Below are 57,671 nucleotides of genomic sequence, written 5' to 3'. Positions count from 1 at the left end.
GTCTTCAACAGAGCGTTTGCCCCACTCTTCTGTAAAGTAAGCAACAAATTCCTTCGATTCTTCTTTTACATCCGAATTCTCGGCTACGAATAGTCCTACACCAGGTCCACCAACCCAGCCGTTGATATCTCCTTCGCCACCCTCAACCTCAGGGAACTTGAAGAAATCAATGCTATCGCGGAACTCTTGTGGTACTTCTTCGTTTGTTGTGTAGTTAGGAAGGTCCCAAGATCCGATCAAGTACATAGCAGCATTACCGTTCATAAATTCTGCTTTCGCTTCTTGATCTGATAGACCGTTAAAACCTGGGATAAATGCATCGTGCTCAACCATTTCTTGAATGCCTTCAGCAGCAGCGATTAGGCGCTCGTCGTTAAAGGAGCCACTGCGATCAATAGCAGAGTTAAGTGCATCTGCGCCACCAATACGATCAGCTAAATACATGTACCAAAGGGATCCCGTCCAGCGGTCGCGGTTACCAAGTGCAATTGGTGTCACGCCTGCTTCGACAAGCGTATCAATTGTATTTAAGAAATCATCATACGTCTCAGGAACACTCACGCCATGCTCTTCAAAGATTGCTGTGTTATAAAAAACAGGAGCGATGTTAAGCTCAAGTGGGAGTGCATACGTTTGGTCGTTGATTGAATACGCTTCCAAAGTACCGGCAACAAAATCATCGCGGAAGCCATCTTCTAACACGTCATCAAGTGGAGCAAACAGTTCGCCATTTACATATGGCTCTAAGAATCCTGCTGCCCATGTCATCCCAACGTCAGGTAACTGGTTAGAGGAAGAAACAACTTGAAGCTTGTTTTTGTACTGCTCGTTCTCAAGTACTTCTAATTCAACCGTGACGTGAGGGTGCATTTCTTCAAATTCTGAAATAATATCCGTTACAATTCGGTGATGGTCAGGTGAGCTTCCAGCTGGCCATAAGTGCATGAAATCAATCGTGACATCCTCTTGAGCTGGCTCATTCGCACTTGCTGCTGCATCATCCGCAGGTGCCTCATTATTGCCACCGCCTCCACAGGCAGCTAACAGTGTTACAGCAGAAAGAGTAAGTGCAGGAATCAACGCTTTCTTTTTCATTTCATTTCCCCCTAGCAATTTAGTGTAACGTCAGTATAGCAAGGATGAAAGCGCTTTATAAGGTAACGATGATTAGTCAAAGTACCACTTTGATTTGGTGAATAAACAAAGATTTTAACCATCCTCACGGCTCAGTTTTCGATACTTACTAGGAGTCGTTTTTTCATACTCTTTAAAGAGTTGAATGAAGTATTTAGCTGTCTGATAGCCGACGCGTTCAGCGATTTCTCCAATAGGCAAATCGGATGTTAAGAGTAAGGTTTTTGCTTTTTGCAGTCTTTTTTTAGTTAAATATTCGCTGAATGTCATCCCAACATGATCTTTAAACAAAACACTAAAATAGCTTGGGTTTAAATGAACCTCCTGTGCGACATCCTTTAAGCTACATTTCTCGTGAAGGCGTGTGTGAATGACTTCTACAGCAGTTGCGATGGATGGGGGGAGCTCCTGATTTGTCATCTCTTCTTCCGCCATCACTTTCTCTACCTGTCCAACTCGTTGAAGCTGCGCTTTCGCCGCAAGTGCTTGCTTAACCGCATCTAAGAACTCGTCTTTTTTAACAGGCTTAAGTAAATAATCATGGACGCCCATTGTCAATGCTTTATGGGCGTAATCGAACTCCGAATAAGCAGAAATTACAATATATGTCGGAGCTCGTCCCAACGCTTTCACTGCTTCGATTAATTCGAGACCAGTCATCTCAGGCATGCGAATATCTGTGATTAATAAATCAACGTCATGATCATTTATAAAGTTGAGCGCTTCCTGCGCATTTTCGGCAGTAGTAACGTGAAGGAGGTAATCTTCCCAGGCATCTAATCGTCGTTTTAGGCCGTCGCGTGATTTTGGCTCATCATCCACGATCAGTACGGTTGGTGTTTTCATGCTGCTTCTCCTCCTTTGGTAATATGAATAAGACGCGAGTCCCTTCTCCAAGTACACTTTCGATAATTAAATCCTTATGTGCAGAATCTGGATAGGAAAGGATTAATCGCTGATAGAGATTCCGCATAGCAAGTCCAGTTCCCTTGGAATACGGGGTGGATGTACTTGTATGCAAGGATTGCTGTAGTTCTAATAGTTCGTCCTGAGACATGCCACGACCGTTATCTATGACTTCAATTTCCATATACGTAGGTTGTTCTGCCTGTCTAATAATGACGCGTACGTCGCCACCTTTATCCGTTGATTCAATGCCATGTAAGAGTGCATTCTCAATAACGGGTTGAACAAGTAATTTCGGAATTAAGTAGGAGTAAAATTCTTCTGGAAGCTCGATAGTCCAAGACAGCTTATCGTCAAACCGAAGCTTCATAATTTGCATATATCGCTCTGTATGCTGTAGCTCTTCTTTAAGAGTTACAGTCTCCTCACCGTCCTTAGAGGCAATCGTATAGCGGAAGAGGTCGGATAGCGAAATAATCATATCTGCCATTTCTTCATCGCGTTCCTCAAGCGTCCAATGAATCGCTCCAAGTGTATTGTACAAAAAGTGCGGATTGATCTGTGCCTGAAGTGCTTTAAGCTCCGCCTTCGTACTAAGGAGTTCTTTCTCGTACACCGTTTTGATTAAGTGATTCGTTGTTTCAACCATTTTATTATACGTTTCGTTCAGCTCGGCCACCTCTTTCGTGGAGGAGAATCGCTGACTTTTCTTCAATGCTCCAAGTGTCCCAAAGCGCATGGCGTGAGTTAAGTGCTTCAAGGGCTTCGCGATATGGTTAGAAACAATGATAGAGGCTACCATAAAAATAAATAGCCCAATGATACCAGCAACTAAAATGGCTGTACCAATACCTGCAATGCCTTGTAGTAGGCTCGAGGTAGGGGTGAAGATGACAAGGGACCAGCCAGTTTGATCTGACTGAGCAGTTGCACGAACGAACTCCTCGCCATCAATTATCGTGACCTCTTGATCATCAAAAAGAATATCCTCTGAAAGAGAGGAAGGGAGGTTACTTACCACTGGCTCATTATATTGGTCTAATACAACGGCAAACTCATTTTGATTATCTAGTGCTTCTGCTGCACCAGAAGGATTAAAGTACGTATTATTCACTTTTGTTAGCAAATATCCTCCTGATCGAAAGTCTTGATCAAATAATGTAATTTGTTTAATGGTTAGAAAAGATTGATCATCTAAAGGGTCTTCACCAGCCCAAATCAGACGACCTCTTGCATCTTGAGCCTCTAAAACAAACTCGTCATCCAACCTCGACGAAAGAGGAAGCTCATTTAATGGGAACAGTCGTCTATCATCGCTAAAATAAAGCTCAAAAGAAGTAAGTCCTGTTACAAATGCCTGATAGCTATTGATAATTTCATTCATAGACTGGCGTTGATTAAATGTTGATTCAATGCCATCTTGTTCATTATTTAACAGTTGTTGAACAGCGGGATCAGTCGATATTTGGCTCGTAATCATTTCTATAGTCTCGAATTGAGAGTCGATTCGTCCTAGTGCTTGAGCAGCTGTTTGTTCAATTTGACCTCGTGCATTATCCTTAATGATCTCTGACACTAAACTATATGTGAGAGCTCCTACACTAATTAGTACAATCAGCATCACAAAAGCAAAGATAAACAAAATTTGATTTCGTAGCGTATTCTTTGGTCGCTTCACGCTGTGACCTCCTTCTAGGAGACTTATGTGCTTCTTATTGTACGTTACGTGAAGGAGAGACTCACGTTTTTTTTAAGAAAGGTTGTCAGAAGCGATCGGTAAGAGTCGATCGTCTAAGCCGATATATGTGCTCGTTTCATCGTGTACCTCAGATAGTGTGAGGAAGGTGATTTCGTTTGGTAAAAGCTCTAATGCTATCGACAAAGTACCATCAGTTGTGGAAATAGTTGTCGTTTCAACCGAAGGCATATCATGTCGTTTTAGGATTTCGACCTGTTGTTTCGTTGGAAATCGAGGGCGACCGAGCTGTCTCCATACACGGAAAGGATTACCGGCGTACTCATTTACGCGCTCCTTTTCTAAGAAATAAGACTGTCCTCTTACCTCTAATTCATATGCTAGTTTACGAACATCCTTCTTTTGGCCAGTTGGGTTCCAGGCTAATATAGTAATATCTCCGTTTGATTTGTTAGTGACAATCATATAATCGTCTTGATAAAGAATGTCCGATCCAAGATTTCGAACGAAGCGAAATAAGTGGTAGGTAGGTTTTTTAATGCTGTGCAAGGCAACAAGACCAAAGCCTCCGTGAAAAACCGATCGTGGCACATCGTATTCTTCAAATACATCACTGAATGTCCAATACGAAAAAGAATCTGCGACTTTGTGTAAATTCGTTAAGACAGGCGCTAAATAGGCTGCGTTATATGGCAAATCGTGAATTTGGCAAATAGGGCTGTAAGACGTATTATATTCCGTAATATGAAAGGGACGATCAGCGTAACCAGCCTTATTTATTTGTTCTCTCACAGGTTGTAACTGATCAAAAAAGTCTGATGGTGGCGCAAGTTCTTGATAATAGTAGTCTGGCGTTTTTTTATTAGGTGGCTTAGATGTATAGGCATGTCTAGAGACGAAGTCCACTCGTACCTGATTTTTTGTACAGAAAGCTAAGAAGTCATCGATCCACTCATCGGATCCACCACAAATAGCAGGCCCTCCTACCAACAGCTGTTCATCTGCCTGATGGATAGCCTTTACTGTATGTTTATATAGCTTTAAATAAGCCTCTTTATCGGCATTTTCCCAAAAGTTAATAAGGTTTGGTTCGTTCCAGATTTCAAACGGCCATGTGCGAACTTCGTCATGTCCATATCGTTTAAGTAAGTGCATAACGGTTTCATAAACGAGATCTTCCCATTTATTATAGTCGGCAGGAGGAGTCACATTGCCCTTCCAATAAAAGATTGTTTGTTCTCCAGAAGCAATCGCCTTAGGCATGAATCCAATCTCAATAAATGGCTTTAATCCAACTTCCAAAAATAAATCAAAGACGCGATCTAAATAGGTGAAATTATAAAATGAACTTACACCATCCTCTGTTTCTATCTCTCTATAAATTGCAAGGTCTTCGTGAAAGAGACCATGCCCTCTAATATACGAAAACCCTATATCCTGTTGGACAAGTCTTAAATGTTTTGCATATTCTTCTTGTAACGCTAAACCAAGTCTTCCAGTACCAATACAATGTCTAAATTGAGCAGGGAGTTCTTCGACTTTAGAATGTGGGATTCTGATCGTAGTCATGCAATTTCCTCCTTAAGAATGCCTGCATTTTTTTTAGTAGTATCACTTCTTGATATCGCATCACTTGCTATTTTCGAGGAGATAAAGATAAATAGTCCGATGGGCAGAATAGGTAACAAACCGGGAATTAGCATGATTAACTGATAGATTGTGTAAGCAACAAGTACCATAGCAAATGTATGGATAGGGCGATGAAAACTTAACAACAATGCGGTCTTATAATAATTTTTGAGTGGTAATTCTTTTAACACATAGAGTGGTAGCGCATACAAAATGGTTAAGATTAAAAGAGCTAATGCAACGGTAGAAGCAACGATTATGCCATAAAATAACAAGCCGTCTATTTGCATGGCATATCGAAAGTTTATATATAACACATTACTGATCGCAAGAAGAGGTAGAAAAAGAATATTTGAACGAATAAAGTTATTTTTATACTGAGAGAAGAACGTTTTTAAAATAGAAAGATCACCTTTACCAGTTGCCCAGTTAGCGGCAACTTTGTATGCAGCAACTGTTGCTGGTGCAATTCCAAATAACAGAAGTCCAGGTATTAAGGAAATTATCCAGAGAAACTGAACATATACAACCCTTGTTATAAACTCCATTACCTCATACGACCACTTCATAATTCCACGGAGCTCCATTCTATCTCCTCCAAATATAGTTAGTTTATTGATTAGTTTAATACAGCATACTACAATTCGGTCATTTTTGAAAAGTTTCACTTTTTCTTCTAATTAGATTGTTTTACGAATAAACTTAGTGTATGATAACTGACATACTAGTTCGGTCACTTTTTTTATTTCTTGCTTGCCGGACGTAGATATTTTTTTGACTTTCTCAAAAAAGTAAGAGAGGGGGCTCGGTTGACCGCAATAATGTAAGCGTTTTAATAAAAGGTTTTTAATTTATTATTCTGAGGAGGATACAAGTAATGAAGGGAAACAAGCTTGTTTTATCTGCTATCAGTATGTCAGCTCTAGTAATGCTCGCCGCTTGTGGAAATGATGAATCAGAAGCACAAGAGGATGGAGTAGTGACAATGACTACAGCCAGAACGCTTGGAGACGATACCGTTTTTAGATCAGGTGAGGATGTAAATAATAACCCTGTGGTTAATTGGGCTCGAGATGACCTTGGCTTAAACATAGATACAATATGGACCGTTCCGAACGATGAGCAATACAATACAAGACTTCGTCTTTCCATGTCGTCGGGAGAATCACTGCCAGATGTGTTTTTAGTATCTGACGGTCAACTTAAAGCGGATTTAATTGAATCAGGAATGGTGCAGCCAATTGAAGATGCGATTGAAGAGCATGCATCGGATCGATTAAAAGAAATTTTTGATCAATTCCCTGAGGCATTCTATCCATCTACTAACGAGGATGGCGTACGTTACGGTATACCGCGACTGTCTGGTGGCAATGGATCAGATCCATTACTATGGGTAAGGCAAGATTGGTTAGATAATTTAGGACTTGAAATTCCAGAAACGCTAGAAGAGATGGAAGAGGTTATGGATGCTTTTGTTAATCAGGATCCTAATAATTCAGGTGCTGACGACACAATTGGAGTTTCACTCGCAACAATGAACGGAATGGCGACATGGCTTGCTGATAGTAGTTGGATTTTTGGAGCTTACGGTGACTTTTTACCTGGACATTGGTCTCCGGATGCGAGCGGAGAACTTGTTTATGGGACGGTTCAACCGTCTATTAAGGATGGACTAGAGACACTTAACGATTGGTTTGAAAGCGGTTACTTAGATCCGGAGGTCGGAATTTTAGATGAAGAGAATGCTATTGAGCAGTTTGTAGCAGGTAATGCTGGATTTTTATCAGCTCCTCCATGGGGAGACGGTTGGCCGATCGGGGATGTGGTTGAAAATGATCCGGATGCTGTTGTAGTTCCGATGGCATTGCCGTCTGGAGAAGGTGGGCAGACTGGTCGACGCGGTGAAGGCCTTATTACAGGATCCTTTTTATTTAATTCTGAGTTTGAGCACATTGACCGTTATTTTGAGTACTTAGATGAGATTTATGGGTTTACGCTCGGTGAGTCCGACTATTTTGCAGATGGTATGTTCGAAGGCTATGACTTTATCTATGACGAAAACGGCGAAGTAGTCTATGACTATGATGCTATTGAAGCAGAAGCTGGTGAGCAACGCGTCGATCCGGGTCGCTACATGATTACTCGGAACGTTCCAACGATTCCATTTATGCTTTACGATTTAGCATCTGAGTTTCATGAGACAGATCGTGAGCCAGAAAATGCTTACGAATATGGTATCGCATCAAATAATGCATCCTATTTAGAAGCGGCTCACATTGTGAAGGAGCAGGATGAGCATCGCATCGAGAATATGTTCACTGGGGCACCTACAGCAACGATGTCCGATCGCTCCGAGCACCTCGATCGCTTAGAGCAGGAAATGATTGTAGACATCATCTATGGAAACCGTCCGTTAGATTACTTTGACGAATTTGTTGAGCAGTGGAGATCTTCTGGCGGTGATCAAATTACAGAAGAAGTCAATGCGTGGTATGACGAAGTAACGTCAGGTAATTAAAGAAAGAAGGGCTGTTCTTCCTCCATTAAGACAGCCCTTTTTATAAAGGTTGTGTAGGAAAGGAAAGTCATGCTTTATACATAAGAGGGAGGTTAGAAGATGGCAAAACCAAAGAGTAAACCCTCATCGCCACAACGATGGGACTTTAAACAAACGTGGCCTCTGCACGTTTTAGTGTGGCCCGCTGTTATCGTCGCTCTTGTATTTCAATATGGACCTATGTTTGGGATTGTGATGGCCTTTCAAGATTATCGACCTTGGTTAGGGTTTTTAGGCTCCGAGTGGGTAGGCTTCAAGCACTTCATTACAATGTTTGAGTACGATTACGCAAGGCAAGTTATTTGGAATACGTTAGTCATTTCTGTATTAAAGCTCGTTTTTGGTCTGATCGTTCCTTTAGCTTTCGCCCTTCTATTAAACGAAGTGTATCATATGAAATTTAAACGAACGGTTCAGACCATTGTTTACTTACCATACTTCTTATCGTGGGTTATTTTAGGAGGCATGCTCATTGATATCTTGTCCCCAACTGGAGGGATTATCAATCAGTTTTTAGGTATTTTTGGAATTGATCCGATCTTTTTCTTAGGAAGTAATGATTGGTTTAGAACAACGGTTGTAATCAGTGACCTTTGGAAGGAAACAGGCTTTAATACGATTGTCTTTTTAGCGGCGATCACGGTCGTAAACCCAAACTTGTATGAAGCGGCTGTTGTCGATGGCGCTAATCGTTGGAAGCAAACATGGCATATTACGCTACCATCGATGAGACCGATTATTATTGTAGTGGCAACACTGTCATTAGGTAATATTTTGAATGCTGGTTTTGACCAGATCTTTAACTTATATAATCCGCTCGTTTATCAAACTGGGGACATTATTGATACTTACGTATACAGGGTTGGACTAGTTAGCGGAGACTTTAGCTATGGTACCGCTGTAGGGTTATTTAAATCCTTTATTGGATTGATTCTTATCGTATTGGGTTACCATTTAGCCTATCGCTATGCGAACTGGAGAATATTTTAAGGGGGGATTACCGTGCATCATAAGACCAAGGGCTACAAGATATTTACCATATTCAACTATGCATTTATGATCATTGTTTCATTTTTGTGCTTGTTTCCACTCATACACATTTTAGCGGTATCTCTCAGCGGATCGGCTCCAGCTACTGCAAACATCGTAGGGCTATGGCCAGTCGATTTTACGATCGATGCGTATGAGAGAACACTTGCAAACGAGAACTTTTTACGTGCTCTCTGGGTATCTGTGAATCGGGTAGTGTTAGGGACAATTGTGTCGATGGGATTACTGTTATGTGCAGCCTATGCATTATCTAAAAGTGATCGTGACTTTAAAGGTAGAAAAATTTACATGTGGTTTTTTGTATTTACGATGCTCTTTAATGGAGGGCTTGTACCAACGTATATTGTTGTCACACGACTTGGATTAGGAGACTCCATTTGGGCATTAGTTCTACCGCCTGCCATTAACGCGTTCAATATGATTTTACTACTTAATTTTTTCCGAACGTCTGTACCTAAGTCTTTAGAGGAATCAGCGTTTATTGATGGGGCGGGTCATTTTAAAATCTTCCTCAAAATCTATTTACCTATCTCTGTCCCGGCCATTGCAACTATCTCCCTATTTACGATGGTGTTCCACTGGAACTCATGGTTTGACGGGCTTATCTATAATACAAATGCAGCCAATTACCCTCTGCAAACCTTTTTACAAACAATCGTTGTTCAGCAAGATTTTTCAAACGTAGATGTCGATGCCGAAATGATGCGAAATCTCTCCCAGCGAACCGTTCAAGCGGCTCAAATTTTTATTTCCGCCTTACCGATGCTAATTGTGTACCCATTCTTACAGAGATTCTTTGTGAAAGGAATTGTACTTGGAGCAGATAAAGAATAGGAGGAGTAACGATGACAGTATCTTTTTATCCAGACATTAAAACGGTATCAGGTGTGAATAATAGCCATGCAACAAGCTATAGGGCGTGGCTACAATACACATTTATTACATCAACGACATACAGAGAGCAAGTGATGAGTCTTCTTAAAGAAATGGAGTGTCTAAATGGAAGTGACATAAGTGAATCCATTGAACAGGAGTGGACGTTCGCAATTCGTAAGATGATAGGCTTTCAGCCAGCGGTTGTCCCTGAAGTAAAAGGGAATGGACTTCGAATCGTCTATGTGGATAGCATGGAGAAGGAAGCTTTTCATATAAAAAATGAGGATGGGATTCAAATACTTGCTGGTGGTGAAGCGGGAGCACTTTACGCCGTGTTTACGTTACTTAGGCATATTCAACGTCAAGGGGATTTACACTCTTTAAATATGAAGGAGAAGCCAGCGAATCCACTTCGTATTATTAATCATTGGGACAACATGGACGGATCTGTTGAGAGAGGCTATGCTGGAGAATCTATGTTTTACCGAGATGATTCTTTTAGAGAAAATATTGTAAGGTGGAAGGATTATGCACGTCTACTCGCTTCAGTAGGAATAAACGCTGTTTCAATTAACAATGTTAATGTCCATAAAGTAGAGTCTTATTTAATCACCGAGCGTTATTTAAAAGATGTTGCACGAGTTGCTGATATCTTTCGCGCTTACGGAATTAGATTACTGCTTAGCATAAACTACGCTTCGCCAATGGAAGTTGGAGGATTAACACATGCAGACCCTCTTGAAGAGGATGTAGCGGCTTTTTGGAAGCAAGCATTTGATGATGTTTATCAAGCTATTCCTGATTTTTTGGGAGTTGTTGTAAAGGCAGACTCTGAAAATCGACCGGGACCGTTTACGTATGGACGTACTCACGCAGAAGGGGCAAATATGCTTGCTGATGCGATTGCCCCGCATAACGGGATTGTTATTTGGCGGTGTTTTGTTTACGACTGTCATCAGGACTGGAGAGATAGAACAACAGATAGAGCGCGTGCGGCCTATGATCACTTCATGCCCCTAGATGGTGCATTTAAAGACAACGTGATTTTACAAATCAAAAATGGACCAATGGATTTTCAAGTAAGGGAGCCTGTTTCGCCTCTTATTGGCGCTCTTAAGCAAACAAATGTAATTGTTGAATTTCAGCTTGCTCAAGAGTATTTAGGACAGCAACGTCATGCAGTCTATCTATTGCCACAGTGGAAGGAGATATTAAATTTTGATACTGGCCATGAAGGAGAAGGAACATTCGTAAAGGATATTGCAAGTGGGAAAACGTATAACCCAACACATAGTGGTATAGCAGCTGTTGGTAACTTAGGCGACGATTATAATTGGACAGGGCACACATTAGCCCAGGTCAACCTTTATGGATATGGCCGCTTAACATGGGACCCTACTTTAAATGAGGATGATATTTTATCGGAGTGGTCTGATCTCACTTTTGGTCAAGAAGAGCACATACAACAATTACTTGAAGCGATTCTTTTACCGTCATGGCTAACCTACGAACGTTATACATCTCCGTTAGGTATAGGCTGGATGATTAATCCGGGCCATCATTATGGACCAAATATTGATGGGTATGAATATGATGCTTGGGGGACCTATCACTTTGCTGATCGTAATGGACTTGGTGTGGATCGCACAGTGGAGACTGGGACAGGGTATACCTCTCAGTATGCAGAGCAGAATGCTAAGATTTATAATGATCCAAACACATGTCCAGAGGAACTACTATTATTTTTCCACCATATGCCTTATAACTATGAGTTAACAAGCGGAAAGACGATCATTCAGCATATTTATGACACTCATTTTGAGGGTGTAAAAGGTGTAGAAAGCATGGTCGCAAATTGGGAGGCTCTAGAAGGGAAAATAGATGATAAACGCTTTAGCGATGTATTAGAGAGACTTAAGCACCAGCTATCTCATGCGATAGAATGGAGAGATATCATAAACACCTACTTCTATAGGAAGTCAGGAATAAAGGACATCCATCAAAGAAAAATCTACGAATAAGGAGGCAGCCTATGCAACCTAGCTACGGAAAGCCTAAGCAATCTATTAGAGAGTCTATTTATAAAATGATGAGAGATAAGATTCTCACCATGGAGCTTGAACCAGGCCGGAAGCTATCCGAAAAAGAATGGTCACAAAAGCTTGAAGTTAGCCGCACCCCTGTACGCGAGGCTTTTTTGAAGCTCTCAGAAGAGGGGCTTTTAGATATTGTTCCTCAGAGTGGCAGTGTCGTTGCCAGGATTGATCTCGCAATTGTAGAGGAGGGCAGGTTTGTACGTGAGCAGTTAGAAACGGCAATTGTCCGCGAAGCTTGTCACTCTTTACCTCCCGAATTTGCACGTAAAATCGAGGAGAACTTACTATTACAGGACTTTAATCATGTAGAGGATCCAAGAACAATGTTTACTCTGGATGAGGCGTTTCACCAACTACTATTTTTAGCGAGTAAGAAAGGGCGTTCTTGGGAGATGTCTAAACAAATGAATACGCAGTTTGAGCGAATACGAATGCTTAGACTTCGATCAGAGTCATTAGACTGGGGTAATTTAGTTGAGGATCATAAAGAAATATTCCGACTTATTTTAGAGAAGGATGAGATTGCTGCAGCGGAGCGGATGAAACAACATTTACGCCTAGTGGATTTTGAGAAAGGGGCAATCATGTCTGAGTATCCTAATTACTTTATCACTCATATAGAAGGGGCTGAGGGCAAAAGTGAATATGACTCTAAGGTGGTTTGGCCATCTTGACGATAGTGTAACACTAAAGCAAATCAAGCAAATACCTAAAGTAGGTGGAATCGTCGGCACGTTAAACGACCTTAAAGCTGGGGAAGCTTGGCCGTTATCACGTATTAGAGCACTTCATCGGGAGGTCACTTTAGAAGGATTCTCACTTGAGGTAATCGAGAGTGTCAATATACATGAAGACATTAAACTAGGATTACCGTCACGGGACAAATATATCGAAGCGTATATTGAGACTATTCGTCGTTTAGCATCTGTTGGTGTAAAAGTGATTTGTTATAATTTTATGCCAGTGTTTGATTGGACTAGGTCCGACTTAGCCAAGGTGTTACCTGATAAATCGACAGTTCTTGCTTATGAACGCGCAAAGGTAGAAGCGATCGATCCAAATAGTTTATTAAGTCATCTAACAGGGGGGGCTGGTGGCTTCTCTTTACCAGGATGGGAGCCTGAACGTTTGCAAGAAATTGTCCCCCTCTTAGAGGCATATCAACACATCACCGAGGAGCAGCTCTTTTTAAACCTTACCTATTTTTTAGAAAAGACGGTGCCAGTCGCAGCAGAATGTGGAGTGAAACTTGCCATCCATCCAGATGATCCACCTTGGCCAGTATTTGGATTACCTCGTATTGTCAAAAATAAGAGCGACCTTATACGAATTATTGAAGCTGTTGATCATCCCTCGAACAGTTTGACGTTATGCAGTGGTTCATTGGGAGCAAGCTTAACCAATGATTTATCAGATATTTTTCAAACATTTTTAGAGCGAGACAGAGTAGCCTTTGTCCACCTTCGTAATATTCGTCATGAGCCTAATGGAGATTTTTATGAAACGGCTCACTGCGATGAGGCAGGATCGGTACCAATGACACATTTAATCAAGCTTTTATCAACGTACAACTATCAAGGCTTCATTCGCCCGGACCATGGACGTATGATTTGGGGAGAGAAAGCACGACCTGGCTATGGCCTTTATGATCGTGCGTTAGGTGCTATGTATATTCAAGGGCAATGGGATTCTTTTGCAAACCAAAGAGAGGGGCGTAGCGAATATGAGACGTCACGAAACGCTTAAAGGAAAGGTAGCCGTCGTCACAGGAGGTGGTGGAGTTCTCTGTGGCTCTATGGCTAAACTTCTTGCTCAAAATGGAATGAAGGTAGCTGTACTTAATCGAACGCAAGAAAAAGCAGAGGCTGTCGTAGATGCTATTACTTCAGCTGGTGGAGAAGCCCTTGCTGTAGCTTGTGATGTAACCGACGAAGAGAGCGTAAAAGCGGCTTGTGAACAAGTAGTTGCAACGTATAATAGGGTAGACGTACTTATTAATGGAGCTGGTGGCAATCATCCAGATGGTTCTACAACTAATGAGACTTTCCAGACAAACGATCTAGAAGATGCATCCCTAAAAACATTCTTTGATCTAAAGGTGGAGGGGTTTAGACATGTCTTTGATGTGAATTTTATCGGCTCTTTTCTACCAACTCAGGCGTTTGCTAAGCATATGATTGAAGGTGGAGGGTCCATCATTAACATCTCCTCAATGAGCGCGCCATCTCCTATGACAAAAGTGCCCGCATACAGTGGAGCTAAGGCAGCTATTGATAACTTTACACAGTGGTTAGCTGTACATTTTGCAAATCAACACATTCGCGTAAATGCCATTGCACCTGGATTTTTTCTCACCGATCAAAACAGGCGTGCTTTAACAAACGAAGATGGTAGTCCTACAGAACGATCGGAAAAGATTTTGGCGCACACACCGATGAAACGATTAGGGGAAGCATCTGACTTACATGGAGCACTATTGTTTCTTGTGGACGATACATACAGTGGGTTTGTCACGGGGATTACGATGCCTGTTGATGGTGGATTTATGGCGTATTCTGGTGTGTAGAGAATTCTTTTATGAACGCAAAACAGGCGAATCATGTGCGCATGATTCGCCTGTTTTGTTATGACTAGAAAAACGTAACTATTTAAATTGTTTTAGCCGTAGCACTACCTTCAAACTGCTTCGTCAAAAAATGTTCAATCGTAAATGCAGTTAGTCCAAGCGCAGTTGCATACTGATAGTTATCACTGAATAAAATCTCTGTATCCGTGCGCAGCTCAGGAAGGGTTTGCTCCTCAATGACCTTCATGAGATGTGGCAGTAAGTAAGCTTTGGCCTTTGCAAGACGATTACCAATAATAATTCGCTCAGGGTTAAAGGTATGAATGATATTCGTTAGTCCAACTCCTAAGTAATGACCGATTGTTTCGAATGCTTCTCTTGTACCTTGATCTGTCTCGGCTTTAACAAGTAATTTCTCCAAATCAGGTACATCATCTTGGAACGTATTTAATAACGACATTTCGGATGCGTACATTTCAAAGCAGCCACGATTGCCGCAGCGGCACTTGTCTCCACCTTCCACGATAGTGGTGTGTCCGATCTCGCCTAAAAAGCCGTTAGCACCTCTAACTAATGAACCGTCTAAAACGACACCAACACCTATTCCAATGCCTGCGCTCACATAGATGAAATGTTCATTTAACTTTGCTGCTCCAAACGTTTTTTCCCCATACGCACCGGCATTTGCCTCGTTCTCAATAATAACTGGCACGTTGTACTGATCCTCAAAAATCTCTTTAATATTTGACTGAACCCAGTCCAAATTAGGGGTGCTTAATATAGCGCCGTCTTTATTTACAAGTCCAGGAATACCAAACCCAATTCCGATGAGATCAAATGGAGACTCATTCATGTTAGACATGCACGTGTCGATCATGGACTTAATCTCCATCACTGTCCGAGTGAAGTCGTTCGTGTTAAATGGTTTATGGATGTGGTGAATAATGGTCCCGTGTAGATCAGTGAGGACCGTCAGGATGTAATTGACCCCAATGTCGCAGCTGATCGTGTAGCCAGCCTTCTCATTAAATTGGAGCATTAGCGGACGTCTACCTCCGCTTGATTTACCTAGACCTGTCTGATAGATGTACTCCTCTGCGATCAATTCTTCGACTAGGGACGAAACGGTAGCCTTTGTTAATCCAAGCGTTTGTGCGAGCTCTGCTCTTGAAATAGGCTCTAATTGACGGATAGATGTTAAAACGATCGATTTATTGGTAAGCTTTACAGCCTGCTGATAGTTAGCCATGTCATCTTCTCCTTACATTGTTTAGTCATTGCATAGTTTTGGTTATCTATTTTTGTTCTATACCTTGATAGATTGTTAAGAAGGTCTATCTGCCTAACGGATATGAAAAGAATAATACTCCTATCATACGCTATTTTCTGTACTTTTACCTAGTGAAAGAAAGCGGTTAAATTAATTTTGATTTACTTAGTTAATTCAATGGACAAACTAAGTATACCCTGCTACACTAATCGTATCAAGACGAATTTAACTTACTTATTCGGAGGGATCTACAATGACGAAAACAACAACTACTTATTTTAAGGACGTACCTACGATTCAATACGAGGGAGCAGCGTCTACAAACCCATACGCATTTAAATATTACAATCCAGACGAAGTAGTCGGTGGCAAAACGATGGCAGAACAGCTACGTTTTTCTGTTGCATACTGGCATACATTAACACAAGATGGTGCTGACCCATTTGGAGCAGGTACAGCAAAGCGTCCATGGGATCATCTATCTGGTATGGATCAGGCAAAAGCGCGTGTAGAAGCGGCATTTGAATTTATTGATAAAGTGCAGGCGCCATTCTTCTGTTTCCACGATATCGATATTGCACCAGAAGGATCAACTCTTGCTGAAACAAATAAAAACTTAGACGTCATTGTTGCGATGATCAAGGACTACATGCAAACATCAAACGTGAAGCTACTTTGGAACACGGCGAACATGTTTACGCACCCACGTTTTGTGTCAGGTGCAGGGACTTCTTCAAATGCAAATGTATACGCTTACGCTGCGGCGAAGGTGAAAAAGGGACTTGAGGTAGGAAAAGAGTTAGGTGCCGAAAACTATGTTTTCTGGGGCGGAAGAGAAGGGTATGAATCCTTGCTTAACACAGATTTAAAGCTAGAGCTTGATAACCTGGCTCGCTTCTATCATATGGCAATCGCATACTCAAAGGAAATTAATTTTAACCCACAATTCCTTATCGAGCCGAAGCCAAAAGAGCCTTCTACGCATCAATATGACTTTGATGTAGCGACTGCTACAGCGTTCCTTCACCAGTACGACCTGCAGGACCACTTTAAGTTTAATATTGAGGCTAACCACGCGACGCTTGCTGGTCATACGTTCGAGCATGAGCTACGCACAGCTCGTATTCAAGGAATGCTCGGATCTGTGGATGCAAACCAAGGTGACCCACTATTAGGATGGGACACAGATGAATTCCCAACAGACCTTTATTCTGCAACACTTGCTATGTACGAGATCTTAAAGAACGGTGGTTTAGGCAAAGGTGGTCTAAACTTTGATGCAAAAGTACGTCGTGGCTCCTTTGATCCAGAGGATCTCTTCCACTCCCATATTGCAGGAATGGACAGCTTCGCAATTGGTCTTAAAGTAGCGAACAAAATGATTGAGGATAACTTCTTTGAATCAATCGTTGGAAAGCGTTATGAAACCTTCCAAGAGGGTATTGGTAAGAAAATTGTAGAAGGTAAAACAGATTTCCATGAGCTAGAGAAACACGCACTAGGTCTTGGTGAGATTGATCATGCGTCTGGTCAGGTCGAAAAAATTAAAGCGCAACTCAACAATTATTTACTACGAGTAAATCAACTATAAGAACCAACTTGAGGAGCTGCTCTGACTTTGTGTGGAGTAGCTCCTTTACCTACGAGGGAGGAAGCGAACATGGAATATGTCATTGGAGTCGATCTTGGGACAAGTGCTGTAAAAGTATTAGTTGTAGCTAAAGGCGGAACTGTCGTTTCGTCCGTGAGCAAAAGCTATCCGCTCTATCACGATAAGCCGGGCTATAGCGAACAGGATCCAGATGATTGGGTCAGAGCGACAGTCGAGGCATTAGAGGAAGTATCAGCAAATGTAAATCCAAATGAAATTAAAGGAATTAGCTTCTCGGGTCAAATGCATGGATTGGTGCTACTAGATGATGCGCATAAGCCTTTGCGCCGCGCGATTTTATGGAATGATACGCGGACAACGGAGCAATGCCGATTTATTGAGGATGTGGCTTCAGATATCATTCGTACATCGATTAAAAACCCTGTTCTAGAGGGATTTACGTTACCAAAATTGCTTTGGGTGAAGGAGCATGAACCGGAGATATTTGAGCAAGCGGCAACCTTCGTTTTACCAAAAGATTACGTACGCCTTGCTTTAACTGGCGAGCTTCACATGGAATTTTCTGACGCGGCTGGGACATTGCTTTTAGACGTCGAGAAAAGGGAGTGGAGTCACGCAGTAGCAAATGCCGTTGGCCTTCCTCTATCGCTTTGCCCTCCGCTCATTGATTCACACGAAGTAGTGGGGAGTTTGAAGGCCGATCTTGTTGCAAAAACAGGAATGGCTAGCGCAAAGGTTGTGGCAGGTGGCGCAGATAATGCATGTGGTGCAATCGGAACAGGAATCTTAAAGGAAGGTACGCTCCTAAGTAGCATCGGAACGTCCGGAGTAGTTTTAGCGTTTGAGCAGTCAGCAACAAAGTCATTTAGCGGGACGGTTCACTATTTTGCGCACGCCGCACCTGATGCTCACTACACGATGGGAGTTACTCTTGCAGCCGGACATAGCTTAACATGGCTAAAAGAAACAGCTGCGAAAGAAACGTCATTCGACAACTTAGTGTCATTGGCAGAACAGTCTCCAATTGGTGCAAAAGGGCTTTTATTTACCCCTTACTTATCTGGCGAACGTTCTCCTCACGCGGATTCAGCCATTAGAGGGAGCTTTATAGGCTTACATGCCTCTCACGAAATCGGTGATTTAACTCGCGCAGTCATGGAAGGCATTACGTTTTCTTTAAACGAGTCTGTTGTTGCTTTCCGAGAAGAAGGCATTCAAATCGATCGTGTTATTGCAACGGGCGGTGGTGCTAAAAGTGATGCGTGGATGCAAATGCAGGCTGATATTTATCAAGCAGAGGTCGTTCAGCTCACAAATGAGCAAGGGCCAGGCATTGGTGCCGCTATGCTCGCAGCCTATGGAGTAGGTCTCTATAATTCGTTAGAAAAAATTGCAGACACGTGGACAGAAGTGAAGCGCGTCTATAAGCCAATCCCATCTCAAGTAGAAGCATATGCAGATTTATTTAAGCTTTACCAACGCGTGTACGAAACAACGAAGCAACTAAGCTACGACTTAGAACCCTTCCGTCACGCAGGAGTAATTGCCGAAGATAAGGTAAGCGTCGATTAAATAAGTGTGGTAAAGCCCTTTTCGAGCGAGGAGTTTGCTCGAAAAGGGCTTTTTTAATGAAGCTTGGTATTATGCGGTCAATAAGAACCACTAACAAGCCATTTTCCTCCTTCATACATGAAAGACTATCAACAAGCTTCATCTTTTATTAACACGAATCTGTTAGTATCCTCCTTCAGCTATCAATAAATAGAACTTATCCACATGTGAATAACTCCATCTGCTAGCTCTAAAAGGCAATACTTTCGTATTTTCCTTCTTGAGAATTGGTCTCATATCCCAAGTAAATGTTTCACATGAAACAAATCGACGTATGAATCGGATGATTCAATTAATACAAGAGAGGGAATCGTTCTAAAGTGAATAATTTGCCTAAATTAACAATGAAGGAGTCGATCTACATGGATACATTGCTTTTTATTAATGGCGAGTGGACGGGAAAGGATTTAGAAAAAATAGAGGTGCACAACCCTGCAAACGGCGAGCTAGTTGGCACGGTTCCTAAAGGTGGAGCGAAGGAAGCGGAGGCAGCAATTGAGGCTGCGCACAACGCGCAGGCTGATTGGGCAGCACTCCCGGCAGCAGAGAGAGCTACATATTTGATGAAATGGCACGACCTTATTTTAGAGCAAACAGACGAAATTGCAGATATGTTAACTCGCGAAATGGGGAAGCCGCTTAAAGAAGCGAGCGGTGAAGTTGCCTATTCGGCATCGTTTATCAAATGGTTCAGTGAAGAGGCGCGTCGCTCTTATGGCCGCATCATTCCGACGCCGAATGCAGATAAGCGCCTTCATGTTATTAAGCAACCGGTCGGTGTCGTTGCCTCCATTACCCCTTGGAACTTCCCAGCCGCTATGATTGCAAGAAAAATGGCACCAGCTCTTGCAGCTGGATGTACATTTGTAGGGAAGCCAGCAGAGTTAACGCCGCTAACCGCATTTAAATTAGCGGAGCTTAGTGTAGAGGCTGGGATTCCAAAGGGAGTCATTAACCTTGTCACAGGTGATCCTAAAGAAATCGGCGAGACGTTTACTAATAGTGAAAAGGTAAGAAAGCTTACTTTTACTGGATCTACGCAAGTAGGAAAAACGCTTATGAAGCAAAGTGCAGAGAAGATGCACACACTTTCCTTAGAACTTGGAGGGCACGCACCAATGATCGTGTGTGAAGATGCAGACTTAGATAAAGCAGTAAAAGGTGTTATCGGTTCTAAATTCCGTAATGCAGGTCAAACATGCGTATGTGGAAATCGTATTTATGTACACGCATCTGTTCTCGATTCGTTTCTTGATAAATTCACAGCCGAAGTCAACAAGCTAAAGGTAGGAAATGGATTAGAGGAAGGCGTAGAAATTGGCCCACTAATTAACGAAGGTGCGTATGAAAAAGTGGACCGTCACGTACAGGACGCTATTAAAAAAGGCGCTAACGTGTTAACTGGAGGCGAAGGTTACACGGATCAAGGTGGTCATTACTACAAACCCACGGTGTTATCAAACATTACGGACGATATGATTATTATGCAAGAGGAAACGTTTGGTCCAGTCGCACCTGTCCAAGTGATTGAATCCGATGAGGACGCCATTCGCAAAGCAAACAACACGCGATTTGGACTCGCGGCCTACTTCTTTACAGAAAATCTCACACGAGGCACTCGAATGGCAGAAGCGCTCGAGTATGGCATCGTTGGCTGGAACGACGGAGGTCCATCAGCAGCTGAAGCACCGTTCGGCGGTATGAAGGAAAGTGGACTCGGTCGAGAAGGTGGCGTCGAAGGCTTAGAGGCCTTTTTAGAAACAAAGTATATCTCTCAGTTGCTTTAAGAATATTAGCACTTAGTTAAATAGAGGGTAGTAAAGAGGAGCAGGATCTGGCGATTTATAAGCTGGTTTCTGCTTTTTTTGTGGTTGTGTGTTAGATTGATACGTTTCCTGCATGCCTCTTCGTAGCTAATATTTGCTGCCAGATTGTCATTCGATTTTAGCAGAATGAGACTTCATTAACTTGCTCAAGACTGTTTGGCTCTTTTACATCTAGATTTGAGACTAGGTTGTTGAGCAATCAAGGTGAAAAATGGACTTGATGCAAATCCCCCCCTCGACACCTCAACCTGCACGTAATTCCTTCCCACTCTGGTAACACTATGTTCACAATCCCGAAAATCACCTCGCAAACTACCAAATACTACTAAAATTAACGCTAAATAAACCCATCTAGTATTAGTTATTTTCTAATAACTTACATTTCATTTCGAATTTAGAAGGAATATCTCCTCTTCTTCCCGAAATATACAGACGTTTGTGTTATACCTTGGACCCTATTTTCTGTCCAATAAAGGATAGGGGGGTCTGATCATTCGATGAAAAGGGAGAGGGTAGTGTGAAGAGGCAATTTACTGTTTGGTTTGTTGTGATGCTAGTGTTGTCGATGCTTGTGCAGCCGGTTGGATTAGCTGGAGGCTTTAAGTCGCCGGGGAATGATTTGGAGCCAGGGGCGATTAGTATTGGGGCGACTCCGGCGGTAGTTGATCCGAATAAGCCAGTCATTGTATTTGTTCAAGGGCTGACAAACGACTCTACCGTTTGGTATCAAAATAACAATATGTATAATCTCGCCGTGCAGGCGGGCTATCAGACTGCATTTGTGGAATTATTTGATTCAGGCGGAACACCGCAAAGCTATTGGGATAATGGTGCGTTACTGGCCGACCAGCTACAGCAAATCTCCAATTACTTTGGTGGGAAAAAACTCACGGTCGTAGCCTACAGTAAAGGTGGAGTCGACACACAGGTTGCGCTCATCCACGAAGGGAAATATCCGTTAGTCTCCAATGTAATTACACTAGGATCCCCTCACTATGGAAGTGAGCTTGCGGACTTAGCAAATAGCTCAGGCCTTGGCTGGCTTGCGGATTTAATTGGTCAAAACAGCCCAGGTACACAAAGCTTACAAACAGCAACGATGAACTATTTCCGCTCTATTACCGACAACCGATTTGAGCGTTCGCAAAATAATTACTACACCATTGCGGGTAACCGCACAGGTCCGGCTTTTAGTAGCTACTGGTTTGGTAGCGGATTTATTAGCGGACCGAGCGATGGCGTTGTATCCGTTGCAAGTGCGACTCTTCCGTATGCACCAATGCTTGCCGTTGGGAATTGGAATCACGGAGAGGTCAACATTGGATCGAATGTCTTCTCTATTTTCCGTCCTCAGCTCACGATCGGAAGCTTTAGAGTAGCGCAGATGGAGGAAGCGGCGAGAGAGCAGGCTAAGGTAGCAGAAGAAGAGCTACAGGTGCTCGTACGCGGAGGTGAGCAGTTTGGTGAGGCATCAGAGACTTTTTATGTCGAGGAGGAAGCAACAGGAATCGTCATTAACTGGCTCAGTGCAACAGAGCACGATACCCTAGACCTTCTTGCTCCAGGCGAAACAACAGTAGAGACGTTCCACGTGGAATCAGTCGCGGATGAGACAATGTTTTTTGAGGGGGCGTATCACCACACAGTTGAACTGGACGATCCGTTAGCGGGTGAGTGGACGGTTTCAACTGCAACGGAGGAGGCGTCGGCCTATGCGATGCTTGTCACCTTTGATTCACTTCTAAACGAGCAGTTACACGTTACGCAATCAGGGGATTTAAAAGAAATTACGGTAGAGCAGGATGCACCTGATAGAGCACAAGCACGAGGTGTAAGTCGCGACGTCATGCTTGACTACGACATCACGTTTACGCCTGAAGAAGAGGCAGAGACAAATCTGTTTGGACAACGTCAAACAGCGATTAATGAACAAAGTAACCAGGTGAAGGTTCCGGAGCTTGGTGAAGGGCTGTACACGGTTACTGCTGATGTCGAAGGAGAGTCAGCATCAGGCACACGCTTTGAGCGAACGCTTATTACATCTATTTATATCGACGAAGAAGGAAATACGTATTAGCGGAGTGTGAGTAAGTTCAAATGCGGTCATCTTCCGGTGCCCCTATGCGGAGTTTGCAACTACCGGTGGCTTACTCAACTATTTTGTCCGGCCAAACCAATGGGCGGACAAAAGGATTTTCGCTTCGCGTAAGGGCTACCACTGGTAGTACGCAAACACCGCTACGTGGCACCTGCGGTTACGGTAAATTAATTGATGCTCGCCTTCAGGAGGGCGAGTATTTGTTTTGGTAGAATGGATGTTAAACGTAAAATGGGTGAAGAAAAGCAAATTTTAGTATAAGTAGAACGCAGCGTGAGAGAAGTACGTTAGAAAAGAAGTAGTTCGCAAACTATGAGAAGTAAGAAGGCAATTACTAAAAGTAGTACAGAACGATCAGGAAACAGCACGGAAATTGGTTCAAATGTGTCGCAAACAAGAAGTAGAATGAAATTCGAAGAAATGAAACGCAAGGTGGAAGAAGTAGAACAAAACATAGATAGAAGTAATACGGACTAAGGAAGTATGCCACAATTCGATTTATTACCAAATACATACCCCTCTACAAGAGAAAAGCTGGGCAACGAATTGTCGCCCAGTAATCTCCATAAAAAGGAAGGGTATAGTTATCAATCGAACCGTTACGTAGGGGACCGAAGGTCCCGCACTTGATCTTGAACTTAGTAACTTGATCTTGAACTAAATAACCTACCGACCTGCCGCAAGTCCCGCCTTATTCAAGAAGTTCCACGGCTGGTTAAAGTGTGGCTGGAAGAAGAAGTCTACATAGCCTAGTTCATCGATTGTCATACCAGTTTGAATACATACACTTAGCGTATTAATAGACTGCGTAACATCTGCTTTAGAGATGACCTGTGCACCTAAAATCTTATGAGTGGCAGGATCGTAGCTGACCTTAAGCTGTACGTTCTCGGATGTTGGCATGAATTCAGGACGGTGTTTTTCATTGATTGTGATACTTTTCACATTAATGCCCAGCGCTTCTGCCGACGTTTCAGTAAGACCAGTAGACGCCATGTTTAAGTCATAAATGTGTAAGCCGGATGTACCCTGTGTACCGACATTTTTAACAGTTGGTTGCATAATGTTCTTTGCAACAAGTGTACCCATTCGAACGGCATTTGTCGCAAGTGGAATATACGTGTGAGAGCCTGTTGGGTTATATTTAACGGCCGCGCAGTCTCCAGCTGCTAAAATATCCGGGTTACTCGTGCGCATATATTCATCAACCTTGATTGCGCCGTTTGCTAGCATATCAACCTTACCTTTTAATAGATCTGTGTTTGGTCTGAAGCCAACGCACATAATAACAAGGTCTGTTTCAATACGTCCTTTGTCGGTTACGACAGCTTCTACATGCTCGGTGCCTTCGATTCGAGCAACTGTTTCACCAAGTCGTAGTTCAATGCCACGCTCTTTAAATTCAGATTCAACAGTGTCTGTGAACTCTTTATCTAAATACTTATTTAAAATACGGTCGACACCATCAATTAACGTTACTTTTTTCCCTGCAAGCTCAAATGCTTCTACTAGCTCTACGCCGATATAGCCTGCGCCAACTACGGTTACGTGATCAGCATCTTTAGAACGCTCAATAATCGTATTAGCCTGGTTGTAGTTCTTTGCTAATAAGACGTTTTCTAATTTCATTCCCTCAATTGGAGGGAGAATGGGCCATGAGCCAGTAGACATAACAAGCTTATCAAAGTGGTCTATTACCTCTTCACCTGTAACAAGGTTTATGGCTTCGATTGTTTTATTTTCAGTATCAATATTCTTCACGTCGTGCTGCATTTTAACGTTTATACCAAGTGATTGGAGCTTATCCGGTGAGGAGTAGAATAAACCTTGCGGGTCATCGACCACTCCGCCGACATATAGCGCTAAACCACATGACAGGAAGGATACATTGTCGTTACGCTCATAAACCGTTATATCTGCCTCAGGATAAAGCTGAGCCATATTCGTGACTGCCGCCGTGCCTGCGTGTGTGCTTCCGATAACTGCAATTTTCATCGATACATTCCTCCTAAAAGTATAAAAAAGTTGAATGATCCTTGTTTGTGAAAACAATCACAATATCAACTTAACCTTAGTATAGTATATGTCATTTTCACTTGCAACACTTTTGCTCAACATTTCACAAATAAATATTTGTCACATCTTTTATACAGTTTATTGGGAGCGTTGCAAAAAAACTTTCTGTATTGCAAATTTTGTCGTTCGTTTGTTCGATTTATTGTTACAATAGATAATATTTAGATAAACTAAGATCTTTTTCGCACGTCTACTTAACATCTTTAGGGGAGGGACAGCAGGATATGGAGATATACGATATGAAGGCAGATCCTCACTACTTATTTCATTTCTTCTCAAAGCTCTATAACATGGTCTTTCTTATGAAGGTAACGGATCGAGGAGTTGTGTATGAGGCGGCAAGTGAGGAAGCAGTATTACTAGCAACGCTTCCCGAGGGTTTTAAAGGAAAAACTATTGCGGAGGTTTACGCACCAGACGTTGCGAAAAATTTAATCTATCAATATAACCTGGCCTGCAACGAACAAGAGCCGGTTTTTTACTCAGATAAAATGAATAAAAAAACAAACGTAGCGACATACGCATCCTCCATACTTTTGCCAATCCATGATACAGCCGGCAAGGTGCGCTATGTGCTTGGCATCACAAGTGATCTGGCGGATCGTGCGATGCTCCAGCTTTTAGCCTCCATTGAGGACATTGATTATTTAACAAAGCTCCCGACAATCGTGAAGGTGAAAGCGGAAGTCAATATATTGTTACAGTCTCAAGAGCATGTATCCGTTCATGTCTTATATATCAATATTGATCGTTTTAAATTGGCTAATGAATTTTTAGGCGTTGAAAAAGCGAATGTATTACTTCAGCAAATTGCAAATTCTCTATCGCGAGTCTCACCTAAAGGATCCATCATAGGAAGGGTAGAGGCTGACGAGTTTATTGTCGCCCTGACAAATGTCTCATTAAGTGATGCGAAAGAAGTCGCTAAACAAATCATTAAAAGCATCAAACAGATCACATATGACGTGAATAACATGCAAATTCCTCTGTCGTGTTGTGTCGGTATTTGTACAAATTACAAAAGTGCCAATACTCTAATTACTAATGCGCAACATGCAATGCTAGAAGCAAAACACACTGGTAATGGTTCTATAAACGTGTATGATCAAACTGTTAAGCAGCAAAAGTATTTAGATGATTTAACTCTTGAAATAGAACTTATGAAAGCTATTCAATCAGAGGAATTGACCGTTTATTACCAGCCTAAAATCCACTCTCAAACAGGACATGTTAACGTTGAAGCGTTAGTGAGGTGGTTTTCTCAATCGTTAGGCACAATTCCACCGTCAGTATTTATACCAATTGCGGAAAAGTCTCCGCTTATAGAAAAAGTGACTGAAAGGGTTGTTACAAAAGTTTGTGAAGACATCACTCGCTTTCCAGATATTTTTGAGAAGACAATCACATCAATTAATCTTTCTTCTACCATGTTTGATGAAAAAATTGTGCAAAATAGCATTGTATCTATTATTAAAAAGTATGGACTCACTCCAGATCGCTTTGAACTTGAAATCACCGAATATACGCTTATGAAGGATGTAGAACGTGGGAAGGAAACGATAGATTTTTTAAGAGGATTAGGTTTTCGTGTTGTAATAGATGATTTTGGAGTAAGTTATTCTTCATTAAATTATTTAAAGCTATTTTCATTAGATGGTATAAAAATTGATCAATCTTTTGTTCAGCAAATTGATAATGAGGAAGAGTCAAAGGAAATTGAGATTGTTACATTTATTTTAATGCTAGCTCAAAAGTTAGGGCTTCATGTAACAGCAGAAGGAGTAGAAACAGAATCACAGCTGACAATACTAACAGACTTAGGTTGTGATGAATTACAGGGCTACTATCTGAGTAAGCCGATGGCAATAGACGCACTCTATCATGCTTCGGAACAAGCTAGTGATTTAATTGTTGGTCAAAGACGTACACTTTACTTAGACATTCTGCATAAAAAAAGACAGAAGAAGGTGGAGGCAGAGCGTCTACTTGCATTGGAATCACTAAAAATTTTAGGAACCCATTTTGAGGAAGCGTATGATCGCATTACGAGAGTAGTCAGTCAAAGCTTTCAAGTACCACTCTGTTTAATTACATATTTAACAGATGATACGCAGTGGATCAAGTCCGCATCAAGCTATAGAGACATGATTAGGAATAATCGTAGCGTTCCAAGAGACCAATCGTTTTGTACGAAGGTGATAGATGAAAAGGACTATTTTATAGTAGAAGATACGTATAAGCATGAAGAACTAAAGAGTAATAAGTATGTAAAAAACTTTGGGATACGATTTTATGCGGGAGTACCGCTATTTACTTCCGAAGGGTATGCAATTGGTACGTTGTGTATATTAGATGTAGAACCTCGAGTTCTATCATCTGATGATATTACGAAATTAACTGAATATAGTCATTGGGTCATGGCAGAAATGCAAATAAGAGTCAAATAACCTAGGAAAAACGCTGGATCAGTAGATTTAGCGTTTTTTGTATGTTGCTATTCCATGTTATTGTGTATACTATAAAGGTTATACTAAGGTTGTTTATTGACTATACACCATCAAGAGTACACTCGAAGGAGTGAGATACGTGCAAAACTTTGAAGCTACGCACCCAATGACACTTGAACTTGCCAAACAAAAAATCGAAACTGCTTTTCCTGCTTTAAAGCCAGTTGATATTAAGTTAATTGGTACGGGCTTTGACCATACTGTCTATGAAGTAAATAATAGATGGGTATTTCGTTTCCCGAGACGTGAGATGGGATACGATGCCATGAGGATTGAATATAGTGTCCTAAAGGAGCTTGAGCGAGCATCCTTTGATTCCGCTTATAATATTCCAAGAGTTCGCTATTATGCGATTGCGGACGGTGATAATTTCCCTTTTATAGGACTCACAAATATTAAAGGGAATTCGCTGATGGAAGAAAGCGATGACAGTATTCTTGAGAATGAATTGGCAAATCTAGGCACATTCTTACGTGAGCTCCATGATTTACCGTTACATTACTTTACACAAGGTAGAGATGAGTTAAATAGACTTTCAACAGAAGCTAGACAAGAAAGTTTAGTACAGCGCTTAGAAGATATTAGAGGTATGATTGATCATGAACTTTTTGATATAACGCACGCTTACCTTAAAGAAATCCCATTAATGCCTAATCCACAAGGTACCTCTCTTGTACACGGGGACATGCATCCGAACAACATTATTATGTTAGACGGAGCTGTACACGGTGTCATTGATTGGGGGGATGCTCATATTGGTCATCCAGCAATTGATTTATCTATTTTGTACCAACTAGTATCACCAGATAAACACGATCCATTTTATAAAACCTACGGGGAAGTGGACGAAGAAACAAAGCAGCTTGCTATATTTAAAGCTGTATCTGTATCAATCATACTTCTGCATCACACAACAGTGGAGCCAAATGATAACGTGATGCGGTGGGGAAAAATCATGCTGAAGAATGCTCTTTTAGCTTGGCAGCCTGCGCCTATGGAGCTTGAGGGAGATTTACTTGCAGATTGATCTTAAAGAGAGAGTTGTACAATAAAAAAGAGCCAGTCGCACAATTGTCTGCGACTGGCTCTTTTTAATCTATTTTTTGAAGTAATCCTTCGTTTTTGTTTCTATAGTTGGATCAGGGAGAAGTGGTGGCGCATGGTGCGGCTTAATCCGAGCATCAATGATGAGAGAATCACATCCCCAATGTTTATGTGTCATAGTACTATTGATCCCGTACATATCGTGAGACGGGTTGCTTCGAGTAAATGTGACCCATAAGAAGTTTGCTACAGATTCAGCTAAAAACTCACTGTCATCCGTCATGACGAGAAGTGGTGCTGTTGGAAGACTCTTTAGCTTGCTTGTCAAAAGCTCCAGCTCTTTACTAGCTGTGTCATGGGTCGTAAATGTCTCGCCTTCAATGGCAATAACACCAGGCATCACAAGCTTTGCGGATGGCACGACGTCGAGTACTTCTTGTGGAACGGACGTACAGAGATCACGGCGCTTGTCACTATAAGCGGCCAGAATAACCTTACTACCCGTATTAAGGCCCGTACCGGAGTAATCAAGCGTATCAATCGTCGTATTTGTTTGGAAATGTAGATCACGTTGAAAATCAATACGCTCTAAAATATATTGAATAAACGCAGCTTCATCGTGAGTTGTAAGTGGTTCGCCATCTTCTGCTGTAATGAATAAATACTTAGCAAGACTCAGCTGACCTGTGCCTAAAATTCGGTTTGCAATCGTTAAGAGCTCCTGTGGCTGCTTCACCTTTTGATAAGGTGTATAGCGCTCGCTTCCGATAGCGAATAAAAGTGGATGAACACCAGCAGCATCAACAGCATGAACCTCCTGGACTCCTGGGATCTCCTGCTTAATGGCACCGCCTGTTAGTTCGTGGATGAGGGCACCGAAGGACGTATCTTCTTGAGGGGGACGTCCAACAACGGTAAATGGCCACACCGCATTATCTCGTGCGTACACTTTATGCACACGCATTAATGGGAAGTCATGCGTCAAACTATAGTAACCAAGGTGATCACCAAACGGTCCCTCTGGCTTTGTTTCATTCGGGTAAATATCACCTGTTATCACAAAGTCGGCGTCTAAGCTTACGCAATATCCATCGACATACGCATAGCGGAAACGACGACCTGCAAGCATGCCGGCGAATGTCATTTCACTTAACCCTTCAGGCAGGGGCATGACAGCAGAAAGCGTGTGAGACGGTGGTCCGCCGATAAAAATAGATACTTTTAGTGGCTCGCCTTTTTTCGTCGCTTTTGCCTGATGGACACCGATACCGCGGTGGATCTGATAGTGCATGCCAATCTCTTTATTTAGCTCGTACTCGTTACCGTTGAGCTGTACGCGATACATACCTAAATTGGCGTTCATGATGCCAGGCTTGTCCGGATCCTCGGAGTAAACTTGTGGAAGTGTCACAAACGCACCTCCATCGTCTGGCCAATTTTTAATGAGTGGCAGGTCGCTGATCGAAATTTCTTTCATATCAGAAGGGAGGCCTTTCTTCTTCATTGGGAGAGCTTTTGAAGCGGCTAGGCCAGCTGCAGTATTTTTAAAAGGATGCTTTAATGCCTGCATCGGATCATTGCGCAGATTAATCACATTTTGTGTTTGATTCCATGTTTTGCGGAACATAAATTTACTTCTTTCCAATGTGCCGAACAGATTGGACACAGCTGGGTATTTTGACCCCTTTACATTTTCAAACAAAATCGCCTTTTCACCGGCTTCGTAAGCCTTCAAATGAATTGATGCCATTTCTAAATCAGGGTCCACTTCCTCCTTAATGCGTAAGAGGTGTCCGTGTTCCTCTAAGTCTTTTAAACATTCTTGAAGAGTCTGATACATGGAGTCACGTCCTTATCTTTGAAGTCCCTTTTATTATACTCATTTTGACGCATATTGTCTGTTTTGCGTTTCGGTTCTTTCGAAATCGGAAATATGTAGATAAATTGACGAAGGGAGTTTTTGTACATGGCACATCGCATTGAAGTAGAAGAGAACGTATCACTACACGTGGAGGACGAAGGAGAAGGGCAAGCAATCATTTTCATCCACGGCTGGCCTTTAAGCTCGGATATGTTCCGCGATCAAAAGGCAGAACTACCTAAGCACGGCTACCGATTTATTGGTATTGACCTAAGAGGATACGGGCAGTCTGACAAACCGGACTCTCCTTACACATATGATGTATTCGCAAAGGATATCCAAAAGGTTATTGATGAGTTAAATGTAGATTCTTATTATTTAGCAGGCTTCTCTATGGGTGGTCCGATATCTATCCGATTTGCAACAAAACATGCTGATAACAGGTTAAAGCGTCTGATCCTACTTGGAGCTGCAGCGCCATCGTTCACAAAACGCCAAGGATTCGATCATGGTATGGAAAAAGACGGGGTAACGGATCTAATGAACGCGATTAAAGAAGACCGCGAAGCGGCGTTAAAAGACTTCGGCAGTGGCTTCTTTGGTACCGACGTCCCTGCGGAAGTAGATGAGTGGTTATTAGGTATGGGTCTTCAGGCTTCTGAGCAGGCAACACTAGATAGTGCAGCTGCTCTACGAGATGAGGATCTTCGCGATGAGATCGGCATGATCGACGTACCAACCGTCCTGATCCACGGTAAAAAAGACGAGATTTGCGATTTTGCTTTCTCCGAATATATGGCAGAGCGAATTCCAAATGCTACACTCGTGGCTTTCGAAAATAGTGGACACGGTCTGCAATACGACGAAAAAGACAAGCTTCATAAAGAATTAGCTGAACTACTAAAATAATAGATAGACACACACACCCTCTTGATGGAGTGATCGGAATCTATTCGGTCACTTTTTAAGAGGGTGTTTTTGATGTGATTGGATGAAGAGACGCAAACAGGCCTTCACTTGATGCACACAAAGTTAGTTCACATCAACGGGCACATCCATAATCTCCTCTAGAAATTCCCCTGCTCTTTCTGTAAAGTAAAACAAAAGGAGGGGAACCAGCATGGAAATACTATACGACTTCTTTTTAGTGGCGTTTGGAATTATTATCGGCGTCTTAGCAGCGGACCCGCTTAAAAAGCTTTTTACAGGAAAATATAAAGAAGAGAAACGTCAAAAGAACCGAGTGAAGCTCCTCGTACATTTACGCAAATCTAGTAAAAGACTAACTACAGAGGAGTTAAGAGAGCAGGTTTTTGCTAATAAAATAAGCGTGGAGGAAATCCATACATATTTAACAAACGTGAAAGACTCCGGACTTTTAGTCCATTACCCATCTAAAGATAATAGGATGGAGCAAGATAAGTGGCAATTTGATCAAAAAACATATGACAAAAACAAAGCTAAATTTTAACGCCACATTGATTAAGTTGTCATTTTTGTGCTTTTGGATAACTGAAGGACATAACCGGATAATGGAGCCGTACTTTCGGATAATCGAAGGACATAACCGGATAATGGAGCCGTACTTTCGGATAATCGAAGGGCATAACCGGATAATGGAATCGTACTTTCGGTTAATCGAACCAACCTACCCGACACTCCACCTCCAACAGCTCCTCAAACAACAAAAAACTGGGGCCGCCTCATCAATAGAGCTGCCCCAGTCTTTCTTATTCTCTAATATGTCGTAAATCGTAGCGCTTTTTGAATGCGGTAGGTCACATACTTTACCCAGCCTAGTGGCTCTTCGTATTCTTCGTATTCCACGGTAAATTCGCCATCTTCATTTTCCCAAAGACGCTCAAAGTAGTTTCTCACATCAGAAAGAAAGGCACTGTCTGGAGGGCCCTCGATCGAGAGGTTGCTCTCCAAGTTGTAGTCGTCTAGGTTACGGGCGGTGAAATTCGTCGAGCCGGCGATGACTTGCGCGCTGTCTGGGCGATCGACGAAAAAGATTTTAGAATGATACTGCTCCAGGTTAGTGTTGTACCAGCGAATGTCGATCGAATCGCTATCTAAGGTGACGAGCTCCTCGGCAACGGGGATGTTCGGCAAACCGATCTTCTCTTGACCGAAGGCATTTTGATTCGGATCTAAAATAATGCGCTGTGGGACGCCTCGATCGGCGGCGCGCTCCATCGCTTCAATAATATGACGGTCTGATAAGTAAAACATGCCAAGCCATACCGTGTCCTCAGGAGTTGCGGCATCTAACGCATCAATGACTGCGTACTCGATCTCACGCTCTGTCACAACCTGAGCGGAGAGTGGGCCGTCTGTTGGCGCTAGGAGTGACGCAAGCGATTCTTCTGACGGAAACATGGACACGTCCCCTCCAGAGAAAGCAGCAACCGCCTTTTCTGACTCGATAAGGTCGTACAGGAACTCGCCCTGCACTTTAATCCCAATATTCGAGTTGAAGCCGCTCGCATCATGCGGGTTCGCAGATAGCACGTAGCCGGCATCCTCTGTAATAAGCACTTTCCGGTGATTCGCTTTTATGTTTGTAAGCTTTAACAAGGACCGCACGGTAACCTCTGGAGACGTTTCGCCAAGTGGATTAGTAATCCAACCTGTGCCACGTTGTCCAAACCACTGAAGCCCCATGCGCCATAGACCGGAGTAAAGCGGGTTCGGGTCGCGCAGCTGGCTTAAATCGGTATAAATAATTTCGGCACCTAGATCCGCTAGATAATCGATGTGCTCGGCTTCATGCGAACCGTAGGTCGTGTTTAAATGGTCAGTTATAAAGACAACATTTAAGTCCGGATGACGCTCCATTTGCGTGGCAATACGTTCGGAAAATTCGCTACTGAGTGGCGGATACATGCGAGACTCATTCGATGTCTCATTGACCATAAACATATCGATGATCAAAAACTCCTCCGCGTTCTCAATTGCCGCATAAAGCTCGTCAAAGATTTCATGCTCGACGATTTCGTCGTCCCCCTGCTGATACGTGTGATCAACTAAAAACGTCACGTCATCATCTGACAGAGACCTAGGCTCCGTTGCGACAGAAACTCCTTCGGGTAAAGCCTTTACTTGATGATAAATGATCGTACCAATATAGATGAGTAGAAGGACGCTTAAGAGTAAGAACCAAAAGCGTTTCTTTTTGTACCAGCGAGCCATGAGCGTATCCCCTTAATTCTAATGTGTGTACATGTATTATACAGTACGTTTGCTCATGTGAGTGAATTACCTTACGGGCATGCTAAAATAAGAAAAGGTTATTTGGAAGGCGAGGTAGAGAACATGACAAAAAACAGTCCTTGAGTGGCAACGAGCGCTGTGTACAGCGCAAGTGAGGATAAAGTGATAACGAAAGTAAAAGACGAAAACGCCATTGCGCTAACGTTTGATGATGGTCCAGGGAGACTTACGTCAGCATTTCTAGATTGTCTAGAAGAGTTAGATGTCGGAGCAACCTTCTTTTGGCAAACGAGGTACTTACATCATAAGCGACCATTTAAGCGTGCCTTAGCTAACGGTCATTCGATTGGATCGCATGCGCATAAACACCGTGATTTAACGAAGCGTTCCTTTGAGGAGCAGTTTGACAGTTTGCAAACGAGTGTCTCGCTGTTTTCGACTGTGATGAATCATGAAGCTACTCTCGTAAGGCCGCCTTATGGGCAATATAATAAGGAGACGCAGCGTGCGGTCGACCAATTAGGCTTACGCATGATTATGTGGGATGTGGCATCCTTTGACTGGGAGCTGAAAGAGGATCCGGAGAAGATTACGAGACTAGTTGTAGACAATGTTAAGAGTGGATCTATAGTTTTATTGCACGAGCTACCTCAAACGCTTGTAGCATTGCCTGCTATCGTGCACGAGCTTCGACAAAAAGGGTACCATTTTGTTGTGCTTTAAGCGCTTCATGTAGCTTAATATCGGTAGCCTTATGGTAAAATAGATAAACACATGCAAGCTACAAATCATGCTACGGGACGTTATCGCTATAGATCCTGCTTCTACCTATCTATGTTTTTGCACCTCCCCAACTAAAAAGGAGGATGTAAGATGGTATTTGGTTTATTTAAACGGACGTATGAAGGCTGGCAACTACCGGAGTTTAATATTATGGATTCACACCTCATCGTACAGGCGATTCAGGAGCGCGACAGCTTTGTGCGAGCGGACGATGTACTGACTGGACCAGGCTCTTTGGGGAAATATGTGTTTTATGAATCAAATGACGATTTTCTTTTTGTTTTTCGCATGCCTCTAGCAAACTTTATGAATGTATACGTCCACAAGCGAGGGGACGACGGCAAGTTTGGGAAAGAGGATGGAATCGAAATTGCTCAGATAAGTCTATCAAGCTATAAACCAGAAGATCACGATGTCACCTATGTAAAAAAGGGCTGGTGGATCCAAGATATGAACGGGCTTTTCAGCTATCTGATTAATGAGATGAAACAAGAGGACCACTACCATTTCCGGCATAAAATAGACGTAGACAAGCTAAGAAAGCTCGAACGTGATTCTAAAGAGAAACTGAGTCAGATCCACGAGTTATTTCGAGACAAATAAAAGAAAGCAAGCAGAATGGGAGGGGGTTAGACTCTCAGGCTGCTTGCTTTTTTGTGAACATAAGGGGCAGTTTAAGGTAACTGTTTTAAACCCTCAAATATAACCTTTTTAGTTTGATTACTAGGCGAAAGGTTGTTGCCTAGTTTTTCGAACGAGCTTTAAAGCGGTTAGTTGCACATCGTGCTCACGGTACATAAATTCTGTATACGGTACATTCTTTTTTCATACCGTACATAAAATTTTTTACGGTACATTCTGCCCTCATACGGTACATAAAACCTCAAATTGCCCAAAAACCACTTAACGTAAACCACAAACCCATTAGAAAAGAGCCTTCCCATCACTAAGGAAAGACTCTTTCAATAGGTAGCCCTTAAATCAAACGAAGAGCTGATTTAAACTAGTTAGCACTTATGCAACCTTCACTTTCTCCTGCTTCGCCTTTTCTAAACGACGAATGTCGAGTTTAATAAGAAGGGAAATTACAAAAGCGACAGTAACTAACCCTAAAAACACATAAAACACAGGTAGGTAGCTGTCGGTACGACCATAAATTTGCGTCACAATTTGAGGACCGATAATTCCACCAAGTGACCACGTTGTGAGTAAGAAGCCATGAATCGCACCAAGCTGCTTTGTCCCAAATAAGTCCCCAATAAAAGCTGGTAGATTGGAGAATCCTCCGCCATAACAGCTGACAACGATAAAAATAAGCAGTTGAAATAATAGCACGCTTTGCATAATCGGCAGTGTAGCAAACGCAATTATTTGGAGGATAAAGAAGATCATAAAGACGTTGGAGCGTCCAATATAATCAGAGACGGCAGCCCACGCTAGACGACTTCCTCCGTTAATGATACCCATGACTCCAACCATCGTACCGGCAGCGGCGACAGTAAGGCCAACTGTCTCCTGTGCCATTGGCGACGCAACGGAAATCATCATAATTCCAGCACTCGTATTGATGAGCATCATCGTCCAGAGCATCCAAAATCGACGTGTGCGAACGGCTTGCTTTGCAGAGAGCTGTGCAAGGTCTTTTTTGATGACTTTTTTGCCGCTGGCCAAGTCCTTTTTCATATTCTTAGGCATGTATCCAGCTGGAGGAGGAGCAATGTAAGCGGCTCCAAAAATCATTAAGACAAAATAGGCAGCGCCTAATATGTAAAACGTTGATGGAATCGTGATCGTTTGCATCAAATTTGCGGCTACTGGCGCCGTAATAAGTGCTCCCATACCAAATCCCATAACAGCCATTCCAGTGGCAAGCCCTCGACGATCCGGGAACCACTTCACGAGTGTCGAGACAGGTGCGATATAGCCAATCCCCATTCCTAAGCCACTCAAAAGTCCATACATAAGTAAGAATAATGGTAGTGAGTCAACTGCAACGGCTAATCCCGAGCCGGCCTGACCTAAACTAAATAGAATTGCTGCGTAAATAGCGGATCTGCGTGGACCTTGTCGTTCAACAAAGCTCCCAAAAAACGCAGCCGAGATACCTGCTAATGCCATCATAATCGTAAATGCCCATGTAATACCTGCTGTCGACCATCCCATCGCTTCATTGATCGGATTTGTATATACGCTATATGCGTAGGCAGCTCCGATCGACAAATGAATGGCAATGGCAGAGAGTGCAATAAGCCATCTGTTCTTCAACACAATTTCTCCCTTCTTATCGATTATTTTGCAAAATCTTCTAAATTACCCTTTTAGCGTATAGAAAAACGGGTGAAAATGCAACAATTATGCTAAGTATTCCCAAAAATTAAATAGTTTTATGCCCTTGTTGTTATAGTACACAAACGGAGGCTACTACCTTTTTCGTCACCCTATGACAAAAAACACGTTTTTAGATTCGTTATAACGGAAATACGACACATATGAAGAAAATAAATCTTAGATAAGTAGTAGGGGTGTCAAACATGAAAAAAACAAACATAGCATTTTCAGCAATGACGGCAGTTGCACTACTCGCAGCCTGCGGTTCGAATGATAACAATGGAGAGGAAGCGCCGGTAAATAATGCTCAAGTAGAGAATAACGAGCCTGCGAATGAGCCTGATCAAAACAATGAAGAGAATATGGAGCAAGAGAACGATGCGAATGATCCCGACGTTGGTGGAGCTTTACCGCAGGATGAAGAAGCAGTGGACGTATTAGAGCAAGCTATTTCATTCCACGAAGGCTTAACTAGCGTATACGTAGACTCCGTTTCTGAATCGATGGTAGGCGAAGAGATGACGACGACAGATCAAATGGAATGGATCTTTGTGGAGGGCGACATTACGTATGTGCGAGAAGAGTCAATGACAAGCACTGAAGATGGAGCAGACATCCCTTTAAACATCATGTTTACGGATGAAAGTGATCCTGCCTACCATATTTTTTATACCGAGGGAGATGAAGAGGCGATCCGCTATGAAGCCGCAGAGAATACTGCTGCAGAGGATATAGCTTGGTTTAACTCATACGGCGAGCGTTATGATTCTTATATGGTGGATGCCGGGCTAACCTATGTGGGAGAGGAAGAGGTCAATGGATTTAATACGCATCACATTGACATTGAATTAGAAGGGCAAACACTCTCCTTGTGGTTTGATCAAGAAACTTATATGGAGGTGCGCTCAGAAGGAAACTTAGTCTTAACTGGTGAAGGCGATGCTGGTGCAGGTAGCGCGACAACAACGCGCGAAGTGTTAGAATTTGAAGTTAATCCGGAGTTTGACGAGAGTCTCTTCATGGCTCCAGAAGGCATGGAGGTAACGGAAGGGTCTTATGAGGATATTGCAAGCAGATTAAATCCTGATGGAGAAGAATAAGTAAGAAAAAAACCGCTGGTTTCAGCGGTTTTTTTCTATGCAACGTTAATCGTCGATATACATGAGCTCAAAATCTTCGGACCGTGTCTCACCATTTACTTGCCATTGGAGGAGCACCATAAGCGTTTCGCCTTCCTCGTATACCTGTGTTACTTCATCGTAGTTCATCGTTTGGCGCACGGCATTTCCGTCTGGGATCTCCCCGATGTCGTGTGTCAATGGCTCGTAAAAAGCTGCCTCGGAATCGTATGTTGCCGTGATCCCAGAAATAGGTTCCTCATCACCTAAATACGTGAAGGTAATCGCTGCTTCGCTTCGAAGTGGGCTAGGTAACGTGGAGCGATCCATGATCACGGACCACTGCTCGGATTCATCATAATAAGTTGCTGTGCTGATGTCGGCACATGCTGTCAACAGCAAAAGCATCGAAAATAAAAAGAAATAACGCATGATCATCTAGGCCTGCTTTCTATAAAAAAATAGGTGTAAATACTCAAAATTAGTCGATAAATAGCGATGTATGCATGTTGGATACATATAATTCCATTTAATATAACTTCAGTTATATTTAAGTTTGGAATTGCTATTGTGAAAAATTGTTTGAGAGAGTAGTATAACTATCAAATAGTTTGAAAAATTCAATTATTTGCTTACAGGTACTGTTTTTTATGTTGCCAGATCAATCTGCTATAGAGCTTTTTATCTAATGTTTCGAAAAAGAAAAGAGCTTTTTGATAGCACTCACGGATCTCATCCTCTTTATAGTTGAGTTGCTCGTAGCATTGACCTTTGTAGTAATAAAACTGACCTAGTAAGGACATGTTCTCTCTGTTTAGAGATTCTTCAATGCCTTCTTCAATGGTTTTGAGAGATTCTTCAAACGAGCCCATGTCAAAAAGTGTCTTGGCTTTGTTGTACATGACACGAATGCGGAAGATATCTGCTTGTAAAGTGGGCTTCACATGTTCGAGCTCTTCTTTCTTCTTAAGTACTTTCTCAAAATAGTATAGGCTCGTATCGTACTGCCCATTCGTTGCAAGTAAATACGCAATCGAATTATTAATTCGTTTGTACAATTGGCCTTGCATCTCAGCGTTGTTCTCATTTTTATCTAGTAGCTTCTTTAGACGGAGCACAGCCTCTTCAAGAGTCGTGCGTTCTGTATGAAAAGAGCTTAAATGATAGAGCCAGCGCATAAACTCCGCGAGCCAATAGTCATTGCCATCGTCGTTCTCAAGATGCTCTTCTACGATTGGATAAATCTTTTCAAACTTTTGCTCTGCTAAAAGATCTTCCATCATAGAAATGAACGCGTTACGTTCGGCACGATGTGTGTTTGTTAGCACGTCGATAAAGTAGTCGATCGGTACATCAAGCTTCGTGGCAATTAAGTAGAGCGTATCAATTTTAGGATAGACTAACCCTTTTTCAATACGGGATATTGCTGCTTGTGTACAGATTCCAGCGGCAAGCTGCTTTTGCGACATGAAACGTTCTTTACGTATACGTTCAATTGTAGCACCAAATGTCAGTTTATCCATTTGTCATCACCCTAGTAAGTTTATATCCTGCTAATTTATCAACCTATGATAAATGAATCTAAGACGGAAAGGAGGTAATCGTATGAAAAAGCTAGTTATCTTTGCTGTCGTTGCTACTTTACTTACAGTTGCTACAGCTGCTGGTGCAGCTGAGCCACAGGCGTTTGTTGACTTCATCGTAACACCGAATGACTTACCTTATGAAGCATAAGCCGTAATTTAAAAGCCAAAGGAGAGGATCAATTCGTGAAAAGATTACTCGCATTACTTATTGTAGCATTTTTTATGCTTCCTACATACGTAGGAGCAGCTGAAGAATATGATGAATATATTGTTCAGTTTAAAGGTAACGCAGCGAACGGGTTACTTAATGCGTTCGGCATTGAAGAGGATCAGGTTATCCATGAATTTGACTTGCTTCCTGTCTATCAGCTAGAGCTTACGGATGATCAAGCAGATGCATTATTAGGTCATCCGCAGGTTAAAGCACTAGAGGACAATGCTGAGGTTCAAAAGCTAGGTCAAGTACCTTACGGAGTTACTCGTGTACAAGGTGTAACAGCGCAAAACGCTGGTTTTAATGGAAATGGAATCCGTGTAGCAGTATTAGATACAGGAATTGATCGCAGCCATCCAGACCTACAGGCTAATGTACGCGGAGGATACTCTGTATTTACTGATGTAGCAAACCGTGATCCTTACTTTGATGGAGATGGTCATGGGACTCACGTTGCTGGTACTGTAGCAGCTGCTCGTAACGGTGTAGGTGTCATCGGAGTTGCTCCGAATGCATCGTTATACGCTGTAAAAGTATTGAATAACAACGGTTCAGGCTCTCTTGCAGGAATTGCGCAGGGCATTGAATGGTCTGTTAATAATAACATGAATGTCATCAACATGAGTTTAGGTAGTTCACAAGGATCCTCTATCCTTCAGGCTTATACAGATTTGGCTTATCAACGAGGTATTTTAGTCGTTGCAGCTGCTGGTAACAGTGGTAATGCGGCAGGTAATACAGATACTGTTAACTTCCCTGCTAGATATAGCTCCGCTATGGCAGTAGCGGCGACGGATCAAAATAACCGTCGTGGAAGCTTCTCAAGCACAGGTCCAACAGTAGAAATTTCTGCTCCAGGGGTAGGCGTACTAAGTACGCTTCCAGGTAACCGCTATGGTTCTCTTAATGGAACGTCGATGGCCGCTCCTCACGTAGCAGGTGTAGCAGCACAGGTTTGGCAAGCAAAGCCTAACCTATCTAACGTACAATTACGTCAGCTGTTAAATAGCACAGCGACGCCACTTGGATCGTCCTTCCAATACGGATCTGGACTCGTCCAATCTGCAAATGCGATTAACCGGTAACACGTAACTGTCCCCCGCAGTTATTTTAGCCCCATCCGCTATTAAAAGCAGATGGGGCTTTATTATGGTTGTTTTTTGAAATGATCATTCCATCTATCAATGGTTGCAAGGGCATTCAAGTCGTTTGTAACTTCTCCAGGCCTTACACCTCGACCGATGACATAATCAACTAGCTTCATGCCAACAAAATCACAAATGTAGTGGAACTGTGTTACTAACGGCAGGCCTTTTGATTTTGAGTGAGGGCCACCAGTGATAATGACATAGGCCTCCTTTTCGGCCAATGACGCTTTAAAGGGCATAGATGTATCTCGTAAATACTGCGACCAGCGATCGACAAAATTCTTCATTGGACCGCTCATCCCGTACCAGTAGAGGGGGGTCGCAAATATTATCCTATCATGGTTGATCATGTGCCGTGCGAGCTCCTTAAAGTCGTCGTCTACAGGTGTGAAGCCACCCTCGTCGTGACGCTGGTCAACAATCGGATTAATGGTATAATCGGTTAGTCGTGCTGTTGTATGAGGAACTCCTTGTGTGAGACGAGCTGCAAGTAGTGTAGAGTTGCTCGCATTCCTTGTGCTTCCTAAAAGTACTAACGTACGCATAGCCATTCACTCCTTTTTGTATGTACGAAAATAACGTATGAATTGTGCAAAAGTTACAATAATTGCGTTTACCAATCATAGTAAAAAGGGTATTAAAATGTGAATAAATAAAAAGTAGGGGGAGTAATTATGGTGGATCAGTGGTTTGCTGAAGGGACATTTCTCGGTGACTTTATTATTGCTGGGAACGGAATTTTATGGACATACATACTTATCGCATTTCTTTTAGGATTAGGATTATACTTAACGATTCGTACAAATTTCGTACAGTTTCGCATGTTGCCTACAATGGTCAAGGAGCTTATTAAAGGAACAGACCGCAGTGACTTTAAAAAGGGAAAAGGTACAAGCCCTTTCCAGGCTTTCGCAATTAGTACAGCGGCAAGAGTCGGAACTGGTAACCTTGCAGGTGTGGCGATTGCTATCTCTGTAGGTGGTCCTGGTGCCATCTTTTGGATGTGGGTCGTGGCATTGATAGGTGCAGCGACTGGATTTATTGAGAGTACGCTAGCGCAAATTTATAAAGTAAAGGATAAGGACGGGTTCCGTGGCGGACCTGCTTATTATATGGAACGCGGCTTAGGTCAACGCTGGATGGGTATTATTTTTGCGATCCTTTTAGTTCTATGTTTTGGTCTCTTATTTAATGGACTACAAACAAACACAATTGCCGACGCATTCGCTGGTGCCTATAGCGTGGAGCCTTGGATTGTAGCTACTGTTTTAGCAGTAGCGATGGGTATCATCATTTTCGGTGGTATTCGTCGAATTGCAGTAGTGGCAGAAGTCATTGTACCGATTTTTGCAATCGTGTATGTGATCACTGCGTTAATCATTATGATTATGAATATTACAGCTGTACCGCAAGTATTCGGATTAATTTTTGCGAATGCATTCGGGGTGCAGGAGGTCGTTGCAGGTGGTATTGGTGCAGCCATCGTAAACGGTGTGCAACGCGGCCTGTTTTCTAACGAAGCAGGTATGGGTAGTGCGCCAAACGCAGCAGCTACAGCTTATGTCGATCACCCTGTTAAGCAAGGATTTGTACAATCATTAGGGGTACTTGTAGATACGATTATTATCTGTAGTGCGACAGCGTTTATTATCCTACTTGCCGATGTACACACATACGGTGACATGGAGGGTATCCAGCTTACGCAAAACGCGCTATCCGCGCACATTGGTGACTGGGCAACGCCTATTGTAGCTATTGCGATCTTCTTCTTCGCATTCAGCTCTCTACTAGGTAACTATTACTATGGACAAGCGAACATCGAATTTATTTCGCAAAACAAGATCTTCTTACTTCTATTCCGTTTAGCTTTCATCGGAATGATCTTTGTTGGCGCAACAGCGCAACTAGAGAATATTTGGGAAGCAGCTGACTTCTTCATGGGATCCATGGCAGTCGTCAACTTAATTGCCGTTCTCTTACTCGGGCATATTGCCATAAAAGCACTCAAGCATTATCAAGGCCAAATGAAGCAAGGGCTCGATCCAACCTTCTACCGAGATAGTGTTAAAGGACTTAAGGGCATTGAGTCTTGGGATGAAAAGAAGAAATAAGGATTGAATGTAAAAAGCACTGCATAAGAGGAGCCGAACCAGCTCACTTATGCAGTGCTCTTTTTTATTTATTAAATATGTGAGTTCCACGTAGATCGGAATTTAGACATAAACGGCAGAAGGGCAAAAAAAGTGGACGTTACAATCACAAGATAAATAAGAAAAGGAACAATTGCTATATCAATAAACAAATTAGGTCCAATAATCATAGCAGGTACAAGAGCAATAATGATATATCCAAATTTACGCGTCTTAACAAATTGCTTTTCGTTACAGTGAGGGCAGTGAGTGTACTCATATGTAAATCGCTGTGCCTTCATTGCCTGCTTATACGTGAGTTGCTTCTTGCACGCTTCACAAGTAGGTAATTCTAAGCTCATTACGGTCCGCCTCCTTTATGATGCCTCCATTTTAGCATACATCCTTTAAATTGGAAATTATGCTATAGAAGTAATGTGTATGATTGAATATGCAAGACTTGAAAGGCTGGGATTCGCACTTGAAGGGAGTAACACTCAAATTACGAGAAGTAAGACGAAAACAATAAATAGTATTATTCAACGTACTGCATCCTCTATAGATAGGTCTCCCTCGAATAAACAACCTAATAAATGTATAAAAAATGAATAGACTATTATCCATAATTAGCAAAAAACCTTATTTTCCAGAGGTGATCATTAATAAAACTGAAAATTTAAACATTATTTATGCGGTTGATTTAATAAAAATACATGATAGAATCATAAATATGAATAAAGATTAATAAATACTCATTCACATACAAAACAACTTTGGGGGAGACAGACATGAAGAAAAAAGTAGGATTTATCATTGGAGCGACAGCATTACTTGCAGCTTGTGGGAGCGACGACAACACATTAACAATGGGAACATCGGCAGATTACCCACCATTTGAATACGTAGATACAGAGAATAGCGATGAAATCATCGGATTTGACGTAGATCTAGCCAAAGCGATTACGGAAGAGCTCGGCTATGAATTAGAGATTGTTGATATGGACTTTAACGGACTTATTCCAGCGCTACAGTCAGGGCGAATTGATTTTGTGCAGGCAGGTATGAGACCAACTGAAGAACGCCGTGAGAATGCAGACTTCTCCGATATTTACTTCTTCGGTGGTCACATGATCGTAACAGCTGCAGATAGTGATATCCAAACGATTGAGGATCTTGAAGGGAAGACGCTAGGTGTGCAGCTTGGATCTATCCAAGAAGGGCAAGCGGACGAGATTGGCGAGACAGTACCGGATGTGACGATTGAGTCGCGTAACCGAATCCCAGAGCTTGTGCAGGAAATTAACACAGGGCGCTTTGATGCAGCCATTATTGCAGACACGGTTGCAACTAACTATATAGAAGCAACAGAAGGCCTTACAGGTTTTGAGTTACCTAACCAATCAGAAGAAGACGGAAATGCAATTGCTTTTGAAAAAGGTAGCGAGCTTGTGGAAGACTTCAACCGCGTGATTCAAGAGATGCGTGATAGTGGTGAGCTAGATGAGCTCATCCTTGAGTGGTTTGATCAAGACATGACAGAAAACGAAAACTAAGACAACATAGAGAGGAGGGGGAAGGGCATGAATTTAAACTTTTCCCAGGTGTTGCCCTCGCTCCCTTACATTCTGCAAGGGGTTTGGGTGACGCTACAAATTGTAGCAGTTGCCATCGTCATTGGATTTATTCTAGGGGTTCTACTTAGCTTACTTAAAATTGGACGTATTAAAGCACTACGTTTTTTAGCAGATGCCTATACATCGGTTTTCCGAGGGACACCGCTCGTACTTCAGCTTATGATTATTTATTTTGGGATGCCTCAGCTTATCGGCTATGATATTCCAGCCTTTGCTGCAGCAGTGGCGGCGTTTGGTTTAAACTCAGCTGCCTACATTTCTGAAATTATCCGCGCGGGTATTCAATCAATCGATAAGGGACAAACAGAAGCGGCACTTGCGCTTGGCATCCCTTATCAAGAGATGATGAAAGACATTATTCTTCCCCAGGCGATGAAAAATATTTTACCGGCACTTATGAATGAGTTTATTACGCTCACGAAGGAATCGGCGATTGTAACCACGATAGGCGCATTAGATATTATGCGCCGTGCCTATATCGTAGGTGGCCAAACCTACGCATTCTTTGAGCCACTTATTATTGCGGGTATCATCTATTACGTGCTAGTCATGGGACTTACGCTTCTTGGGAAAGCGGTAGAAAGAAGGTTGATGCAAAGTGATTAACGTTGAACATTTATCCAAGTCATTCGGAGATAACGAGGTCCTTTCTCAGATCACAACAAGTATAAAAAAAGGGGAGGTTGTCACGGTTATTGGTCCATCAGGTTCCGGTAAGTCGACCTTCTTGCGTTGTATGAATCTTCTAGAGACACCATCAGGCGGCGAGATCACGATTGATCAGGCCGCGATCACGGCTAAAGATGCACCAGTCTCTCAGATTAGAGAAAAAATCGGCATGGTATTTCAGCACTTTCATCTTTTCCCCCACCTAACTGTGCTAGAAAATATTACGTACGCTCCGACAAAAGTAAAAAAGCTCAGTAAAAATGAAGCAGACACGATCGCACATGGGCTTTTAAAGAAGGTAGGACTCTCGGATAAGGCGGACGCCTACCCAAATCGTTTATCAGGCGGACAAAAGCAGCGTGTGGCTATCGCTCGTGCATTAGCAATGGATCCAGAAATCATGCTATTTGACGAGCCGACCTCGGCGCTTGATCCAGAAATGGTCAAAGAGGTGTTGGATGTCATGAAGGGACTCGCTGAATCTGGCATGACAATGGTCATTGTCACGCACGAGATGGGCTTTGCGAAGGAAGTATCCGACCGCGTCCTATTTCTTGATGAAGGAAAGCTTGTAGAGGACGCTCCGCCAGTGGAATTCTTTACTGCTCCTAAGTCCGTACGTGCAAAAGAGTTTTTAGATAAAATATTGTAAGAACGAGCGTCTCCTTAGACAAGGGGGCGTTTTTTGTTGTTTAGGAAAATGGAATAAAAATCAGGCACCGTCCTTCTTTGTAGATCATACAAAGAGAGAGGGTGCCTCATTTTTCTATCCTAAAAGGGTGAGTAGGAGGGTAATGGTGATGACGCTTAGTAGCGTCGAAATAAGCGTGACGCTTGAGATATATTTTGGATCGCTGTCGAACTGTAAGGCATACATAACGATGGTTGCAGCGGATGGCATAGCGGCTGAAACGATTAAGACGTTTGCCAATAGTGGATCCATCGGGAGGATCGTCGTTAAACCGAATGCAATTGCAGGGGAGACAAATAGTCGAATCACTACTCCGTATGAGACGGACGGCCAATCGAAGTTTGTCCACTCCATATTCGCGAGCTGCATGCCTAAAATCAGCATCACAAGGGGAATGGCTGCAGCTGCGATAATATCCACTGTCCCAAGAACGTTTGCTGGCATCTCAAGCCCTGTGACTTGAAGGAAAATACCGAGCAATAGCGCGTATGTAACAGGCATTTGAAGGACACTTCGAATGGCATAGCGTGCACCGGCCTGGCCTTTTGCTGCATAATATACGCCAAAAATATTCATGATGATCGATTGTAGCACCATAAAAATAACGGCGTAGGCGAAGCCTTGCTGCCCGTATGCAAATAGGATGATCGGCGCCCCGTAGTTACCAGCGTTCATGAACGCAGTGGCTAGAATCCATTTATTCTGCGTCTCATCAGGCTTTCGCATAATCCATGCTAAGACTTTATTGACCATTATGAGTGAAAATAGGAGTGCGAAGGCGAACACGATGATATACATATATTGACGATCGATGGTGGCGCTGTAGAAAGTTTGAAAAACAAGTGCTGGTGTGGCAATGTATAAGGCGACAACGGATACAGGTTTGATGTCGACTTTTTTCCACTTTTGAATCGCAAATCCGGAGGCGAATACTAATAGCACCGGTAACACGACATTAATGAAGATAGACATGCGAACGCTCCTTTATTTCGAAAATAGGAATAATTACATTGTACCTTACTGAGCAAGCTCGATGTTTACATAATTCTCGTAAAAGGTGAATTGCGAAATAGGGGTGGCTAGACTAAAATATAAGAAGAGTCAGAAAAGGAGAGCTGAGAGGAGGAAGTGACGTGATTACACTCAAAAACATCAACGTTACGCGTGAGGGTAATGAAATTTTGAAAGGGGTTACATGGAATGCGGAGAAGGGTCAACAGTGGGGGATTTTAGGGTTGAACGGCTCTGGAAAGACAACCTTACTGAAGGTCATTACGGGAAATATGTGGGCGACAGCAGGCACGGTTGACGTACTCGGTAACCAATACGGAATGGTTAATCTGCCCGAACTGCGTAAATCAATCGGCTGGGTGAGCGCAGCGCTCGACCAACAGTTTAACAGACACGACGAAGAGACGGCTTTGGAGATTGTTCTTAGCGGGAAGCATGCATCGATCGGGTTGTTTGAGCCTATTACGGCGGAGGATGTGGATCGTGCGCATGAGCTACTAGCGAAGTTTAATATTTCGCATTTGACGAATGAGCCGCTAAAATTCTTTTCGCAAGGAGAGCGAAAGAAGGTGCTTTTGGCGCGTGCGTGGATGTCTAATTTGGAGCTTTTGATTTTAGATGAGCCTTGCTCGGGGCTTGATCTGTATGCACGCGAGGAGTTTTTGGATACGCTTGAAGTGATGAAGACGGACGAAAATGCGCCGACGCTTCTTTATGTGACGCATCACTTAGAAGAGATTATTCCATCGATTAGCCACATGCTTCTCTTGCATGATGGAGAGATTGTGGCGGCGGGTCCTAAAAAGGATGTCATCACAGAAGAGAATCTTACGAAGACCTTCCAAGTGCCAGTGAGCTTGTCGTGGCATGAGGAGAGACCGTGGATTCGTGTGAAAAAAGAGGCGGGTTTGAATAAGATATAATAGCTGTTTAGGCTAGTGCCGCATACGTGCGGTTGCTGGTCTTTTTTCTTGTTAGTAGGAGAAGGTTAAGTGTGGCGCATTTGTTTAATCAACGAAGTCCATAGGGTAGAAGTGGGGCACATAAAATCTGAACGAGGAACATAACTTTGTGATAAGGCACATAAACTCGTAATGGGGCACATAACTAAGTTAAAGTTAAGCGCGAAATCCATAACTTTAAAATACGGCACATAAAATCAGAATGGCGAACATAACTCCAAAATGAGGAACATAAAAACCACCACACATAATAAACCAAGTTCAAAGCTAGAGATTTAAGCATATACTTCCAATTTACATGTCCAGCTCACACCTTTAGAGCCCCTCTGACCGTAATCAGAGGGGCTCTTCACTCATTTAGGGTACACTACTTAGCAGAAATTAACGGATATTCATGGATATACGTAGGGTTATCTAGTTCTCGTAAAATAAAGTGCGCGATATCAGCACGTGATACGAAAGGTGATTCCATTTTAAAGTAGCCTGTTTTATAGTCTTTTGTTAACGGTCCCTCTGTAAGACGAGGTCCACGGACAATTGTCCAATCAACAGAGCTTTTAGCAATGAGAGTAGCGTGAGCTTTCCCATCATTTAGAACATCTTTCGCTACTAGTTGCATTACACCTTCAATGATGCGTCCAAACCATTTTTGAGCGACATCCTTTTGTGCTTTCACAGCAGCACCAGTAAGACTTATAAGGCGAGTCACTTCATGTGTATGCATAGCTTTCAACACATAAGAGGTAGCTGTTGCCTGTAAGTCTTTTGGAGAGTTCTTTGAGTGACCGATGAGACTCACAACGGCATCATTACCTTCTATTGTTTTCAAAACATCACTCTCCTTAAGAATATCACCTTGGAGGACAGTTAAATGTGGATGCTCCACACCTAATTTAGATGGTGTCCGAACTAAGACCGTTAATTCATGTCCTTGTTCTAATGCTTGCTTTACAAACGGAATGCCGCTACGTCCTGATGCTCCAAAAACTGCTATTTTCATTGTAAATCCTCCTCTAGTTGTTTCTTTATTGTTAGTGCCCACTCTTTTTCTACTTGCCATTGGTTAATACGATGAGTCATCACTTTGTTTAAATAGGATGGTTTGTCTTCTCCAAATAAATAAGAAGACGAAGCCTCTACTCCTTTTTTCAAATGCTCTATATGCGCTTCGCAATATTCCACGTAGTGCTCTGTGAGCTGTAGCCTCTTCTCCTGCTGCAATAAGTCAAAAACGGTCACTTTAAATGAGAATAGCTCTTGGTATTCCTTTGGATTCGACTCGGTGTCTAGCATGAGAGCAAAGAATCGTTCTTTACCAGTAGGGGTGAGCGTAAACACTTTTTGCTGTCGTCCATTAATCTGTTTGACAACATTTTTTACAAATCCTTGCTTCTCAAGCTTTGCTAGTAGGGGATAAATGCGCCCATTACTAGCCTTTGCAATAGGACCGATAATGCTATTAATTGTTTGCGCGATGGAATACCCGTGTGCCTGCCCCGTCATAAGCGTCGACAGAATGATTAGTTCATACATGTCATTCCTCCTCATGTGTCATAATGACCTATTTATTCTTAAATATAAGTCATGATGACCTATTTGACAAGGAAATAACGTCACGCTATTAATCGTGTTTCTTCATATTTAATAGTCAGGTCCTAATTGCAGATAATAGACTAGTGGCAATTCCCGAATAATCATACCTATTATGTAGACACTAAAGTGACGCATTATCTATATACTTTTATGTATGAATATGAATGTTTACTCAATAGTAAGCGTTTACATAAACGTAGACCAATCTATAACTAGCAAGGAAAGGAAGAAACTAACTGCTTCTGTATGCTTTTGTCATTATTCATTCTGGTATACGAATTTCCATCGAAAAAGAGCAAGCTCGTGTAAAATTTTTTAACAAGCAAAAACCTTGATATTATCGGATATATTGCTATATTCATTCGGGAAAACCTGAAATCTGGCTTAAAATGACTTTGTATTTCGAATAAAAGGTGGTATTATTCTGAAATACGAGAAAGAATATTCGTTGATTTCTGAATCTTTCAAGTTACAATCATTTTTACTTTAGTATGTTCTGTGGTAAACTAGTCAAAATGCATAAAAATGTGTATAAATGGTTGAATATGTTGAATTAACGCCGTATTCTTTCATTTGTTCATATTTTCGAAAACTCAAGGAGGGACGCTATCATGATGAAAAACGGGTATCCTATCGCTCAAGGGCTTTACGATCCGAGAGAGGAACATGAAGCTTGTGGAATTGGGATGATTGCTAATATTAATGGTACGAAATCCCATGATATCGTTCAAAATGCGATCACAATCTTATGTAACCTCGAGCACCGAGGTGGTCAATCCGCCGACGTCAGCTCTGGTGACGGAGCAGGAATTTTAACACAAATACCTCACCGTTTCTTTGAAAAGCAATTCGATAAAGAAGAACTTGAAATTCCCGAGGAAGGCAAATACGGAATTGGGATGGTGTTCTTCCCTCGAGACCCTTACGCGCGTAAAAATGCACGTAAGATTTTCGAACGAGTGATTGAAGAAGAAGGTCAGGAAGTAGTTGGATGGCGCACAGTGCCAGTGAACGACGCCTTTGTTGGGGAAGAAGCGAAGAAGACAGAACCCTTTATCCGCCAAGTGTTAATTGCACAAGGAGAAAACATAAAAGACCAAGACGATTTTGAGCGTCGCCTCTATATTATTAGAAAGCGCACAGAAATCGAAATCGCGAAATCGATGAAGGATCAAGATTTCTACATCTGTAGTTTATCGTCTAGAACGATTATTTATAAAGGGATGCTTATCCCTGAGCAGCTTAATTCATTCTATATTGATTTGAATCATCCGGACTTCAAGTCAGCTGTCGCATTTGTACACTCACGCTTTAGTACAAATACGTTCCCAAGCTGGAAGCGAGCGCACCCGAACCGTTACACCATTCACAATGGGGAGTTTAACACTCTACGCGGTAACGTAAACTGGATGAAGGCACGAGAGAAGATGTGTCAATCAGAGTATTTCTCCGATGAAGATCTAAATAAACTCTTACCAGTTATCGATAAAAACGGTAGTGACTCCTCTATGTTTGACAACTGTTTTGAATTCTTACACCTCTCAGGCAGATCCCTCGCTCACACTGCGATGATGATGATCCCGGAACCTTGGGCAAACGATGATCTAATTAAGCCAGAAAAGCGCGATTTTTATGAATATCACAGTACACTTATGGAGCCGTGGGATGGACCTGCTGCAGTTGGGTTCACTGACGGAAGACACGTAGGTGCTATTTTAGACCGTAACGGACTTCGTCCAGCTCGTTATTACGTAACAAAGAGCGGCATGCTTGTCCTAGGATCTGAAGTTGGAGCATTAGATATCTTTGCTGATGATATTGAGTACAAAGAGCGTTTAAGCCCAGGTAAAATGCTTCTTCTTGATTTAGAGGCTGGTAAAATCATTCCAGATGAAGAGCTTAAGATGCAAATTGCAAAAGAGCAACCATATAGAGAATGGTTAGATGAGAATTTACGTGAATTAGAAGATGTAGAAGAGAGCAAAGCGGAGCTTGCAAACGACCTAGAAGGTCTTGTCGAGCAACAGCTTGCCTTCGGATATACGAATGAAGAGATGACAAAGATTCTAAAGCCGCTTGTTGTAGAGCAAAAGGATCCTGTTGGATCGATGGGCTATGACTCGCCGCTTGCCGTACTGTCACAAAAGCCGCAGCTACTATTTAACTACTTTAAGCAGCTGTTTGCACAGGTAACAAACCCTGCGATCGATGCGATTCGTGAGGAGATTGTGACGCAAATTAGTACCACTATCGGAGCAGAGGGAAGCCTCGTTAATCCTGACGCATTAAGCTGTCGACATATTCGATTACAAAGCCCTGTCGTTAGTAATAGACAGCTTCAAACGTTAAAGGACCAAAATTTAGATGGTTTCAAAGCGACAACCATGTCTATCTTATTTGAGGTGGAAAAAGGTGCAGAGGCAATGGAGCCTGCGTTAGAAGCGCTATTCGATCAGGCTGATCAAGCGATTGAAGATGGCAATGTGTTACTCGTACTATCAGATCGAGGCGTTGACGAAAAGCATGCTGCTATTCCATCCTTACTTGCTGTGTCTGCCTTGCACCATCATTTAATTCGTCAGGGCACTCGTACAAAAGTAAGCCTTTTAATTGAGACAGCAGAAGCTCGTGAAGTACACCACTTCGCGCTATTACTAGGCTATGGTGCGCAAGCAATTAACCCATATCTTGCGTTTGCGTCTTTAGAAGATTTACATGCACGTAACGAATTAGATGCATCAATGAGCTACGACGATGTGGTCAATCAGTACATCGCATCTGTTACAGATGGTGTTGTAAAAGTTATGTCTAAGATGGGTATCTCGACGATTCAAAGTTATCGTGGTGCGCAAATCTTTGAAGCAGTTGGTATTTCTAAAGAGGTCATCGACCGTCATTTTTCCAGAACGACATCTAAGATCGATGGTATTGGCCTTAAATTGATTGCGCAGGAAGTACTATTGCGCCATAAGCCAGCGTTTGCGCCAGCACGAGGTAAAACGAAGAAGCTCGAGATCGGGGATGAATTCCAGTATCGTCAAAACGGAGAGCACCATCAGTATAATCCAAGGACGATCCATATGCTCCAGCACTCAACTCGCGCAGGTGATTATGAGGCGTTTAAGGAATACTCCAAGCTTATTACGGAAGAAAAAAATAACTTACAGTCCCTACGTGGTCTGATTAAATTTAAAGAGCGCAAGGCGATCCCAATTGAAGAAGTCGAATCCATTGATGCCATCATGAAGCGCTTTAAGACTGGTGCGATGTCATTTGGAGCGATCAGCCAAGAAGCACACGAGGCACTCGCAATTGCGATGAACCGTATTGGCGGAGCGAGCAACAGTGGAGAAGGTGGCGAGGATCCAGAGCGCTTCACTCCAGATGAGAACGGCGATCTTCGTCGAAGCTCTATCAAACAGGTAGCATCAGGACGCTTCGGGGTAAAGAGTCATTACCTTGTTAATGCCGATGAGATTCAAATTAAAGTTTCGCAAGGAGCAAAGCCAGGGGAAGGCGGACACTTACCTGGTAAGAAGGTCTATCCTTGGGTAGCAGACGTTCGTGGATCAACAACGGGTGTAGAGCTTATCTCCCCCCCACCTCACCACGATATTTATTCGATCGAGGACTTGGCTGAGTTGATTCATAACTTAAAGAACGCAAACCCACGCGCTCGTATTAGCGTAAAGCTTGTATCAGCAGCAGGAGTAGGTACGATTGCAGCTGGTGTTGCGAAAGGACGCGCGGATCTTGTCTTAATCAGTGGTTACGACGGCGGTACGGGAGCAGCTCCACGTACAAGCTTAAAGCACGCTGGTTTACCGTGGGAAATTGGACTTGCAGAGACGCATCAGACACTTATCTTAAACGGTCTTCGTGATCGAATTGTTGTAGAAACAGACGGGAAAATGATGACAGGTCGTGACGTTATCGTTGCGACACTACTTGGAGCGGAAGAGTATGGCTTCTCCACAGCACCACTTGTGGTATTAGGCTGTATTATGATGCGCGTGTGTCACCTAGATACATGTCCAGTAGGGGTAGCAACGCAAAATCCAGAGCTACGTAAAAAGTTTATCGGGACAGCTGATTCCGTCGAAAACTTCATGCGCTTTGTTGCACAAGAAGCTCGCGAGCTTATGGCAGAGCTTGGATTCCGCACAATCAATGAGATGGTTGGACGTACCGATATTTTAGAAATGAATAAAGCAGTCGACCACTGGAAAGGTAAACACCTCGACATCGGTGCACTTCTTTATCAGCCAGAGCTTGCGCCAGGCACTACAGCGTATGCAAGTCGTAAGCAGGATCATGGTTTAGAGAAGTCTCTTGACCATCAGGAGCTATTACCATTCGCGGAGGAAGCATTAGAATCAGGTACACCAGTTAAAGGTACGTCGTCGATTCGAAATATTCACCGCGTAGTTGGTACGATCCTTGGTAGTGAGGTTACACGTCGCTACGGTCTAGAAGGTTTACCGGAGGATACAATCCGACTAAACTTTAAAGGGTCAGCTGGTCAAAGCTTCGGTGCCTTTATTCCTAAAGGGATGACGTTAAAGCTTATTGGAGATGCGAACGACTTTATCGGTAAAGGACTTTCTGGCGGTAAAATCATTGCACGTCCAACGCGTAAGTCATCGTTTAGCTGGGAGCACAGCATTATCGCAGGTAACGTTGCATTCTACGGCGCAACAGGCGGTGAGGCATATATTAGTGGGCTCGCTGGAGAGCGCTTCTGTGTCCGTAATAGTGGCGCACAAATTGTTGTGGAAGGTGTAGGAGACCATGGCTGTGAGTACATGACTGGAGGTAAGGTCGTGATACTTGGAGAGACAGGTCGTAACTTCGCTGCCGGTATGTCTGGTGGTATTGCTTATATCTTAGATGAGAACGAAGTTCCGTTTGAGAAGAAGTGTAATAAGGAGCTCGTTCTCCTTCAATCACTGACAGATAAAGAAGAAATCGAAGAACTACGTACGATGATTGAAAAGCATGTAGAGTACACTTTAAGTCCTAAAGGAGAGCGTATTTTAGCACAGTGGGATGACTACGTATCAAAATTCGTGAAGGTAATTCCTAAGGACTTCCTAAAGATGCGTGAGCGTATTGCTTACCATCAATCTCAAGGATTAAGCAAGTTCGATGCGGAAATGGCGGCGTTCGAAGACAGCAAGAAGCCGGCAGTCGCTGCAAAATAATCTTTTTAGGAGGGGACCACGATGGGAAAGCCAACAGGATTTATGGAATACACTCGTCAGTCTATTCCGGAGCGTAACCCTTCTGAACGTACGAAGGACTGGGACGAATACGCGCTCCCGATGTCAGACGAGGAAGCACAAAAGCAAGGAGCACGCTGCATGGACTGCGGCGTGCCTACCTGCCACACTGGAATGGAGATCAATGGCGTCACAACAGGTTGTCCTGTTTATCACCTGATTCCAGAATGGAACGATATGGTATACAGAGGTCAGTGGAAGGAAGCTCTTGAGAAAGAACATGAGATGAACAACTTCCCTGAATTCACAGGCTTTGCCTGTCCTGCGCCGTGTGAGGGTGCATGTGTACTAGGTCTCAACGAGGACCCAGTTGCTATTCGTTCTGTCGAAAAATCAATTATCGAAAAAGGTTTTGAAGAAGGCTGGGTTGTTCCAAACCCGCCTCAAGAGCGCACTGGTAAGCGCGTAGCGGTTGTTGGCTCTGGTCCTGCTGGACTTGCAGCTGCCGATCAGCTTAATAAAGCAGGTCACAAGGTTACGGTATTTGAGCGAGCAGACCGCGTTGGCGGACTTCTCACGTACGGTATCCCTGAGATGAAGCTACCATACCGCATTGTCGAGCGTCGTATTAAGATTCTTGAAGCGGAAGGCATTGAGTTCATCACGAACACAGAGGTCGGCAAGGACTTCCCTGTCGAGCGCCTAAAGGAAGAGTTTGACGCAACGATTTTATGCGGAGGAGCAACGATTCATCGCGATGTTCCGGCTGAAAATAATAAGCTAAAGGGTGTCCACTATGCAATGGACTTCCTCCATGCAAATACAAAAAGTCTCTTAGATTCTGGACTATCAGACGGCAACTACATTACAGCAAAGGATAAGAACGTTGTTGTAATCGGTGGTGGAGACACTGGTACAGACTGTATCGCAACGTCGATCCGCCACAACTGTAAGAGCCTTGTCCAGTTTGATATCTATGACAAAAAAGGTGATATGCGTGATATGATGGCGAATCCATGGCCACAGTATCCAGTCATCCACCGCATTGAGTACGGACAAAAGGAAGCGTCCTCTGTATTTGGCGACGATCCACGTGCGTACGCCGTTATGACGAAGAAGTTCGTCGGAGACGAGAATGGTCACGTCAAAGAAGTGCATACAGTAAACGTATCTCTTCGCTATGATGATAACGGGAATAAGATTCGTGAAGAAATCCCAGGCTCTGAAAAAGTGTGGCCAGCCGAGCTTGTATTAGTCGCAATTGGCTTCAAAGGACCAGAGCAAGGTCTAATTGAGCAACTGAATGTAGAAACAAAGACGAACTCTACGGTGCGAGCTGAGTACAATAAGTACACAACTAATGTCGAAGGCGTATTTGCAGCTGGCGACATGCGTCGTGGACAGAGTCTTATTGTGTGGGCAATCAACGAAGGTCGTGGAGCGGCACGTGAGTGTGATCGTTTCTTAATGGGCGAAACGCAGTTGCCTTGATGAAGTGTTACCTTTGTAAGAACCTTTGGTTCTTTATTGAAAATGGGAAAGGCGCTACCTTGTGAATGTGAGGTAGCGCTTTTTTTTAGTTGTTAAAGTATTAGCTAGTTTTATAAGCTCTTCGAGCTTTAGATGATGAAGAGACAATTAGTATGCTAAGCTGTTCGAGCTTTTATTGATGAAGTGCTAACTAGTTACATTCTGTTTGTTTCGATGCAAATAGTAAGAGCAGTCAGCTCTACGGACACTCTGTTTGTTTCGATGCAAATAGTAAGAGCAGTCAGCTCTACGGACACTCTACGACATCCATAGGGTCTGGCCTTAAGCCTCCTCGAAAGGCAGGGTGCGGCTGTCGCCTTACCCTAAACGCCTTTCTGTGGGGTCTTAAGTTCCAGCCTATTCCTATGGATTGTCTCCGAATGTCCTCCGAGTCTGCCTGCTCTCCTTCTTCTTCAGGGGAAGTAGGATTTAAGGTTTTAGAAAGATCAAAACCACTTTATTATTAATACTGAATAAGAAACAGATGAAGAACTAAAAAAGCTCACTTTCTTCTTTTCTAAGAGGGGAGTGGGCTTTTGTTGTGTGTATGAAGGAGTGCAGTTGCGTGACATGAATAAGGTGGTCACTTTTCCATGTCGAAACAGAAATAGTACGCAAGGGAAGAGTAGGGTGACGGAAAGGAGTTAAGTCAAAATCGTATATAGTTGGCATCTATACTAGTAACGTACGATTGCTATAGAAAGAGCTTTAACAATTAAAAGACTAGGTAACACACTGTCACCTAGTCTTGTTTATAAAATTTTAGCGTTGCCAGCCGTAGGTGACCTAAGGTGCCAATCTCAAAAACTAAGCGATCTCAACCTTAATGCCGTGATCCTCCGACCATGCCTTTACTCGGGCCGTAACATCCTTAAAGCTTTCTCCTTCACCAGTAGAAATAGTAACTTCTTGAATACGGTTTATATAGCTGTAATAGATACGAATTTCCTCTTTGTCTTGAGTAATTTTCGTTTTCAGCATGTTTTGCATAGGATGATCTAAATTATGATAAAAGAATCCGCACTTATGGAACACGACTAAATGTTCCATCTCCGTCGATGTTGGATTGATCATAAAGAAATAGACTCCTACTACTAGTAAAATGGCAGCGGGGACAAGATAATAAAGGATGTTGCCATCAAACGATTGCCACGCAAGTGCGATGCCAATCAAGAAACCACCCAACATGAAGGGACCAAGATATCGCATCGTCTTATTGATTATTTTGCCACGATAATAGACAGGTTTGCGCCAAGGTGTTTGAATCCTATCTAAGTAGGCAAGTGTGGAGCGGGCTGACCCGTTTGCTCGGATTACACCATACATAGCTCCGATAATAATAGGAGTAAGTAAAAGCGCAAAGAAAAGTAAAAGGATAACAAGAGCATCAGAGCCACTCCAGACCCAACCGGCTATATATAA

General features: G+C 42.7%; 46 protein-coding genes (2 of these 46 cut by a window edge). 28 read left to right on the top strand and 18 right to left on the bottom strand.

Going from position 1 to position 57,671, the window contains the following annotated elements; all coding sequences use genetic code 11:
- The 5 genes from FLK61_RS19125 to FLK61_RS19105 all read right to left on the bottom strand — a co-directional run.
- A protein-coding gene (locus tag FLK61_RS19125) for an extracellular solute-binding protein (RefSeq protein WP_176010936.1) crosses the window boundary here: on the bottom strand, positions 1-1,095 show its 5' portion. Its footprint begins 237 nt before the window's first position; the window shows 1,095 of its 1,332 coding nt (coding positions 1-1,095); it begins with the start codon at positions 1,093-1,095; its stop codon lies beyond the left edge, outside the window.
- 114 nt (positions 1,096-1,209) lie between these two features.
- Entirely contained in the window at positions 1,210-1,980 is a 771-nt protein-coding gene (locus FLK61_RS19120) for a response regulator transcription factor (protein WP_176010935.1), read from the bottom strand.
- On the bottom strand, positions 1,949-3,718 hold the full coding sequence (locus FLK61_RS19115) for a cache domain-containing sensor histidine kinase (protein ID WP_249777644.1): 1,770 nt from the start codon (positions 3,716-3,718) through the stop codon (positions 1,949-1,951). Before FLK61_RS19115 ends, FLK61_RS19120 begins: the two co-directional genes overlap by 32 nt.
- Positions 3,719-3,790: 72 nt before the next feature.
- On the bottom strand, positions 3,791-5,305 hold the full coding sequence (locus FLK61_RS19110) for a GH39 family glycosyl hydrolase (protein WP_176010934.1): 1,515 nt from the start codon (positions 5,303-5,305) through the stop codon (positions 3,791-3,793).
- On the bottom strand, positions 5,302-5,952 hold the full coding sequence (locus FLK61_RS19105) for a YesL family protein (protein WP_176010933.1): 651 nt from the start codon (positions 5,950-5,952) through the stop codon (positions 5,302-5,304). The genes FLK61_RS19110 and FLK61_RS19105 overlap by 4 nt, the downstream gene beginning before the upstream one ends.
- A 290-nt stretch (positions 5,953-6,242) precedes the next feature.
- Here FLK61_RS19105 and FLK61_RS19100 point away from each other — a divergent pair, with 290 nt between their 5' ends.
- The 7 genes from FLK61_RS19100 to FLK61_RS19070 all read left to right on the top strand — a co-directional run bounded on the left by FLK61_RS19100 (position 6,243) and on the right by FLK61_RS19070 (position 14,510).
- Positions 6,243-7,883, top strand: coding sequence for an extracellular solute-binding protein (locus FLK61_RS19100; protein WP_176010932.1), 1,641 nt, complete (start codon positions 6,243-6,245; stop codon positions 7,881-7,883).
- Positions 7,884-7,982: 99 nt separating this feature from the next.
- Positions 7,983-8,912 (top strand): ABC transporter permease, encoded by a 930-nt coding sequence (locus FLK61_RS19095; protein WP_176010931.1) that lies wholly within the window; start codon positions 7,983-7,985, stop codon positions 8,910-8,912.
- 66 nt (positions 8,913-8,978) lie between these two features.
- On the top strand, positions 8,979-9,806 hold the full coding sequence (locus tag FLK61_RS19090) for a carbohydrate ABC transporter permease (RefSeq protein ID WP_430708826.1): 828 nt from the start codon (positions 8,979-8,981) through the stop codon (positions 9,804-9,806).
- 11 nt (positions 9,807-9,817) lie between these two features.
- On the top strand, positions 9,818-11,869 hold the full coding sequence (locus FLK61_RS19085) for an alpha-glucuronidase family glycosyl hydrolase (protein WP_176010929.1): 2,052 nt from the start codon (positions 9,818-9,820) through the stop codon (positions 11,867-11,869).
- 11 nt (positions 11,870-11,880) lie between these two features.
- Complete coding sequence (locus FLK61_RS19080) at positions 11,881-12,618, top strand: GntR family transcriptional regulator (protein WP_176010928.1); 738 nt, start codon at positions 11,881-11,883, stop codon at positions 12,616-12,618.
- Positions 12,584-13,690: a mannonate dehydratase gene (gene uxuA, locus FLK61_RS19075; RefSeq protein WP_176010927.1), complete on the top strand. Its 1,107-nt coding sequence runs from the start codon at positions 12,584-12,586 to the stop codon at positions 13,688-13,690. Before FLK61_RS19080 ends, uxuA begins: the two co-directional genes overlap by 35 nt.
- The gene (locus FLK61_RS19070) at positions 13,668-14,510 is read left to right on the top strand and encodes an SDR family oxidoreductase (RefSeq protein ID WP_176010926.1); all 843 of its coding nucleotides are present in this window, start codon (positions 13,668-13,670) and stop codon (positions 14,508-14,510) included. The genes uxuA and FLK61_RS19070 overlap by 23 nt, the downstream gene beginning before the upstream one ends.
- Positions 14,511-14,592: 82 nt before the next feature.
- Here FLK61_RS19070 and FLK61_RS19065 read toward each other — a convergent pair whose 3' ends face one another.
- Positions 14,593-15,759 carry an ROK family transcriptional regulator gene (locus FLK61_RS19065; protein ID WP_176010925.1) on the bottom strand — a complete coding sequence of 389 codons (1,167 nt, stop codon included), beginning with the start codon at positions 15,757-15,759 and terminating at the stop codon, positions 14,593-14,595.
- Between the two features lie 274 nt (positions 15,760-16,033).
- Here FLK61_RS19065 and xylA point away from each other — a divergent pair, with 274 nt between their 5' ends.
- The 5 genes from xylA (at position 16,034) to FLK61_RS19040 (ending at position 23,404) form a co-directional block, all read left to right on the top strand.
- Positions 16,034-17,371, top strand: coding sequence for a xylose isomerase (gene xylA, locus FLK61_RS19060; RefSeq protein ID WP_176010924.1), 1,338 nt, complete (start codon positions 16,034-16,036; stop codon positions 17,369-17,371).
- A gap of 69 nt (positions 17,372-17,440) precedes the next feature.
- Positions 17,441-18,964, top strand: a complete 1,524-nt coding sequence (xylB, locus tag FLK61_RS19055) for a xylulokinase (protein WP_176010923.1) — start codon at positions 17,441-17,443, stop codon at positions 18,962-18,964.
- 401 nt (positions 18,965-19,365) lie between these two features.
- Positions 19,366-20,790, top strand: a complete 1,425-nt coding sequence (locus FLK61_RS19050; RefSeq protein ID WP_176010922.1) for an NAD-dependent succinate-semialdehyde dehydrogenase — start codon at positions 19,366-19,368, stop codon at positions 20,788-20,790.
- Between the two features lie 556 nt (positions 20,791-21,346).
- On the top strand, positions 21,347-22,906 hold the full coding sequence (locus FLK61_RS19045; protein ID WP_176010921.1) for an esterase/lipase family protein: 1,560 nt from the start codon (positions 21,347-21,349) through the stop codon (positions 22,904-22,906).
- Positions 22,907-23,239: 333 nt separating this feature from the next.
- Positions 23,240-23,404, top strand: coding sequence for a hypothetical protein (locus FLK61_RS19040; protein ID WP_176010920.1), 165 nt, complete (start codon positions 23,240-23,242; stop codon positions 23,402-23,404).
- Positions 23,405-23,593: 189 nt separating this feature from the next.
- Here FLK61_RS19040 and FLK61_RS19035 read toward each other — a convergent pair whose 3' ends face one another.
- Positions 23,594-24,922 carry an FAD-dependent oxidoreductase gene (locus FLK61_RS19035; RefSeq protein ID WP_176010919.1) on the bottom strand — a complete coding sequence of 443 codons (1,329 nt, stop codon included), beginning with the start codon at positions 24,920-24,922 and terminating at the stop codon, positions 23,594-23,596.
- Between the two features lie 305 nt (positions 24,923-25,227).
- Here FLK61_RS19035 and FLK61_RS19030 point away from each other — a divergent pair, with 305 nt between their 5' ends.
- Together FLK61_RS19030 and FLK61_RS19025 are read left to right on the top strand one after the other, a co-directional pair.
- Entirely contained in the window at positions 25,228-27,450 is a 2,223-nt protein-coding gene (locus FLK61_RS19030; RefSeq protein ID WP_176010918.1) for an EAL domain-containing protein, read from the top strand.
- A 139-nt stretch (positions 27,451-27,589) separates the two neighbouring features.
- Positions 27,590-28,537 (top strand): aminoglycoside phosphotransferase family protein, encoded by a 948-nt coding sequence (locus FLK61_RS19025; protein WP_176010917.1) that lies wholly within the window; start codon positions 27,590-27,592, stop codon positions 28,535-28,537.
- A gap of 69 nt (positions 28,538-28,606) precedes the next feature.
- Here FLK61_RS19025 and FLK61_RS19020 read toward each other — a convergent pair whose 3' ends face one another.
- Positions 28,607-30,394, bottom strand: a complete 1,788-nt coding sequence (locus FLK61_RS19020; RefSeq protein WP_176010916.1) for a UbiD family decarboxylase — start codon at positions 30,392-30,394, stop codon at positions 28,607-28,609.
- A 126-nt stretch (positions 30,395-30,520) separates the two neighbouring features.
- Here FLK61_RS19020 and FLK61_RS19015 point away from each other — a divergent pair, with 126 nt between their 5' ends.
- A complete protein-coding gene (locus tag FLK61_RS19015) occupies positions 30,521-31,324 on the top strand; it encodes an alpha/beta fold hydrolase (protein ID WP_176010915.1) in 804 nt (267 codons plus the stop codon).
- A gap of 211 nt (positions 31,325-31,535) precedes the next feature.
- Entirely contained in the window at positions 31,536-31,886 is a 351-nt protein-coding gene (locus FLK61_RS19010) for a hypothetical protein (protein WP_176010914.1), read from the top strand.
- Between the two features lie 266 nt (positions 31,887-32,152).
- Here FLK61_RS19010 and FLK61_RS19005 read toward each other — a convergent pair whose 3' ends face one another.
- Positions 32,153-33,610 carry a phospholipase D family protein gene (locus FLK61_RS19005; RefSeq protein ID WP_176010913.1) on the bottom strand — a complete coding sequence of 486 codons (1,458 nt, stop codon included), beginning with the start codon at positions 33,608-33,610 and terminating at the stop codon, positions 32,153-32,155.
- A 183-nt stretch (positions 33,611-33,793) separates the two neighbouring features.
- On the opposite strand from FLK61_RS19005, the gene FLK61_RS19000 reads away from it, so the two are divergent.
- The gene (locus FLK61_RS19000; RefSeq protein ID WP_249777643.1) at positions 33,794-34,354 is read left to right on the top strand and encodes a polysaccharide deacetylase family protein; all 561 of its coding nucleotides are present in this window, start codon (positions 33,794-33,796) and stop codon (positions 34,352-34,354) included.
- A 150-nt stretch (positions 34,355-34,504) separates the two neighbouring features.
- Complete coding sequence (locus FLK61_RS18995) at positions 34,505-35,017, top strand: hypothetical protein (RefSeq protein ID WP_176010912.1); 513 nt, start codon at positions 34,505-34,507, stop codon at positions 35,015-35,017.
- Positions 35,018-35,428: 411 nt separating this feature from the next.
- Here the strand turns inward: FLK61_RS18995 and FLK61_RS18990 are convergent, their stop codons facing one another.
- Positions 35,429-36,682 carry an L-lactate MFS transporter gene (locus tag FLK61_RS18990; protein WP_176010911.1) on the bottom strand — a complete coding sequence of 418 codons (1,254 nt, stop codon included), beginning with the start codon at positions 36,680-36,682 and terminating at the stop codon, positions 35,429-35,431.
- 263 nt (positions 36,683-36,945) lie between these two features.
- Here FLK61_RS18990 and FLK61_RS18985 point away from each other — a divergent pair, with 263 nt between their 5' ends.
- Positions 36,946-37,842, top strand: a complete 897-nt coding sequence (locus FLK61_RS18985; RefSeq protein ID WP_176010910.1) for a hypothetical protein — start codon at positions 36,946-36,948, stop codon at positions 37,840-37,842.
- A 45-nt stretch (positions 37,843-37,887) separates the two neighbouring features.
- Here the strand turns inward: FLK61_RS18985 and FLK61_RS18980 are convergent, their stop codons facing one another.
- Both FLK61_RS18980 and FLK61_RS18975 read right to left on the bottom strand, forming a co-directional pair.
- Positions 37,888-38,298 carry a hypothetical protein gene (locus FLK61_RS18980; protein WP_176010909.1) on the bottom strand — a complete coding sequence of 137 codons (411 nt, stop codon included), beginning with the start codon at positions 38,296-38,298 and terminating at the stop codon, positions 37,888-37,890.
- Between the two features lie 194 nt (positions 38,299-38,492).
- Positions 38,493-39,383, bottom strand: coding sequence for a helix-turn-helix domain-containing protein (locus tag FLK61_RS18975; RefSeq protein ID WP_176010908.1), 891 nt, complete (start codon positions 39,381-39,383; stop codon positions 38,493-38,495).
- Between the two features lie 82 nt (positions 39,384-39,465).
- Here FLK61_RS18975 and FLK61_RS20285 point away from each other — a divergent pair, with 82 nt between their 5' ends.
- Both FLK61_RS20285 and FLK61_RS18970 read left to right on the top strand, forming a co-directional pair.
- A complete protein-coding gene (locus tag FLK61_RS20285) occupies positions 39,466-39,594 on the top strand; it encodes a hypothetical protein (RefSeq protein WP_283811868.1) in 129 nt (42 codons plus the stop codon).
- A 35-nt stretch (positions 39,595-39,629) separates the two neighbouring features.
- The gene (locus FLK61_RS18970) at positions 39,630-40,745 is read left to right on the top strand and encodes a S8 family peptidase (protein WP_249777642.1); all 1,116 of its coding nucleotides are present in this window, start codon (positions 39,630-39,632) and stop codon (positions 40,743-40,745) included.
- 62 nt (positions 40,746-40,807) lie between these two features.
- Here FLK61_RS18970 and FLK61_RS18965 read toward each other — a convergent pair whose 3' ends face one another.
- The gene (locus FLK61_RS18965; protein ID WP_176010907.1) at positions 40,808-41,353 is read right to left on the bottom strand and encodes a flavodoxin family protein; all 546 of its coding nucleotides are present in this window, start codon (positions 41,351-41,353) and stop codon (positions 40,808-40,810) included.
- A gap of 129 nt (positions 41,354-41,482) precedes the next feature.
- Here FLK61_RS18965 and FLK61_RS18960 point away from each other — a divergent pair, with 129 nt between their 5' ends.
- Positions 41,483-42,919: an alanine/glycine:cation symporter family protein gene (locus tag FLK61_RS18960; RefSeq protein ID WP_176010906.1), complete on the top strand. Its 1,437-nt coding sequence runs from the start codon at positions 41,483-41,485 to the stop codon at positions 42,917-42,919.
- 71 nt (positions 42,920-42,990) lie between these two features.
- Here FLK61_RS18960 and FLK61_RS18955 read toward each other — a convergent pair whose 3' ends face one another.
- Positions 42,991-43,299, bottom strand: a complete 309-nt coding sequence (locus FLK61_RS18955) for a TIGR04104 family putative zinc finger protein (RefSeq protein WP_176010905.1) — start codon at positions 43,297-43,299, stop codon at positions 42,991-42,993.
- Between the two features lie 426 nt (positions 43,300-43,725).
- On the opposite strand from FLK61_RS18955, the gene FLK61_RS18950 reads away from it, so the two are divergent.
- Genes FLK61_RS18950 through FLK61_RS18940 form a run of 3 tightly spaced genes read left to right on the top strand, consistent with a single transcriptional unit; the run spans position 43,726 to position 45,892 of the window.
- Complete coding sequence (locus FLK61_RS18950; RefSeq protein WP_176010904.1) at positions 43,726-44,490, top strand: transporter substrate-binding domain-containing protein; 765 nt, start codon at positions 43,726-43,728, stop codon at positions 44,488-44,490.
- Between the two features lie 27 nt (positions 44,491-44,517).
- Positions 44,518-45,177: an amino acid ABC transporter permease gene (locus FLK61_RS18945; RefSeq protein WP_176010903.1), complete on the top strand. Its 660-nt coding sequence runs from the start codon at positions 44,518-44,520 to the stop codon at positions 45,175-45,177.
- Positions 45,170-45,892 carry an amino acid ABC transporter ATP-binding protein gene (locus tag FLK61_RS18940; protein WP_176010902.1) on the top strand — a complete coding sequence of 241 codons (723 nt, stop codon included), beginning with the start codon at positions 45,170-45,172 and terminating at the stop codon, positions 45,890-45,892. The genes FLK61_RS18945 and FLK61_RS18940 overlap by 8 nt, the downstream gene beginning before the upstream one ends.
- Positions 45,893-46,006: 114 nt before the next feature.
- On the opposite strand, the gene FLK61_RS18935 is transcribed toward FLK61_RS18940, so the two are convergent.
- Positions 46,007-46,903, bottom strand: coding sequence for an AEC family transporter (locus FLK61_RS18935; protein WP_176010901.1), 897 nt, complete (start codon positions 46,901-46,903; stop codon positions 46,007-46,009).
- Between the two features lie 161 nt (positions 46,904-47,064).
- Here FLK61_RS18935 and FLK61_RS18930 point away from each other — a divergent pair, with 161 nt between their 5' ends.
- Positions 47,065-47,865 (top strand): ABC transporter ATP-binding protein, encoded by an 801-nt coding sequence (locus FLK61_RS18930; protein ID WP_176010900.1) that lies wholly within the window; start codon positions 47,065-47,067, stop codon positions 47,863-47,865.
- 406 nt (positions 47,866-48,271) lie between these two features.
- On the opposite strand, the gene FLK61_RS18925 is transcribed toward FLK61_RS18930, so the two are convergent.
- Both FLK61_RS18925 and FLK61_RS18920 read right to left on the bottom strand, forming a co-directional pair.
- Positions 48,272-48,904: an NAD(P)-dependent oxidoreductase gene (locus FLK61_RS18925; RefSeq protein ID WP_176010899.1), complete on the bottom strand. Its 633-nt coding sequence runs from the start codon at positions 48,902-48,904 to the stop codon at positions 48,272-48,274.
- Positions 48,901-49,437 carry a PadR family transcriptional regulator gene (locus tag FLK61_RS18920; protein WP_176010898.1) on the bottom strand — a complete coding sequence of 179 codons (537 nt, stop codon included), beginning with the start codon at positions 49,435-49,437 and terminating at the stop codon, positions 48,901-48,903. The genes FLK61_RS18925 and FLK61_RS18920 overlap by 4 nt, the downstream gene beginning before the upstream one ends.
- A gap of 671 nt (positions 49,438-50,108) precedes the next feature.
- Here FLK61_RS18920 and gltB point away from each other — a divergent pair.
- Positions 50,109-54,701: a glutamate synthase large subunit gene (gene gltB / locus FLK61_RS18915; RefSeq protein WP_176010897.1), complete on the top strand. Its 4,593-nt coding sequence runs from the start codon at positions 50,109-50,111 to the stop codon at positions 54,699-54,701.
- A gap of 21 nt (positions 54,702-54,722) precedes the next feature.
- Entirely contained in the window at positions 54,723-56,210 is a 1,488-nt protein-coding gene (locus tag FLK61_RS18910) for a glutamate synthase subunit beta (protein ID WP_176010896.1), read from the top strand.
- Positions 56,211-57,056: 846 nt separating this feature from the next.
- Here FLK61_RS18910 and FLK61_RS18905 read toward each other — a convergent pair.
- Positions 57,057-57,671, bottom strand: the 3' portion of a protein-coding gene (locus FLK61_RS18905) for a hypothetical protein (RefSeq protein WP_176010895.1). Its footprint extends 1,383 nt past the window's final position; 615 of the gene's 1,998 nt are visible here — the last part of the coding sequence; its start codon lies beyond the right edge, outside the window; its stop codon occupies positions 57,057-57,059.

Origin of the sequence: Paenalkalicoccus suaedae, assembly GCF_006965545.2 — a bacterium.
In the GTDB taxonomy this organism is placed as follows: Bacteria; Bacillota; Bacilli; order Bacillales; family Salisediminibacteriaceae; genus Paenalkalicoccus; species Paenalkalicoccus suaedae.
This window is presented reverse-complemented; position numbering and strand designations above follow the sequence as displayed.

Bases quoted from the DNA above. Each gene is read 5' to 3' on its own strand.
- FLK61_RS19120 (WP_176010935.1), bottom strand. From the start codon at position 1,980: ATGAAAACACCAACCGTACTGATCGTGGATGATGAGCCAAAATCACGC.
- FLK61_RS19110 (WP_176010934.1), bottom strand. From the start codon at position 5,305: ATGACTACGATCAGAATCCCACATTCTAAAGTCGAAGAACTCCCTGCT.
- FLK61_RS19105 (WP_176010933.1), bottom strand. From the start codon at position 5,952: ATGGAGCTCCGTGGAATTATGAAGTGGTCGTATGAGGTAATGGAGTTT.
- FLK61_RS19100 (WP_176010932.1), top strand. From the start codon at position 6,243: ATGAAGGGAAACAAGCTTGTTTTATCTGCTATCAGTATGTCAGCTCTA.
- FLK61_RS19095 (WP_176010931.1), top strand. From the start codon at position 7,983: ATGGCAAAACCAAAGAGTAAACCCTCATCGCCACAACGATGGGACTTT.
- FLK61_RS19090 (WP_430708826.1), top strand. From the start codon at position 8,979: ATGATCATTGTTTCATTTTTGTGCTTGTTTCCACTCATACACATTTTA.
- FLK61_RS19085 (WP_176010929.1), top strand. From the start codon at position 9,818: ATGACAGTATCTTTTTATCCAGACATTAAAACGGTATCAGGTGTGAAT.
- FLK61_RS19080 (WP_176010928.1), top strand. From the start codon at position 11,881: ATGCAACCTAGCTACGGAAAGCCTAAGCAATCTATTAGAGAGTCTATT.
- FLK61_RS19070 (WP_176010926.1), top strand. From the start codon at position 13,668: ATGAGACGTCACGAAACGCTTAAAGGAAAGGTAGCCGTCGTCACAGGA.
- FLK61_RS19065 (WP_176010925.1), bottom strand. From the start codon at position 15,759: ATGGCTAACTATCAGCAGGCTGTAAAGCTTACCAATAAATCGATCGTT.
- xylA (WP_176010924.1), top strand. From the start codon at position 16,034: ATGACGAAAACAACAACTACTTATTTTAAGGACGTACCTACGATTCAA.
- xylB (WP_176010923.1), top strand. From the start codon at position 17,441: ATGGAATATGTCATTGGAGTCGATCTTGGGACAAGTGCTGTAAAAGTA.
- FLK61_RS19050 (WP_176010922.1), top strand. From the start codon at position 19,366: ATGGATACATTGCTTTTTATTAATGGCGAGTGGACGGGAAAGGATTTA.
- FLK61_RS19040 (WP_176010920.1), top strand. From the start codon at position 23,240: ATGAGAAGTAAGAAGGCAATTACTAAAAGTAGTACAGAACGATCAGGA.
- FLK61_RS19035 (WP_176010919.1), bottom strand. From the start codon at position 24,922: ATGAAAATTGCAGTTATCGGAAGCACACACGCAGGCACGGCGGCAGTC.
- FLK61_RS19030 (WP_176010918.1), top strand. From the start codon at position 25,228: ATGGAGATATACGATATGAAGGCAGATCCTCACTACTTATTTCATTTC.
- FLK61_RS19020 (WP_176010916.1), bottom strand. From the start codon at position 30,394: ATGTATCAGACTCTTCAAGAATGTTTAAAAGACTTAGAGGAACACGGA.
- FLK61_RS19015 (WP_176010915.1), top strand. From the start codon at position 30,521: ATGGCACATCGCATTGAAGTAGAAGAGAACGTATCACTACACGTGGAG.
- FLK61_RS19010 (WP_176010914.1), top strand. From the start codon at position 31,536: ATGGAAATACTATACGACTTCTTTTTAGTGGCGTTTGGAATTATTATC.
- FLK61_RS19005 (WP_176010913.1), bottom strand. From the start codon at position 33,610: ATGGCTCGCTGGTACAAAAAGAAACGCTTTTGGTTCTTACTCTTAAGC.
- FLK61_RS18995 (WP_176010912.1), top strand. From the start codon at position 34,505: ATGGTATTTGGTTTATTTAAACGGACGTATGAAGGCTGGCAACTACCG.
- FLK61_RS18985 (WP_176010910.1), top strand. From the start codon at position 36,946: ATGAAAAAAACAAACATAGCATTTTCAGCAATGACGGCAGTTGCACTA.
- FLK61_RS18980 (WP_176010909.1), bottom strand. From the start codon at position 38,298: ATGATCATGCGTTATTTCTTTTTATTTTCGATGCTTTTGCTGTTGACA.
- FLK61_RS18975 (WP_176010908.1), bottom strand. From the start codon at position 39,383: ATGGATAAACTGACATTTGGTGCTACAATTGAACGTATACGTAAAGAA.
- FLK61_RS20285 (WP_283811868.1), top strand. From the start codon at position 39,466: ATGAAAAAGCTAGTTATCTTTGCTGTCGTTGCTACTTTACTTACAGTT.
- FLK61_RS18965 (WP_176010907.1), bottom strand. From the start codon at position 41,353: ATGCGTACGTTAGTACTTTTAGGAAGCACAAGGAATGCGAGCAACTCT.
- FLK61_RS18960 (WP_176010906.1), top strand. From the start codon at position 41,483: ATGGTGGATCAGTGGTTTGCTGAAGGGACATTTCTCGGTGACTTTATT.
- FLK61_RS18955 (WP_176010905.1), bottom strand. From the start codon at position 43,299: ATGAGCTTAGAATTACCTACTTGTGAAGCGTGCAAGAAGCAACTCACG.
- FLK61_RS18950 (WP_176010904.1), top strand. From the start codon at position 43,726: ATGAAGAAAAAAGTAGGATTTATCATTGGAGCGACAGCATTACTTGCA.
- FLK61_RS18945 (WP_176010903.1), top strand. From the start codon at position 44,518: ATGAATTTAAACTTTTCCCAGGTGTTGCCCTCGCTCCCTTACATTCTG.
- FLK61_RS18935 (WP_176010901.1), bottom strand. From the start codon at position 46,903: ATGTCTATCTTCATTAATGTCGTGTTACCGGTGCTATTAGTATTCGCC.
- FLK61_RS18925 (WP_176010899.1), bottom strand. From the start codon at position 48,904: ATGAAAATAGCAGTTTTTGGAGCATCAGGACGTAGCGGCATTCCGTTT.
- FLK61_RS18920 (WP_176010898.1), bottom strand. From the start codon at position 49,437: ATGTATGAACTAATCATTCTGTCGACGCTTATGACGGGGCAGGCACAC.
- gltB (WP_176010897.1), top strand. From the start codon at position 50,109: ATGATGAAAAACGGGTATCCTATCGCTCAAGGGCTTTACGATCCGAGA.
- FLK61_RS18910 (WP_176010896.1), top strand. From the start codon at position 54,723: ATGGGAAAGCCAACAGGATTTATGGAATACACTCGTCAGTCTATTCCG.